General features: G+C 63.4%; 61 protein-coding genes and 1 tRNA gene (1 of these 62 running past the window's edge). 58 read left to right on the forward strand and 4 right to left on the reverse strand.

From position 1 onward, the window contains the following. Positions 1–2: 2 nt before the first annotated feature. From tuf (AC3FOF_RS15260) to rpsJ, 17 genes are all read left to right on the forward strand, one after another. Positions 3–1,193, forward strand: a complete 1,191-nt coding sequence (gene tuf / locus AC3FOF_RS15260; protein WP_017224823.1) for an elongation factor Tu — start codon at positions 3–5, stop codon at positions 1,191–1,193. Between the two features lie 84 nt (positions 1,194–1,277). Further along, positions 1,278–1,353 (forward strand) — tRNA-Trp (locus AC3FOF_RS15265). Positions 1,354–1,414: 61 nt separating this feature from the next. Next, positions 1,415–1,795, forward strand: a complete 381-nt coding sequence (gene secE / locus AC3FOF_RS15270) for a preprotein translocase subunit SecE (protein WP_006162342.1) — start codon at positions 1,415–1,417, stop codon at positions 1,793–1,795. Positions 1,796–1,805: 10 nt separating this feature from the next. Further along, positions 1,806–2,387, forward strand: coding sequence for a transcription termination/antitermination protein NusG (gene nusG / locus AC3FOF_RS15275; RefSeq protein ID WP_017224511.1), 582 nt, complete (start codon positions 1,806–1,808; stop codon positions 2,385–2,387). 179 nt (positions 2,388–2,566) lie between these two features. Then, positions 2,567–2,998 carry a 50S ribosomal protein L11 gene (gene rplK / locus AC3FOF_RS15280; RefSeq protein ID WP_006162338.1) on the forward strand — a complete coding sequence of 144 codons (432 nt, stop codon included), beginning with the start codon at positions 2,567–2,569 and terminating at the stop codon, positions 2,996–2,998. Then, positions 2,999–3,694: a 50S ribosomal protein L1 gene (gene rplA, locus AC3FOF_RS15285; RefSeq protein WP_017224512.1), complete on the forward strand. Its 696-nt coding sequence runs from the start codon at positions 2,999–3,001 to the stop codon at positions 3,692–3,694. Positions 3,695–4,126: 432 nt separating this feature from the next. Beyond that, positions 4,127–4,675: a 50S ribosomal protein L10 gene (gene rplJ / locus AC3FOF_RS15290; RefSeq protein WP_017224513.1), complete on the forward strand. Its 549-nt coding sequence runs from the start codon at positions 4,127–4,129 to the stop codon at positions 4,673–4,675. A 75-nt stretch (positions 4,676–4,750) separates the two neighbouring features. Then, the gene (gene rplL, locus AC3FOF_RS15295; protein WP_017224514.1) at positions 4,751–5,122 is read left to right on the forward strand and encodes a 50S ribosomal protein L7/L12; all 372 of its coding nucleotides are present in this window, start codon (positions 4,751–4,753) and stop codon (positions 5,120–5,122) included. A 421-nt stretch (positions 5,123–5,543) separates the two neighbouring features. Continuing rightward, positions 5,544–9,650 (forward strand): DNA-directed RNA polymerase subunit beta, encoded by a 4,107-nt coding sequence (gene rpoB, locus AC3FOF_RS15300; protein WP_017224515.1) that lies wholly within the window; start codon positions 5,544–5,546, stop codon positions 9,648–9,650. Between the two features lie 127 nt (positions 9,651–9,777). Further along, positions 9,778–14,022, forward strand: a complete 4,245-nt coding sequence (rpoC, locus tag AC3FOF_RS15305; RefSeq protein ID WP_017224516.1) for a DNA-directed RNA polymerase subunit beta' — start codon at positions 9,778–9,780, stop codon at positions 14,020–14,022. 30 nt (positions 14,023–14,052) lie between these two features. After that, positions 14,053–14,349 (forward strand): hypothetical protein, encoded by a 297-nt coding sequence (locus AC3FOF_RS15310; protein WP_488727071.1) that lies wholly within the window; start codon positions 14,053–14,055, stop codon positions 14,347–14,349. Positions 14,350–14,741: 392 nt separating this feature from the next. Next, complete coding sequence (recQ, locus tag AC3FOF_RS15315) at positions 14,742–16,595, forward strand: DNA helicase RecQ (RefSeq protein ID WP_017224518.1); 1,854 nt, start codon at positions 14,742–14,744, stop codon at positions 16,593–16,595. A 402-nt stretch (positions 16,596–16,997) separates the two neighbouring features. Then, a complete protein-coding gene (rpsL, locus tag AC3FOF_RS15320) occupies positions 16,998–17,375 on the forward strand; it encodes a 30S ribosomal protein S12 (RefSeq protein WP_006162330.1) in 378 nt (125 codons plus the stop codon). 224 nt (positions 17,376–17,599) lie between these two features. Continuing rightward, complete coding sequence (gene rpsG / locus AC3FOF_RS15325) at positions 17,600–18,070, forward strand: 30S ribosomal protein S7 (RefSeq protein WP_017224519.1); 471 nt, start codon at positions 17,600–17,602, stop codon at positions 18,068–18,070. Between the two features lie 121 nt (positions 18,071–18,191). Then, positions 18,192–20,294: an elongation factor G gene (gene fusA / locus AC3FOF_RS15330; RefSeq protein ID WP_017224520.1), complete on the forward strand. Its 2,103-nt coding sequence runs from the start codon at positions 18,192–18,194 to the stop codon at positions 20,292–20,294. 77 nt (positions 20,295–20,371) lie between these two features. Next, positions 20,372–21,562, forward strand: a complete 1,191-nt coding sequence (tuf, locus tag AC3FOF_RS15335) for an elongation factor Tu (protein ID WP_017224823.1) — start codon at positions 20,372–20,374, stop codon at positions 21,560–21,562. A 94-nt stretch (positions 21,563–21,656) separates the two neighbouring features. Further along, positions 21,657–21,965: a 30S ribosomal protein S10 gene (gene rpsJ, locus AC3FOF_RS15340; protein ID WP_006160488.1), complete on the forward strand. Its 309-nt coding sequence runs from the start codon at positions 21,657–21,659 to the stop codon at positions 21,963–21,965. Positions 21,966–22,076: 111 nt separating this feature from the next. Here the strand turns inward: rpsJ and AC3FOF_RS15345 are convergent, their stop codons facing one another. Beyond that, entirely contained in the window at positions 22,077–23,090 is a 1,014-nt protein-coding gene (locus tag AC3FOF_RS15345; RefSeq protein WP_488727072.1) for an AraC family transcriptional regulator, read from the reverse strand. A gap of 280 nt (positions 23,091–23,370) precedes the next feature. Between AC3FOF_RS15345 and AC3FOF_RS15350 the strand changes: the two genes are divergently transcribed. The 34 genes from AC3FOF_RS15350 (at position 23,371) to dsbD (ending at position 44,621) form a co-directional block, all read left to right on the forward strand. Continuing rightward, a complete protein-coding gene (locus AC3FOF_RS15350) occupies positions 23,371–24,606 on the forward strand; it encodes a dienelactone hydrolase family protein (RefSeq protein WP_488727073.1) in 1,236 nt (411 codons plus the stop codon). Between the two features lie 144 nt (positions 24,607–24,750). Continuing rightward, positions 24,751–25,539: an SDR family oxidoreductase gene (locus AC3FOF_RS15355; protein WP_276263702.1), complete on the forward strand. Its 789-nt coding sequence runs from the start codon at positions 24,751–24,753 to the stop codon at positions 25,537–25,539. Positions 25,540–25,594: 55 nt separating this feature from the next. Further along, positions 25,595–26,836 carry a styrene monooxygenase/indole monooxygenase family protein gene (locus tag AC3FOF_RS15360; RefSeq protein WP_017225241.1) on the forward strand — a complete coding sequence of 414 codons (1,242 nt, stop codon included), beginning with the start codon at positions 25,595–25,597 and terminating at the stop codon, positions 26,834–26,836. Position 26,837: 1 nt separating this feature from the next. Beyond that, a complete protein-coding gene (locus tag AC3FOF_RS15365; protein ID WP_017225240.1) occupies positions 26,838–27,335 on the forward strand; it encodes a flavin reductase family protein in 498 nt (165 codons plus the stop codon). A 302-nt stretch (positions 27,336–27,637) separates the two neighbouring features. Beyond that, complete coding sequence (gene rplC, locus AC3FOF_RS15370) at positions 27,638–28,288, forward strand: 50S ribosomal protein L3 (RefSeq protein ID WP_017225239.1); 651 nt, start codon at positions 27,638–27,640, stop codon at positions 28,286–28,288. Between the two features lie 11 nt (positions 28,289–28,299). After that, positions 28,300–28,920 carry a 50S ribosomal protein L4 gene (gene rplD / locus AC3FOF_RS15375; RefSeq protein ID WP_017225238.1) on the forward strand — a complete coding sequence of 207 codons (621 nt, stop codon included), beginning with the start codon at positions 28,300–28,302 and terminating at the stop codon, positions 28,918–28,920. After that, a complete protein-coding gene (gene rplW / locus AC3FOF_RS15380; protein ID WP_006160473.1) occupies positions 28,917–29,231 on the forward strand; it encodes a 50S ribosomal protein L23 in 315 nt (104 codons plus the stop codon). The genes rplD and rplW overlap by 4 nt, the downstream gene beginning before the upstream one ends. Before the next feature lie 2 nt (positions 29,232–29,233). Next, positions 29,234–30,064, forward strand: coding sequence for a 50S ribosomal protein L2 (rplB, locus tag AC3FOF_RS15385; RefSeq protein WP_017225237.1), 831 nt, complete (start codon positions 29,234–29,236; stop codon positions 30,062–30,064). 21 nt (positions 30,065–30,085) lie between these two features. Beyond that, a complete protein-coding gene (gene rpsS, locus AC3FOF_RS15390; protein ID WP_017225236.1) occupies positions 30,086–30,361 on the forward strand; it encodes a 30S ribosomal protein S19 in 276 nt (91 codons plus the stop codon). A gap of 9 nt (positions 30,362–30,370) precedes the next feature. Further along, positions 30,371–30,700: a 50S ribosomal protein L22 gene (rplV, locus tag AC3FOF_RS15395; RefSeq protein WP_017225235.1), complete on the forward strand. Its 330-nt coding sequence runs from the start codon at positions 30,371–30,373 to the stop codon at positions 30,698–30,700. Positions 30,701–30,709: 9 nt separating this feature from the next. Beyond that, positions 30,710–31,516 (forward strand): 30S ribosomal protein S3, encoded by an 807-nt coding sequence (rpsC, locus tag AC3FOF_RS15400; protein ID WP_017225234.1) that lies wholly within the window; start codon positions 30,710–30,712, stop codon positions 31,514–31,516. A gap of 2 nt (positions 31,517–31,518) precedes the next feature. Beyond that, positions 31,519–31,935: a 50S ribosomal protein L16 gene (gene rplP, locus AC3FOF_RS15405; protein ID WP_013958242.1), complete on the forward strand. Its 417-nt coding sequence runs from the start codon at positions 31,519–31,521 to the stop codon at positions 31,933–31,935. Between the two features lie 11 nt (positions 31,936–31,946). Beyond that, complete coding sequence (gene rpmC, locus AC3FOF_RS15410) at positions 31,947–32,141, forward strand: 50S ribosomal protein L29 (protein WP_006160464.1); 195 nt, start codon at positions 31,947–31,949, stop codon at positions 32,139–32,141. After that, a complete protein-coding gene (gene rpsQ / locus AC3FOF_RS15415) occupies positions 32,138–32,416 on the forward strand; it encodes a 30S ribosomal protein S17 (RefSeq protein ID WP_006160462.1) in 279 nt (92 codons plus the stop codon). The genes rpmC and rpsQ overlap by 4 nt, the downstream gene beginning before the upstream one ends. A gap of 277 nt (positions 32,417–32,693) precedes the next feature. Continuing rightward, positions 32,694–33,062, forward strand: coding sequence for a 50S ribosomal protein L14 (gene rplN / locus AC3FOF_RS15420; protein WP_017225233.1), 369 nt, complete (start codon positions 32,694–32,696; stop codon positions 33,060–33,062). A 9-nt stretch (positions 33,063–33,071) separates the two neighbouring features. Then, positions 33,072–33,380, forward strand: coding sequence for a 50S ribosomal protein L24 (gene rplX, locus AC3FOF_RS15425; protein WP_017225232.1), 309 nt, complete (start codon positions 33,072–33,074; stop codon positions 33,378–33,380). Positions 33,381–33,405: 25 nt separating this feature from the next. Further along, positions 33,406–33,948 (forward strand): 50S ribosomal protein L5, encoded by a 543-nt coding sequence (gene rplE, locus AC3FOF_RS15430; protein ID WP_017225231.1) that lies wholly within the window; start codon positions 33,406–33,408, stop codon positions 33,946–33,948. Between the two features lie 9 nt (positions 33,949–33,957). Further along, on the forward strand, positions 33,958–34,263 hold the full coding sequence (rpsN, locus tag AC3FOF_RS15435; protein WP_035807814.1) for a 30S ribosomal protein S14: 306 nt from the start codon (positions 33,958–33,960) through the stop codon (positions 34,261–34,263). 27 nt (positions 34,264–34,290) lie between these two features. Further along, on the forward strand, positions 34,291–34,686 hold the full coding sequence (gene rpsH, locus AC3FOF_RS15440; protein ID WP_017225229.1) for a 30S ribosomal protein S8: 396 nt from the start codon (positions 34,291–34,293) through the stop codon (positions 34,684–34,686). Between the two features lie 9 nt (positions 34,687–34,695). After that, positions 34,696–35,229: a 50S ribosomal protein L6 gene (gene rplF, locus AC3FOF_RS15445; protein WP_017225228.1), complete on the forward strand. Its 534-nt coding sequence runs from the start codon at positions 34,696–34,698 to the stop codon at positions 35,227–35,229. 11 nt (positions 35,230–35,240) lie between these two features. Further along, positions 35,241–35,597, forward strand: coding sequence for a 50S ribosomal protein L18 (rplR, locus tag AC3FOF_RS15450; protein WP_006160450.1), 357 nt, complete (start codon positions 35,241–35,243; stop codon positions 35,595–35,597). A 21-nt stretch (positions 35,598–35,618) separates the two neighbouring features. Next, positions 35,619–36,137: a 30S ribosomal protein S5 gene (rpsE, locus tag AC3FOF_RS15455; RefSeq protein WP_006160449.1), complete on the forward strand. Its 519-nt coding sequence runs from the start codon at positions 35,619–35,621 to the stop codon at positions 36,135–36,137. A gap of 13 nt (positions 36,138–36,150) precedes the next feature. After that, positions 36,151–36,339: a 50S ribosomal protein L30 gene (rpmD, locus tag AC3FOF_RS15460; RefSeq protein ID WP_017225226.1), complete on the forward strand. Its 189-nt coding sequence runs from the start codon at positions 36,151–36,153 to the stop codon at positions 36,337–36,339. 22 nt (positions 36,340–36,361) lie between these two features. Then, positions 36,362–36,796: a 50S ribosomal protein L15 gene (rplO, locus tag AC3FOF_RS15465; protein ID WP_017225225.1), complete on the forward strand. Its 435-nt coding sequence runs from the start codon at positions 36,362–36,364 to the stop codon at positions 36,794–36,796. A 48-nt stretch (positions 36,797–36,844) separates the two neighbouring features. Continuing rightward, positions 36,845–38,188 carry a preprotein translocase subunit SecY gene (gene secY / locus AC3FOF_RS15470; protein ID WP_017225224.1) on the forward strand — a complete coding sequence of 448 codons (1,344 nt, stop codon included), beginning with the start codon at positions 36,845–36,847 and terminating at the stop codon, positions 38,186–38,188. 23 nt (positions 38,189–38,211) lie between these two features. Next, positions 38,212–38,430: a translation initiation factor IF-1 gene (gene infA, locus AC3FOF_RS15475; protein WP_006160436.1), complete on the forward strand. Its 219-nt coding sequence runs from the start codon at positions 38,212–38,214 to the stop codon at positions 38,428–38,430. 31 nt (positions 38,431–38,461) lie between these two features. Next, the gene (gene rpmJ / locus AC3FOF_RS15480; protein WP_006160433.1) at positions 38,462–38,578 is read left to right on the forward strand and encodes a 50S ribosomal protein L36; all 117 of its coding nucleotides are present in this window, start codon (positions 38,462–38,464) and stop codon (positions 38,576–38,578) included. A 19-nt stretch (positions 38,579–38,597) separates the two neighbouring features. Continuing rightward, complete coding sequence (gene rpsM, locus AC3FOF_RS15485) at positions 38,598–38,963, forward strand: 30S ribosomal protein S13 (RefSeq protein WP_006160431.1); 366 nt, start codon at positions 38,598–38,600, stop codon at positions 38,961–38,963. Between the two features lie 24 nt (positions 38,964–38,987). Next, a complete protein-coding gene (gene rpsK, locus AC3FOF_RS15490) occupies positions 38,988–39,389 on the forward strand; it encodes a 30S ribosomal protein S11 (protein WP_017225223.1) in 402 nt (133 codons plus the stop codon). Between the two features lie 325 nt (positions 39,390–39,714). Next, positions 39,715–40,338 (forward strand): 30S ribosomal protein S4, encoded by a 624-nt coding sequence (rpsD, locus tag AC3FOF_RS15495; protein WP_006160429.1) that lies wholly within the window; start codon positions 39,715–39,717, stop codon positions 40,336–40,338. Between the two features lie 182 nt (positions 40,339–40,520). After that, the gene (locus AC3FOF_RS15500) at positions 40,521–41,501 is read left to right on the forward strand and encodes a DNA-directed RNA polymerase subunit alpha (RefSeq protein ID WP_017225222.1); all 981 of its coding nucleotides are present in this window, start codon (positions 40,521–40,523) and stop codon (positions 41,499–41,501) included. Positions 41,502–41,663: 162 nt separating this feature from the next. Next, on the forward strand, positions 41,664–42,059 hold the full coding sequence (gene rplQ / locus AC3FOF_RS15505) for a 50S ribosomal protein L17 (RefSeq protein ID WP_035807808.1): 396 nt from the start codon (positions 41,664–41,666) through the stop codon (positions 42,057–42,059). Between the two features lie 144 nt (positions 42,060–42,203). Continuing rightward, positions 42,204–42,548: a divalent-cation tolerance protein CutA gene (gene cutA, locus AC3FOF_RS15510; RefSeq protein WP_017225219.1), complete on the forward strand. Its 345-nt coding sequence runs from the start codon at positions 42,204–42,206 to the stop codon at positions 42,546–42,548. Between the two features lie 102 nt (positions 42,549–42,650). Next, positions 42,651–44,621, forward strand: coding sequence for a protein-disulfide reductase DsbD (dsbD, locus tag AC3FOF_RS15515; RefSeq protein WP_488727111.1), 1,971 nt, complete (start codon positions 42,651–42,653; stop codon positions 44,619–44,621). A 33-nt stretch (positions 44,622–44,654) separates the two neighbouring features. Here the strand turns inward: dsbD and AC3FOF_RS15520 are convergent, their stop codons facing one another. The 3 genes from AC3FOF_RS15520 to yihA all read right to left on the reverse strand — a co-directional run bounded on the left by AC3FOF_RS15520 (position 44,655) and on the right by yihA (position 47,967). Further along, positions 44,655–45,872: a magnesium transporter CorA family protein gene (locus AC3FOF_RS15520; RefSeq protein ID WP_017230944.1), complete on the reverse strand. Its 1,218-nt coding sequence runs from the start codon at positions 45,870–45,872 to the stop codon at positions 44,655–44,657. 10 nt (positions 45,873–45,882) lie between these two features. Further along, entirely contained in the window at positions 45,883–46,875 is a 993-nt protein-coding gene (gene hemB, locus AC3FOF_RS15525) for a porphobilinogen synthase (RefSeq protein ID WP_035818305.1), read from the reverse strand. Between the two features lie 333 nt (positions 46,876–47,208). Further along, positions 47,209–47,967 carry a ribosome biogenesis GTP-binding protein YihA/YsxC gene (gene yihA, locus AC3FOF_RS15530; RefSeq protein WP_017230946.1) on the reverse strand — a complete coding sequence of 253 codons (759 nt, stop codon included), beginning with the start codon at positions 47,965–47,967 and terminating at the stop codon, positions 47,209–47,211. Positions 47,968–48,534: 567 nt separating this feature from the next. On the opposite strand from yihA, the gene AC3FOF_RS15535 reads away from it, so the two are divergent. The 7 genes from AC3FOF_RS15535 to msrP all read left to right on the forward strand — a co-directional run. After that, the gene (locus AC3FOF_RS15535; RefSeq protein ID WP_017230947.1) at positions 48,535–49,194 is read left to right on the forward strand and encodes a c-type cytochrome; all 660 of its coding nucleotides are present in this window, start codon (positions 48,535–48,537) and stop codon (positions 49,192–49,194) included. Between the two features lie 154 nt (positions 49,195–49,348). After that, on the forward strand, positions 49,349–51,538 hold the full coding sequence (locus AC3FOF_RS15540; protein ID WP_276268872.1) for a cytochrome c biogenesis protein ResB: 2,190 nt from the start codon (positions 49,349–49,351) through the stop codon (positions 51,536–51,538). A gap of 154 nt (positions 51,539–51,692) precedes the next feature. Continuing rightward, on the forward strand, positions 51,693–52,898 hold the full coding sequence (gene ccsB, locus AC3FOF_RS15545; protein WP_017230948.1) for a c-type cytochrome biogenesis protein CcsB: 1,206 nt from the start codon (positions 51,693–51,695) through the stop codon (positions 52,896–52,898). Between the two features lie 144 nt (positions 52,899–53,042). Then, the gene (locus AC3FOF_RS15550) at positions 53,043–53,495 is read left to right on the forward strand and encodes a COG4315 family predicted lipoprotein (protein ID WP_276268871.1); all 453 of its coding nucleotides are present in this window, start codon (positions 53,043–53,045) and stop codon (positions 53,493–53,495) included. A gap of 24 nt (positions 53,496–53,519) precedes the next feature. Beyond that, entirely contained in the window at positions 53,520–54,077 is a 558-nt protein-coding gene (locus AC3FOF_RS15555) for an RNA polymerase sigma factor (RefSeq protein ID WP_488727074.1), read from the forward strand. Beyond that, entirely contained in the window at positions 54,074–54,904 is an 831-nt protein-coding gene (locus AC3FOF_RS15560) for an anti-sigma factor family protein (protein WP_488727075.1), read from the forward strand. The genes AC3FOF_RS15555 and AC3FOF_RS15560 overlap by 4 nt, the downstream gene beginning before the upstream one ends. Positions 54,905–55,117: 213 nt before the next feature. Beyond that, a protein-coding gene (gene msrP / locus AC3FOF_RS15565; RefSeq protein WP_017225326.1) for a protein-methionine-sulfoxide reductase catalytic subunit MsrP crosses the window boundary here: on the forward strand, positions 55,118–55,232 show its beginning. 887 nt of this gene lie beyond the right edge of the window; 115 of the gene's 1,002 nt are visible here — the first part of the coding sequence; its start codon is at positions 55,118–55,120; its stop codon lies off the right edge, out of view.

The following is a 55,232-nucleotide window of genomic DNA, read 5'->3' on the forward strand; positions in this document are numbered from 1 at the left end:
AAATGGCAAAGGAAAAGTTCGAGCGGACTAAGCCGCACGTGAACGTTGGCACGATTGGTCACGTTGACCATGGCAAGACCACGCTGACGGCCGCAATCGCCACGGTGCTGGCAGCGAAGTTTGGCGGTGCCGCCAAGAAGTACGACGAAATCGACGCAGCGCCGGAAGAAAAGGCACGCGGTATTACCATCAACACCGCCCACGTCGAGTACGAAACGGCTAACCGCCACTACGCGCACGTTGACTGCCCGGGCCACGCTGACTATGTGAAGAACATGATCACGGGCGCAGCGCAGATGGACGGCGCGATCCTGGTGTGCTCGGCCGCTGACGGCCCGATGCCGCAGACCCGCGAACACATCCTGCTGGCCCGCCAGGTTGGCGTGCCTTACATCATCGTGTTCCTGAACAAGTGCGACATGGTCGACGACGCCGAGCTGCTCGAGCTGGTCGAAATGGAAGTGCGCGAGCTGCTGTCGAAGTACGAATTCCCCGGCGACGACACCCCGATCATCAAGGGTTCGGCCAAGCTGGCACTGGAAGGCGACAAGGGCGAGCTGGGCGAAGTGGCGATCCTAGCCCTGGCCGACGCACTGGACAGCTACATCCCGACGCCGGAACGTGCCATCGACGGTACCTTCCTGATGCCGGTGGAAGACGTGTTCTCGATCTCGGGCCGTGGCACGGTTGTGACCGGTCGTATCGAGCGCGGCATCATCAAGGTCGGTGAAGAAATCGAAATCGTTGGTATCAAGCCGACGGTCAAGACCATCTGCACCGGCGTGGAAATGTTCCGCAAGCTGCTGGACCAAGGTCAGGCTGGCGACAACGTGGGTCTGCTGCTGCGCGGCACGAAGCGCGAAGACGTCGAACGCGGCCAAGTGCTGTGCAAGCCGGGTTCGATCAAGCCGCACACGCACTTCACCGGCGAGGTCTACATCTTGTCGAAGGACGAAGGCGGCCGTCACACCCCGTTCTTCAACAACTACCGTCCGCAGTTCTATTTCCGTACGACCGACGTGACCGGCTCGATCGAGCTGCCGAAGGACAAGGAAATGGTCATGCCCGGCGACAACGTGTCGATCACCGTCAAGCTGATCGCCCCGATCGCCATGGAAGAAGGCCTGCGTTTCGCCATCCGTGAAGGCGGTCGTACCGTCGGCGCCGGCGTCGTGGCAAAGATCCTCGACTGATAAGGTCGATCAGCGGATACGGCACCAACCGGCCGTATTCGTTGCCAGAGGGGTTGGCGCAAGCGCCGACCCCAAAGTTGTTTTAGGGGTATAGCTCAACTGGCAGAGCGTCGGTCTCCAAAACCGAAGGTTGGGGGTTCGATTCCCTCTGCCCCTGCCAATTCAATCAGCCGCGTCGCGATAGAGAATGTCGTGACGCGGCTTAGTCTCGTTTGCGAAACATGGCCAATCCCAACGTCGAAACCGTCAACGCCGCCAGCGGTAAGTGGTTGCTGGGCGCCGCGGTGCTACTGGTGGTTGCCGGCGTCATCGGTTTCTATGCCCTGGCACAGCAGCCCTCCTATGTGCGCGGCGCCGCGCTGTTTGGCGGTATTGCGCTGGGCGTGGTGGTCGCGCTGGTCTCGGCGCCAGGCAAGGACTTCATCGGTTTCTCCAAGGAATCGTATCGGGAAGTCCGCAAGGTCGTCTGGCCGACCCGCAAGGAAGCCGGGCAGATGACGGGCCTGGTGTTCGTTTTTGTCGTGATCATGGCCGTGTTCCTGTGGTCAGCGGACAAGCTCATCGAGTGGGTCATCTTTTCGCTCGTGCTGGGCTGGAAATGAAGGATAGAACATGACGGACAACGCACAACAGGAAGCCCCGGCAGCGGAATCGCCTTCGTCGAAGAAGCGCTGGTACGTGGTGCACGCTTATTCCGGCATGGAAAAGAGCGTGCAGCGCGCGTTGCAGGAGCGCATTGAACGCGCCGAGATGCAGGACAAGTTTGGCCGCATCCTGGTCCCGTCCGAAGAAGTGGTTGAAATCAAGGGTGGGCAGAAGTCTGTCACCGAGCGCCGCTTCTTCCCGGGTTACGTGCTGGTCGAGATGGAAATGACCGACGAAACCTGGCACCTGGTGAAGAACACCAGCAAGGTCACCGGTTTCGTGGGCGGCGCGCGCAATCGCCCGAGCCCGATTTCCCAGAAGGAAGTCGACAAGATCATGACCCAGATGCAGGAAGGGGTCGAGAAGCCGCGTCCCAAGACGCTGTTCGAAGTGGGCGAAATGGTACGCGTCAAGGACGGTCCTTTCACCGACTTCAACGGCAATGTCGAGGAAGTGAACTACGAGAAATCGCGCCTGCGCGTCTCGGTCACGATCTTCGGGCGTGCTACCCCGGTGGAACTCGAGTTCGGCCAGGTCGAGAAAGTTTAAGTTTTCGCGTTTTATGCTGGCCGCGAGGCCGGTAAAAAATGCGCGGCCAGTCCCGCAAGGGGCCGGCCACAAGAGGAGCGTGAGGCTGGCCGGGGTGGATGAACCGCCCCAGCAGCGATAGCGCGCTACGACTCAACAGGATCGCATTCCTCCAGGAAGCGGTCCGGATTGGAGTAAATATGGCCAAGAAGATCATTGGCTTTATCAAGCTGCAAATTCCGGCTGGTAAGGCAAATCCCTCCCCGCCCGTGGGCCCCGCACTGGGTCAACGCGGTCTGAACATCATGGAGTTCTGCAAGGCGTTCAACGCGCAGACCCAAGGTATGGAACCCGGCCTGCCGGTGCCGGTGGTGATTACCGCCTTCGCCGACAAGAGCTTCACCTTCGTGATGAAGTCGCCCCCGGCGACCGTGCTGATCAAGAAGGCCGCTGGCCTGACCAAGGGTTCGGCCAAGCCGCATACCGACAAGGTCGGCAAGATCACCCGCGCCCAGGCTGAAGAAATCGCCAAGGCGAAGAACGCTGACCTGACCGCTGCCGATCTGGACGCCGCCGTGCGTACCATCGCCGGTTCGGCTCGTTCGATGGGCATCACCGTGGAGGGTCTGTAAATGGCTAAGGTTTCCAAGCGCACCGCCGCCAACAAGGCGAAGATCGAGCGCACCAAGTTCTACCCGATCGACGAGGCCCTGGGCCTGGTGAAGGAATGCGCATCGGCCAAGTTCGACGAGTCGATCGACGTTGCCGTGCAACTCGGCATCGACGCGAAGAAGTCGGACCAGGTGGTTCGTGGCTCCGTGGTGCTGCCTGCCGGTACCGGCAAGTCGGTCCGCGTGGCTGTGTTCGCCCAAGGCGAAAAGGCCGAAGCTGCCAAGGCAGCCGGTGCAGACATCGTCGGCATGGAAGACCTGGCCGAGCAAGTCAAGGCCGGTAACCTGAACTTCGACGTGGTGATCGCTTCGCCGGACACCATGCGTATCGTTGGTACGCTGGGCCAGATCCTGGGCCCGCGCGGCCTGATGCCGAACCCGAAGGTTGGCACGGTTACCCCCGACGTGGCCCAGGCAGTGAAGAACGCCAAGGCCGGTCAGGTGCAATACCGCGTCGACAAGGCCGGTATCATCCACGCCACCATTGGCCGCCGCTCGTTCCAGGACGCCGATCTGAAGCGCAACCTGAGCGCGCTGATCGAAGCCCTGGTGAAGTCGAAGCCGGCTACCAGCAAGGGCGTGTACCTGCGCAAGATCGCCGTGTCGTCCACCATGGGCGTTGGCGTGCGCGTGGAACAGGCTTCGCTGTCGGCCTGAGGCTGGCGGCAAACGCAGGGCGAACCCGATAACGTCGCCCCGTGTAAAGAATGGAAGATCCTGGCCCAGGCCGGGATCGTCTCCCGAGTCAGGCGGGGCCCAGACGGGCGCCGCGGAACGAAGGGAGCAAGGCTTTGGGCAGTGGTGCCCGCCGGTGCGCAAGCGCGGGGCAGGCACCGCTGGTTATCAAAGACCGCTGGTGGCGGTGCGGCCGTAGTCTGGCAGCCTCGCCTTAATCGGACGGAACGTACGCAGCGTGGCTTTCGGCCCTGCTGCGGCGCCTCCCGGCCCACCAGCGCAGATGGCGCACCCGAGGGATTGAAGAATCCGGGCAATGACCCGGGTGATTCGGGCCAATCGGACGCCGTTCGTTTGGACTGATGTGCGTGCCCCGGACGATCCGGGGAACAAGCATCGTTTTGGAGCTTAACCGTGCCACTCAATATTGAAGATAAGAAGGCCGTCGTTGCTGAGGTTTCGGCGCAAGTCGCTAAAGCCCAGACCATCGTCGTTGCCGAATATCGCGGCATTGCGGTTGGCGATCTGACCAAGCTGCGCGCCAAGGCCCGCGAGCAAGGCGTGTACCTGCGCGTTCTGAAGAACACGCTGGCCCGCCGCGCCGTGGAAGGCACGCCGTTTGCCGGCCTCGCAGAGCAAATGACCGGTCCGCTGATCTACGGTATTTCCGAAGATGCAGTGTCGTCGGCCAAGGTTCTGAACGACTTTGCCAAGACCAACGACAAGTTGGTTCTGCGCGCAGCGTCGTACGACGGCAACGTGCTCGATGCTGCTGCCGTCAAGGCACTGGCCTCGATCCCGAGCCGCGATGAACTGATTGCTCAGCTGCTTGGCGTGATGCAGGCACCGGTGTCGGGCTTCGCCCGTCTGCTGGCTGCACTGGCCGCCAAGAAGAGCGAAGGCGCCCCTGCCGAAGGCGAAGGCGCTGCTGCCGCCGCCGAGAGCGAAGGCGCTGCTGCCTGAGGCGAAAGCCCACGCAGCCTGGCTCATCAAGATCGCATTACCGATACCGAATCACATTTAGCAGGAGTATTCCAAATGGCAATCAGCAAAGACGACATCCTCGAAGCCGTAGGCTCGATGTCCGTGATGGAACTGAACGACCTGGTCAAGGCGTTCGAAGAAAAGTTTGGCGTGTCCGCCGCTTCGATGGCCGTGGCTGCTGCCCCGGGCGCCGGCGCTGCTGTCGCTGAAGAGCAAACCGAGTTCAACGTTATCCTGTCGGAAATCGGCGCGAACAAGGTTGGCGTGATTAAGGCTGTCCGCGAAATCACCGGCCTGGGCCTGAAGGAAGCCAAGGATCTGGTCGACGGCGCACCGAAGGCTGTCAAGGAAGGCGTGGACAAGGCTGCTGCAGCCGACGCCAAGAAGAAGCTGGAAGACGCCGGCGCAAAGGTCGAAGTCAAGTAAGCTGTGCTCGCGTGCCCCTTCGGCACGCGAATGGGGCTGGCAAAGGGAGATTCCCGGCGCCAGCCTTTTTGCGCTTCTGCGATGTGTGTTTTATCAGGCACCCGCAGCGCAAATCAGTGCAAAAAAGTGGCGCAAACAATGCTTGAAGACTGGGCCGATGCCTAAGCTTCAGCAGAGGCCAAACATCAGTGGCACACTAGGTGGCTGCTGATGTTTGTCTTCTGAACCGACTGCAGAAGACAAGTTTGGTCGGGTGTTCCCCGAGCCGGTATGGCGCATCGCGTCGTTTCTGCCGGCTCGCAGCGTGCGGACACCGTCAGCCAGAGGTTGGTAGCGGCCAACCGCCAAATCCCCTCCCAGTCGCTGAACACCTCAGGTGCTGCGCCAGGTCCAGCCAGCCCTGCGATGATTCGGAGATCCCATGGCGTACAGCTTCACCGAAAAGAAGCGCATTCGCAAAAGTTTTGCGAAGCGCGCGACGGTTCACCAGGTTCCTTTCCTGCTTGCCACCCAGATTGAATCCTACACTCAGTTTCTGCAAGAGGATACGCCACCCTCGCGTCGCAAAACAGAGGGCCTGCAAGCGGCTTTCAGTGCAATCTTCCCGATTGTGTCGCACAACGGGCTCGCCCGTATGGAGTTCGTCTCCTACCATCTCTCCAACCCGCCGTTCGATGTCAAGGAATGTCAACAGCGTGGCCTGACCTTCCACTCGGCCCTGCGTGCCAAGGTGCGCCTGATCATCAACGATCGGGAAAATCCGGGCAAGGTCAAGGAAGTGAAGGAACAGGAAGTCTACATGGGCGAAATTCCGCTCATGACGTCGACCGGTTCGTTCGTGATCAACGGTACCGAGCGTGTGATCGTCTCGCAGCTGCACCGCTCGCCTGGCGTGTTCTTCGAGCACGACAAGGGCAAGACCCACAGCTCGGGCAAGCTGCTGTTCTCGGCGCGTATCATTCCCTACCGCGGTTCGTGGCTCGACTTCGAGTTCGACCCGAAGGACATCCTGTACTTCCGCGTCGACCGCCGCCGCAAGATGCCGGTGACGATCCTGCTGAAGTCGATCGGCCTGACGCCCGAGCAAATCCTCGCGCACTTCTTCGTGTTCGACAACTTCACCCTGCAGTCGGAAGGCGCGCAGATGGAGTTCGTGCCCGAGCGCCTGCGCGGCGAAGTCGCGCGCTTCGACATCGCCGACAAGAACGGCCGCGTCGTGGTGGAGAAGGACAAGCGGATCAACGCCAAGCACATCCGTGACCTGGATTCCGCCGGCACCAAGCTGATCAGCGTGCCGGAAGACTATCTGCTCGGCCGCGTGCTGGCGAAGAACATCATCGACCCGGATACCGGCGAAGTGATTGCCAACGCCAACGACGAGCTGACCGAAACCGTGCTGGAAAACCTGCGCGAAGCCGGCGTCAAGCAGATCCAGACCCTGTACACCAACGATCTGGACCAAGGTCCGTACATGTCGCAGACCCTGCGCGTGGACGATACCGCCGACCAGACCGCTGCGCGTATCGCCATCTACCGCATGATGCGTCCCGGCGAGCCGCCGACCGAAGACGCGGTGGAAGCCCTGTTCCAGCGCCTGTTCTACAGCGAAGAGTCGTACGACCTGTCGCGCGTTGGCCGCATGAAGGTCAACAGCCGCCTGGGCCGCCCGAGCGGCGAAGGCAGCATGGTGCTGCAGGACGAGGACATCCTCGAGACCATCAAGATCCTGGTCAACCTGCGCAACGGCAAGGGCGAGGTCGATGACATCGATCACCTGGGCAATCGTCGCGTGCGTTGCGTCGGCGAACTGGCTGAAAACCAGTTCCGCGCCGGCCTGTCGCGCGTGGAGCGCGCCGTCAAGGAACGTCTGGGCCAGGCCGAGACCGAAAACCTGATGCCGCACGACCTGATCAACTCGAAGCCGATTTCCTCGGCCATCCGCGAGTTCTTCGGTTCGTCGCAGCTGTCGCAGTTCATGGACCAGACCAACCCGCTGTCCGAGATCACGCACAAGCGCCGTGTCTCCGCACTGGGCCCGGGCGGTCTTACCCGCGAGCGCGCAGGTTTTGAAGTCCGCGACGTGCACCCGACCCACTATGGCCGCGTGTGCCCGATCGAAACGCCGGAAGGCCCGAACATTGGCCTGATCAACTCGCTGGCACTGTATGCCCGCCTGAACGAGTACGGCTTCCTGGAAACGCCGTACCGCAAGGTGGTCGACAGCAAGCTGACCGACCAGGTCGACTACCTGTCCGCCATCGAGGAAGGCAAGTACGTGGTCGCGCAGGCCAACGCCACCGTCGACGCCGACGGTACCCTGATCGACGAACTGGTGTCGTCGCGTGAAGGCAGCGAGCGTGAAACCCGTATGGTCACGCCGGACCGCGTCCAGTACATCGACGTGGCGCCTTCGCAGATCGTGTCCGCGGCGGCATCGCTGGTGCCGTTCCTCGAGCACGATGACGCGAACCGTGCACTGATGGGCGCCAACATGCAGCGCCAGGCCGTGCCTTGCCTGCGTCCGGACAAGCCGCTGGTGGGTACCGGCATCGAGCGTACCGTCGCGGTCGACTCGGGCACCGCCGTGCAGGCCACCCGTGGCGGCGTGGTGGACTACGTCGATGCGATGCGTATCGTGATCCGCGTGAACGACGATGAAGCCGTTGCAGGCGAAGTCGGCGTGGACATCTACAACCTGATCAAGTACACGCGCTCGAACCAGAACACCAACATCAACCAGCGTCCGATGGTCAAGGTCGGCGACTTCGTCGCCCGCGGCGACGTGATCGCCGACGGCGCCTCGACCGACCTGGGCGAGCTCGCGCTCGGCCAGAACATGCTGGTGGCGTTCATGCCGTGGAACGGCTACAACTTCGAAGATTCGATCCTGATCTCCGAACGCGTGGTTGCCGAAGACCGCTACACCTCGATCCACATCGAGGAACTGTCGGTCGTCGCCCGCGACACCAAGCTGGGACCGGAAGAAATCACCCGCGACATCTCCAACCTCGCCGAAGCGCAGCTGGCGCGTCTGGACGAGTCCGGCATCACCTACATCGGTGCCGAAGTGGAAGCCGGCGACGTGCTGGTCGGCAAGGTCACGCCCAAGGGCGAGACCCAGCTGACCCCGGAAGAAAAGCTGCTGCGCGCGATCTTCGGCGAGAAGGCTTCGGACGTGAAGGACACCTCGCTGCGCGTGCCCTCGGGCATGAGCGGCATCGTGATCGACGTCCAGGTCTTCACCCGCGAAGGCGTGACCCGCGACAAGCGCGCCCAGTCGATCATCGACGACGAACTGAAGCGCTACCGCCTGGACCTGAACGACCAGCTGCGCATCGTCGAAGGCGACGCCTTCCAGCGTCTGGAACGCCTGCTGCTCGACAAGACCGTCAACGGCGGTCCGAAGAAGCTGGCCAAGGGCGCCAAGCTGACCCGCGAGTACCTGGCCGACCTGGACAAGTACCACTGGTTCGACATCCGTCCGGCCGACGAGGAAGTCGCTGCCCAGCTGGAAGCCGTCAAGGAAGCCATCGAGCAGAAGCGTCACGAGTTCGACCTGGCCTTCGAGGAAAAGCGCAAGAAGCTCACGCAAGGCGACGAACTGCCGCCGGGCGTGATCAAGATGGTCAAGGTGTACCTGGCCGTCAAGCGCCGCCTGCAGCCTGGCGACAAGATGGCAGGCCGTCACGGCAACAAGGGTGTGGTGTCCAAGATCGTCCCGATCGAAGACATGCCCTACATGGCCGACGGTACCCCTGCCGACATCGTGCTGAACCCGCTGGGCGTGCCGTCGCGGATGAACGTGGGCCAGATTCTGGAAACCCACCTGGGCTGGGCCGCGCGCGGCCTGGGCCAGCGTATCGGCTCCATGCTCAAGGCGCAGGCCAAGGCGCAGGAACTGCGTCCGTTGCTCGCCCAGATCTACAACGAGAGCGGCAAGCCGGAAGACCTCGACAGCCTGTCCGACGCCGAAGTGCTGGAACTGGCCACCAACCTGAAGAAGGGTGTGCCGTTCGCCACGCCGGTGTTCGACGGTGCGCATGAAGACGAAATCCGTCGCATGCTGGACCTGGCCTACCCGGACGCGATCGCCAAGGAAATGGGCCTGACCGCTTCCAAGCAACAGGTCACGCTGCACGACGGCCGCACCGGCGAAGCGTTCGAGCGTCCGGTGACGCTGGGCGTGATGCACATGCTGAAGCTGCACCACTTGGTCGACGACAAGATGCACGCGCGTTCGACCGGCCCGTACTCGCTGGTGACCCAGCAGCCGCTGGGTGGTAAGGCGCAGTTCGGTGGCCAGCGTTTCGGTGAAATGGAAGTGTGGGCGCTGGAAGCTTATGGCGCCTCCTACGTGCTGCAGGAAATGCTGACGGTCAAGTCCGATGACGTGAACGGCCGGACCAAGGTCTACGAGAACATCGTCAAGGGCGAGCACTCGATCGACGCCGGCATGCCGGAATCGTTCAACGTGCTGGTGAAGGAAATCCGTTCGCTGGGTATCGACATCGACCTCGATCGCTACTGATCGAGATAGAGAGCGCGGGAGGCCGGCAACGGCCAGTCTCCCGCCGATTGCCCGCTACGGTTTTCCCACAGAATGAATGCCGCGGGCCCGACATGCTGTCGGGCTGGCGGCGAAACAAGGAGTTGCAATGAAAGCATTGCTCGATCTCTTTAAGCAGGTTCAGCAGGAAGAGCAGTTCGACGCGATCAAGATCGGCCTGGCATCGCCGGAGAAGATCCGTTCGTGGTCGTACGGTGAAGTGAAGAAGCCGGAAACCATCAACTACCGGACCTTCAAGCCCGAGCGCGATGGCCTGTTCTGCGCCAAGATCTTTGGCCCGATCAAGGACTACGAGTGCCTGTGCGGCAAGTACAAGCGCCTGAAGCACCGCGGCGTGATCTGCGAGAAGTGCGGCGTTGAAGTGACGCTGGCCAAGGTGCGCCGCGAGCGCATGGGCCACATCGAACTGGCCGCGCCGACCGCGCACATCTGGTTCCTGAAGTCGCTGCCGTCGCGTCTGGGCATGGTGCTCGACATGACGCTGCGCGATATCGAACGCGTCCTGTACTTCGAAGCGTTCGTGGTGCTCGAACCCGGCATGACGCCGCTCAAGCGCAGCCAGATCATGTCCGAGGACGACTACATCGCCAAGTGCGAAGAGTACGGCGAAGGCGAGTTCGTGGCCATGATGGGTGCCGAGGGCATCCGTGAGCTGCTGCGCGGCATCGACATCGAGAAGCAGATCGAAACGATCCGCGCCGAGCTGCAAGCCACCGGTTCCGAAGCCAAGATCAAGAAGTTCGCCAAGCGCCTGAAGGTGCTGGAAGCGTTCCAGCGTTCGGGCATCAAGCCGGAATGGATGATCCTGGAAGTGCTGCCGGTGCTGCCGCCCGAACTGCGTCCGCTGGTTCCGCTGGATGGCGGCCGTTTCGCCACCTCGGACCTGAACGACCTGTATCGCCGCGTCATCAACCGTAACAACCGCCTGAAGCGCCTGCTCGAGCTGAAGGCGCCCGAGATCATCGTGCGCAACGAAAAGCGCATGCTGCAGGAAGCGGTTGACTCGCTGCTGGACAACGGCCGTCGCGGCAAGGCGATGACCGGCGCCAACAAGCGTCCGCTGAAGTCGCTGGCCGAAATGATCAAGGGCAAGGGCGGCCGTTTCCGTCAGAACCTGCTGGGCAAGCGCGTCGACTACTCGGGCCGTTCGGTCATCGTGGTGGGCCCGACCCTGAAGCTGCACCAGTGCGGCCTGCCCAAGCTGATGGCGCTCGAGCTGTTCAAGCCCTTCATCTTCCACAAGCTGGAAACGATGGGTATCGCCACCACCATCAAGGCGGCGAAGAAGGAAGTGGAAAGCCAGACCGCGGTGGTGTGGGACATCCTCGAAGAGGTGATCCGCGAGCATCCGGTCATGCTGAACCGCGCGCCGACGCTGCACCGCCTGGGTATCCAGGCGTTCGAGCCGGTGCTGATCGAAGGCAAGGCCATCCAGCTGCACCCGCTCGTCTGCGCGGCGTTCAACGCCGACTTCGACGGTGACCAGATGGCTGTGCACGTCCCGCTGTCGCTGGAAGCGCAGATGGAAGCCCGCACCCTGATGCTGGCCTCCAACAACGTGCTGTTCCCGGCCAACGGCGACCCGTCGATCGTACCGTCGCAAGACGTGGTGCTGGGTCTGTACTACACGACCCGCGACAAGATCAACGGCAAGGGTGAAGGCCTGACGTTCGCCGACATCAGCGAAGTGATCCGCGCCTACGAGAACAAGGAAGTCGAACTGGCTTCCCGCGTAAACGTGCGTATCACCGAGTATGAACTGGTCGACAAGGACGCCGTGGGCGATGCCCGCTTCGCGCCCAAGATCACGCTGCAGGCCACCACGGTCGGCCGCGCGATCATGTCCGAGATCCTGCCCAAGGGCCTGCCTTTCTCGGTGCTGAACAAGCCGCTGAAGAAGAAGGAAATCTCGCGCCTGATCAACACCGCGTTCCGCAAGTGCGGTCTGCGCGAAACCGTGATCTTCGCCGACAAGCTGCTGCAGTCGGGTTTCCGCCTGGCAACGCGCGCCGGTATCTCGATCGCCATCGACGACATGCTGGTGCCGCCGCAGAAGGAAAAGATCATTTCCGACGCGGCAGCCAAGGTCAAGGAATACGACAAGCAGTACATGTCGGGTCTGGTGACCGACCAGGAACGCTACAACAACGTCGTGGACATCTGGGGCGCCGCCGGCGACCAGGTGGGCAAGGCGATGATGGAGCAGCTCCAGCACGAAGACGTGGTCGACCGTCACGGCAACACCGTGAAGCAGGACTCGTTCAACTCGATCTACATGATGGCCGACTCGGGCGCGCGCGGTTCCGCTGCGCAGATCCGTCAGCTGGCCGGCATGCGTGGCCTGATGGCCAAGCCGGATGGCTCGATCATTGAAACGCCGATTACGGCGAACTTCCGTGAAGGCCTGAACGTTCTGCAGTACTTCATCTCCACCCACGGCGCGCGTAAGGGCCTGGCGGATACGGCACTGAAGACCGCGAACTCGGGTTACCTGACCCGTCGTCTGGTCGACGTGACGCAGGATCTGGTGGTGGTGGAAGACGATTGCGGCACGACCAACGGCGTGGCCATGAAGGCCCTGGTCGAAGGCGGTGAAGTGATCGAAGCCCTGCGCGACCGTATTCTCGGCCGTGTGACGGTGACCGACGTGGTGAATCCTGAAACCCAGGAGACCGCGATCGAGGCCGGCACCCTGCTGGACGAAGACCTGGTCGACATGATCGACGCCATCGGCGTGGACGAAGTGAAGGTACGCACGCCGCTGTCGTGCGACACGCGCTACGGCCTGTGCGGCATGTGCTATGGCCGCGACCTGGGCCGCGGCGTGCTGGTGAACTCCGGCGAAGCGGTTGGCGTGATCGCCGCCCAGTCGATCGGCGAGCCGGGCACGCAGCTGACCATGCGTACGTTCCACATCGGTGGCGCGGCATCGCGTGCGGCAGTGGCATCGAGCGTGGAAGCGAAGGCAACCGGTACCGTGCGTTTCACGGCGACCATGCGTTACGTCACCAATGCGAAGGGCGAGCTGATCGTCATTTCGCGTTCGGGCGAAACCCTGATCACCGACGACCATGGCCGTGAGCGCGAACGCCACAAGATCCCGTACGGCGCGATGCTGCTGGTGCAGGACGGCCAGGCCATCAAGGCTGGTACGCAGCTGGCCACGTGGGACGCACTGACGCGCCCGATCGTGTCGGAGTACACCGGCACGACCAAGTTCGAGAACGTCGAAGAAGGCGTGACCGTCGCCAAGCAGATGGACGAGGTCACCGGCCTGTCGACCCTCGTGGTGATCGATGCGAAGCGCCGTACGGCTGCCACCAAGGGCCTGCGCCCGCAGGTGAAGCTGCTCGACGCCAACGGCCAGGAAGTGAAGATCCCGGGCACGGACCACTCCGTGACCATCGGCTTCCAGGTCGGCGCGCTGATTACCGTGAAGGACGGCCAGCAGGTGCATGTGGGTGAAGTGCTCGCACGTATCCCGACCGAATCGCAAAAGACCCGCGACATTACCGGGGGTCTGCCGCGTGTGGCCGAACTGTTCGAAGCGCGTTCGCCGAAGGACGCCGCCGTGCTGGCGGAAGTCACCGGTACCACGTCGTTCGGCAAGGACACCAAGGGCAAGCAACGCCTGGTGATTACGGACCTGGACGGCAACGCCCACGAGTTCCTGATCGCCAAGGAAAAGCAGGTCCTGGTGCACGATGGCCAGGTGGTGAACAAGGGTGAGATGATCGTGGAAGGTCCGGCGGACCCGCACGACATCCTGCGCCTGAAGGGCATCGAGGAACTGGCGCACTACATCGTCGACGAAGTGCAGGACGTGTACCGTCTGCAGGGCGTGAAGATCAACGACAAGCACATCGAAGTGATCGTGCGCCAGATGCTGCGCCGCGTGCAGATCTCGGATGTGGGCGACACCAAGTTCATCCCGGGTGAACAGGTGGAGCGTTCGGAACTGCTCGACGAGAACGATCGCGTGATCGCCGAAGGCAAGCGTCCGGCCACGTATGAAAACCTGTTGCTCGGTATCACCAAGGCGTCGCTGTCCACCGACAGCTTCATCTCGGCGGCATCGTTCCAGGAAACCACCCGCGTGCTGACCGAAGCCGCGATCATGGGCAAGACCGACGACCTGCGTGGTCTGAAGGAAAACGTGATCGTTGGCCGACTGATCCCCGCTGGTACCGGTCTGGCCTACCACCGTGCCCGCAAGGCACGCGAGGCGGCCGAGCGCGAACGCGCCCAGGCGATCTCCGAAGAAGAGCAGTCGCTCTTCATCGAGCCGCCGGTGGTGCCGGCGACGACCGAAGGCGAGGGCGACGCAGTCTAAGACTGTCAGCCTGAACCTGCAGCAAGCTGCATGAAGATACCCGGCCCTTGCGGCCGGGTATTTTTTTGCCTGTTCTATCCGCTGTGCACGCGCCGGAGCGCAATGCATGCAGTGCGCTCCGGCGATTCACGTCGAGGGCGGCGGCAGCCATATCCGGGCAGGTACTTGCTGTCCGGCGGCCCGGAGGTGCTGCATGAGATCGAGATCAACGGCGGCATCGCCGTGTATGGGAGAGATATCGTTCTTCCAGAATTGCGCATTGATATTTGTCTACTGCATATTCATGGCGATATCCAGGCCACCGTACCGCAGGGCGTCCCAGTTTGATCTGCTACTTTTGATGGATAAATATCGCAATGCCATGGATGCGTTGAAGTATCTATCCCGTGCATATTTTTGAGTGACACCCCGGCCATGAGGCTAAAGGCAGGCTAGCCTTGGCCATGTGCGCTAAACGGATGCATATTGTTCTGCCTGAATTGGATGATGACATCCTTCCTGTGCATATCTTCGGAGATCCCCAGGCCCGAGCGGCCGGAAGGTGGCCCGGCCTGAACCGTGCGCGGCAAGCGGATACCCGGCCCCGGTCCGGGCTTTTGCTGTCGGCGGCCAACCTGTACGTATGTGGAAACCATTCGTCACAGCCGGATACGGTACGCCGCGGGCTTGGTGGTATGGTTACGCCTTTCGCGGTTTCACCCTCTTTTCAAGCTGTTGCTATGTCGCGCGCCCTGGCCATTCTCAAGGATGTATTCGGCTACCATGCCTTCCGTGGCCGCCAGGCGGAGATCATCGACCATGTGGCCGAGGGTGGCGATTGCCTGGTATTGATGCCGACCGGCGGCGGCAAGTCGCTGTGCTACCAGATTCCGGCGCTGCTGCGGCAGCGGGCCGGCCACGGCACCGGCATCGTGGTGTCGCCGCTGATCGCGCTGATGCAGGACCAGGTGGCGGCGCTGTCCGAGGCCGGCGTGCGCGCGGCCGTGCTGAATTCGACGCTCAGCGGGGCCGAGGCCTCCGCGGTGGAGCGCGACCTGCTCGCCGGCCGGCTCGAGATCCTCTATGTGGCGCCTGAGCGGCTGATGACGCCGCGCTTCCAGGACCTGCTGGAGCGTACCCGTATCGGCGTGTTCGCCATCGACGAGGCGCACTGCGTGTCGCAGTGGGGGCATGATTTCCGCCCCGAGTACATCCAGCTCTCGGTGCTGCACGAGCGCTTTCCGCAGGTGCCGCGCATCGCGCTGACGGCCACCGCGGATTCGGTCACGCGCGAGGAGATCGTCGAGCGCCTGGCGCTGCAGGACGCGCGCGTCTTCATCTCCAGCTTCGACCGCCCCAATATCCGCTATCGCATCGTCGAGAAGGACAATGCGCGCCAGCAGTTGCTGACCTTCATCAAGGCGGAGCACCTGGCCGCGGACGGCACCCATGACAGCGGCATCGTCTATTGCCTGTCGCGCAAGAAGGTGGAGGACACCGCCAGCTACCTCAGCAGCCAGGGCCTCAACGCGCTGGCGTACCACGCCGGCATGGACGCGGGCGTGCGCCAGCACCACCAGGCCCGCTTCCGCGAGGAGGAGGGCGTGATCATGGTCGCCACCATCGCCTTCGGCATGGGCATCGACAAGCCAGACGTGCGCTTCGTTGCCCACCTGGACCTGCCCAAGAGCATGGAGGGCTACTACCAGGAGACGGGCCGCGCCGGCCGCGACGGGCTGCCGGCCAACGCCTGGATGGCCTACGGCCTGGGCGATGTGGTCCAGCAAAAGCGCATGATCGACGAGTCCGAGGCCGACGACGCCCACAAGCGCGTGTCCTCCGCCAAGCTCGACGCGTTGCTGGGGCTCTGCGAGACCGCGGGCTGCCGGCGCGTGCGCATCCTGGCGTACTTCGACGAAGCCAGCGAGCCTTGCGGCAACTGCGACACCTGCCTGGAGCCGCCAGCGACATGGGACGGCACCCGCGAGGCACAGATGGCGCTGTCCTGCGTCTACCGCACCGCGCAGGCCAGCCGCGTCCATTTTGGCGCGACCCATATGGTCGACGTGCTGCGCGGCAACGCTTCGGAAAAGATCCGGCAGTGGGGCCATGACAAGGTATCCACCTTCGGCATCGGCGCTGACCGTTCCGTATCGGAGTGGCACGCGATCTTCCGCCAGTTGATCGCCCATGGCCTGCTGGTGATCGACCACGGCGGGCACGGCGCGTTGCTGCTGGGCGAGTCGGCGCGTGCGGTGCTCAAGGGCGAGACGCAGATCACGCTGCGCCGGCAGGCCAGCAAGCCGGCCAAGAGCGGTGAGCGCACCGCGCGCGGCACGGGCACCCGCACCGACCATACCGCCGGCATGGACGAGGACGCGCTGGCCAACTGGGAGGCGCTGCGCAAGTGGCGCACCGAAACCGCGCGCGAGCATGGCGTGCCGGCCTACGTGATCTTCCACGACGCCACCCTCGCCGAACTGGCGCGCAGCGCACCGGACTCGCTGACGGCGATGGCCGAGGTGCCCGGCATCGGCGCTGCCAAGCTGGAGCGCTACGGCGATGCCATCCTTGAAGCGCTGGCTTCCGTTTAGCCCCGGTTTCGGATCTCCCGCGAACCGCCGCCGCGTGGCCTGCCCGGGCCCCTCTATCGGGAGTTCATCGGTACTTGACCGTTTACGTTCTCCCTGCTAGAGTGCCAGATTCGAGTTTTTGGCTTTGGATTTCGCTCGCCTGTCTGATTTGTGGTGCCTGGTTCACGAACCTTCATGAACCGGCCGGCAATCGGCAAGCCCGCCAGGGGATCATGTGATGCCCGGGTGGTGTGGTCGCAGCGGGATCCCAAGCGAGCTCGCGCTCTTTGGCCAGTCTGTTCCTCCACAGGTCCGTCTCTAGAGCGCTCGCTCACTTCTCCCGCCCAAAACCCGTCGTTGCCTCTCGGCCCATCGCTTGTGGCCCATGGGGTGTTTTTCCGTAAAACCAAGCTGGATTGAACAATGCCAACTATCAACCAACTGGTTCGCAAGCCGCGTGTCTCTGAAGTCGTAAAGAGCAAGAGCCCTGCACTTGAGAACTGCCCGCAGCGTCGCGGCGTGTGCACCCGCGTGTACACCACGACGCCGAAGAAGCCGAACTCGGCACTGCGTAAGGTCGCCAAGGTGCGCCTGACCAACGGTTTCGAGGTCATCTCGTACATCGGCGGTGAAGGCCACAACCTGCAAGAACACTCGGTCGTGCTGATCCGCGGCGGCCGTGTGAAGGACTTGCCGGGTGTGCGTTACCACATCGTCCGTGGCTCGCTGGACTTGCAAGGCGTGAAGGATCGTCGCCAGGCACGTTCGAAGTACGGCGCGAAGCGTCCGAAGGCTGCTTAAGGCTAACGCCAGGCAAGCTGGGCGCAGAGCCCGCAGTAACAAACGATGGCCTGTGGCGGTTGCGTCATGGTGCTGTCACCAGGCGGCGGTACAACGGAGCGTTTTATGCGCCGTGCCGTCGAGTAAGTGGTCACCCGGCGAATTTGCCTTAATGGAAGGCAAGCTTGTTGGTGGCCGGAGAGCGGGAACTAGCCGCGCTCTCAACTGAATCTAAAGGAAAGAAGATGCCACGTCGTCGTGAAGTCCCCAAGCGGGAAATCCTGCCTGATCCGAAGTTCGGTAACGTTGAAGTTGCCAAGTTCATGAACGTGCTGATGCTGGACGGCAAGAAGTCGGTTGCCGAACGTATCGTTTATGGCGCGTTCGACCAGATCGAAAAGAAGGCAGGCAAGGCCCCGGTAGAAGTGTTTTCCGTTGCGATCAACAACGTGAAGCCGGTGGTCGAAGTGAAGAGCCGTCGCGTGGGCGGCGCCAACTATCAGGTTCCGGTCGAAGTCCGTCCGTCGCGTCGTTTGGCATTGGCGATGCGTTGGCTGCGCGAGGCCGCGAAAAAACGCAGCGAGAAGTCGATGGCGCTGCGCCTGGCAGGTGAGCTGCTGGAAGCATCGGAAGGCCGCGGCGGCGCAATGAAGAAGCGCGACGAAGTGCACCGCATGGCCGAAGCCAACAAGGCGTTCTCGCACTTCCGCTTCTAAAGCGCGCGAGTTACGCGGTTGGTTGCCGGGCGGGCTGTGTATGTAATGACACGCTCGCCCGTTTGTGTTACGGGCGTTGGCAATGAGATGCCGGCGTCTCACGGACGAATAGAGGATTAAAGTGGCTCGTAAGACTCCCATTGAGCGCTACCGCAATATCGGTATCTCGGCTCACATTGACGCGGGTAAAACCACCACGACCGAGCGGATCCTGTTCTACACCGGTGTGAACCACAAGATCGGTGAAGTGCATGATGGCGCCGCCACGATGGACTGGATGGAGCAGGAGCAGGAGCGTGGCATCACGATCACCTCCGCTGCTACCACCGCCTTCTGGAAGGGCATGGCCGGCAATTACCCGGAACACCGCATCAACATCATCGACACCCCGGGCCACGTGGACTTCACCATCGAGGTGGAGCGCTCCATGCGCGTGCTGGACGGCGCTTGCATGGTCTACTGTGCAGTGGGTGGCGTGCAGCCCCAGTCGGAAACCGTGTGGCGCCAGGCCAACAAGTACGGCGTGCCGCGCCTGGCCTTCGTCAACAAGATGGACCGTACCGGCGCGAATTTCTTCAAGGTCTACGACCAGCTGAAGACCCGCCTGAAGGCCAGCCCGGTTCCCGTCGTGGTACCGATCGGCGCCGAAGACACCTTCAAGGGTGTGGTCGACCTCATCAAGATGAAAGCGATCATCTGGGACGAGGCCAGCCAGGGCACCAAGTTCGACTACGTGGACATCCCGGCTGAACTGGCCGACTCGTGCAACGAATGGCGCGAGAAGATGGTCGAGGCAGCTGCCGAGTCCAACGAAGACCTGATGAACAAGTATCTGGAAGAGGGCGAACTGTCCGAAGCCGAGATCATCAAGGGTCTGCGCGACCGTACCATCGCCTGCGAAATCCAGCCGATGCTGTGCGGCACCGCGTTCAAGAACAAGGGCGTGCAGCGTATGCTGGACGCCGTGATCGACTTCCTGCCGTCGCCGGTCGACATTCCGCCGGTCAAGGGCGTGGACGACGACGAGAAGGAAGTCGTGCGCCGTGCCGCGGACGACGAAAAGTTCTCCGCGCTGGCGTTCAAGATCATGACCGACCCGTTCGTTGGTCAGCTGATCTTCTTCCGCGTCTACTCGGGCAAGGTCAATTCGGGCGACACCATCTACAACCCGGTCAAGAGCAAGAAGGAACGCCTGGGCCGTATTCTGCAGATGCACGCCAACCAGCGCGAAGAAATCAAGGAAGTGCTGGCAGGCGACATCGCCGCGGCGGTTGGCCTGAAAGAAGCCACCACCGGCGACACGCTGTGCGATCCGGACCACATCATCATCCTGGAACGCATGGTGTTCCCGGAGCCGGTGATTTCGCAGGCTGTCGAGCCGAAGACCAAGGCTGACCAGGAAAAGATGGGCATCGCCCTGAACCGCCTGGCACAGGAAGATCCGTCGTTCCGCGTCAAGACCGACGAAGAATCCGGCCAGACCATCATTTCGGGCATGGGCGAGCTCCACCTGGAAATTCTGGTCGACCGCATGAAGCGTGAATTCGGCGTGGAAGCCACCGTGGGCAAGCCCCAGGTTGCCTACCGCGAAACCATCCGCAAGAACTGCGACGAAGTGGAAGGCAAGTTCGTCAAGCAGTCGGGCGGCCGTGGCCAGTACGGTCACGTGGTGCTCAAGCTCGAGCCGCAGGAACCGGGCAAGGGCTACGAGTTCGTCGACGCCATCAAGGGCGGTGTGGTGCCGCGCGAGTACATCCCCGCAGTGGACAAGGGCATTCAGGAAACCCTGAACGCCGGCGTTCTGGCAGGCTTCCCGGTGGTCGACGTCAAGGTCACGCTGTTCTTCGGTTCGTACCACGATGTGGACTCGAACGAAAACGCGTTCAAGATGGCCGGTTCCATGGGCTTCAAGGAAGGCATGCGCCGCGCCAACCCGGTGCTGCTCGAGCCGATGATGGCCGTGGAAGTGGAAACGCCGGAAGACTTCATGGGTAACGTGATGGGCGATCTGTCGTCGCGTCGCGGCATTATCCAGGGCATGGACGACATCGTCGGCGGTGGCAAGATCCTGCGCGCGGAAGTTCCGCTGGCAGAGATGTTCGGCTACTCGACTTCGCTGCGTTCGGCCACCCAAGGCCGCGCTACGTACACGATGGAGTTCAAGCACTACGCTGAAGCTCCTAAGAACGTAGCCGACGCCGTGATCACGGCCCGTGGCAAGTAAGTAAAAAATCCGCCGCCGCGCGTTGTGCGCGGTGGCTATATGAACACGACATACTGGTTTCGATTAGGAGCTGAAAAATGGCAAAGGAAAAGTTCGAGCGGACTAAGCCGCACGTGAACGTTGGCACGATTGGTCACGTTGACCATGGCAAGACCACGCTGACGGCCGCAATCGCCACGGTGCTGGCAGCGAAGTTTGGCGGTGCCGCCAAGAAGTACGACGAAATCGACGCAGCGCCGGAAGAAAAGGCACGCGGTATTACCATCAACACCGCCCACGTCGAGTACGAAACGGCTAACCGCCACTACGCGCACGTTGACTGCCCGGGCCACGCTGACTATGTGAAGAACATGATCACGGGCGCAGCGCAGATGGACGGCGCGATCCTGGTGTGCTCGGCCGCTGACGGCCCGATGCCGCAGACCCGCGAACACATCCTGCTGGCCCGCCAGGTTGGCGTGCCTTACATCATCGTGTTCCTGAACAAGTGCGACATGGTCGACGACGCCGAGCTGCTCGAGCTGGTCGAAATGGAAGTGCGCGAGCTGCTGTCGAAGTACGAATTCCCCGGCGACGACACCCCGATCATCAAGGGTTCGGCCAAGCTGGCACTGGAAGGCGACAAGGGCGAGCTGGGCGAAGTGGCGATCCTAGCCCTGGCCGACGCACTGGACAGCTACATCCCGACGCCGGAACGTGCCATCGACGGTACCTTCCTGATGCCGGTGGAAGACGTGTTCTCGATCTCGGGCCGTGGCACGGTTGTGACCGGTCGTATCGAGCGCGGCATCATCAAGGTCGGTGAAGAAATCGAAATCGTTGGTATCAAGCCGACGGTCAAGACCATCTGCACCGGCGTGGAAATGTTCCGCAAGCTGCTGGACCAAGGTCAGGCTGGCGACAACGTGGGTCTGCTGCTGCGCGGCACGAAGCGCGAAGACGTCGAACGCGGCCAAGTGCTGTGCAAGCCGGGTTCGATCAAGCCGCACACGCACTTCACCGGCGAGGTCTACATCTTGTCGAAGGACGAAGGCGGCCGTCACACCCCGTTCTTCAACAACTACCGTCCGCAGTTCTATTTCCGTACGACCGACGTGACCGGCTCGATCGAGCTGCCGAAGGACAAGGAAATGGTCATGCCCGGCGACAACGTGTCGATCACCGTCAAGCTGATCGCCCCGATCGCCATGGAAGAAGGCCTGCGTTTCGCCATCCGTGAAGGCGGTCGTACCGTCGGCGCCGGCGTCGTGGCAAAGATCCTCGACTAAGCAAACTTCCTGGAGCAGGCTGGCGGTACAATACCGGCGGCCTGTTCCCTTGTTCCAGGGCGCTCGCCGCCCATCGCTCTTTAAAGGAAATATCATGCAGAACCAGAAGATCCGTATCCGCCTGAAGGCTTTCGACTATCGCCTGATCGACCAGTCGGCAGCCGAAATCGTGGATACCGCCAAGCGCACCGGCGCGATCGTCAAGGGCCCGGTGCCCCTGCCGACCCGTATCCAGCGCTTCGACATCCTGCGTTCGCCGCACGTCAACAAGACGAGCCGTGATCAGTTCGAGATCCGTACTCACCAGCGCCTGATGGACATCGTCGATCCTACCGACAAGACCGTTGACGCACTGATGAAGCTCGACCTGCCGGCCGGCGTCGACGTCGAAATCAAGGTGTAAGGTATTCAGCACAAGACCGCCCCAGGCGGTTTTGCGCAAACAAAAACGGCGAACTTCGGTTCGCCATTTTTGTTTTTGTGCCTCTTCTCTTCTCTCCTCTTCGCTTGCCGCCTATGCCGGCCCGCGCCGCCGGAGTGTCTGCCCCGGTGGCTCTCCGAAGCTCTTGCGATACTCGATGCTGAACCGCCCGAGATGGCTGAAGCCCCAGCGCAGGGCCGCCGCCGTAACAGAGTCGACGGCCCTGTCGTTCAGCAGATCGTGGCGTACCCGTTCCAGCCGGACCGCGCGCAGGTAGGCCATCGGGCTGATGCCGCGATGCTCGCGAAAGCCGGCATACAGCCCTCGCAGGCTGACGCCCGCCACCTCGGCCAGCGCGGCTGGCGTCAGCGGGGCGTGGGCATGTGCATGAATGTACTCCTCGACCAGCTTCACATGACGTGGCGCCAGGGGTTTGCCGCGCACCAGCAGCGCCTGGGTGAGGCTGTGCGGCTGCACCGTCAGCAGGGTGCCGATAACCAGTTGCTCCAGCTGGCAGGCTGTCAGCGGGTGGCGCGCGGCATCGGGTGCCAGCATCAGCGTGTCCGTCAGGTAGTGCATCAGCTGGTACCAGGCTGCCAGGCGCCGCCAAGCCATCCCAAGTTCGAAGCGCAGCGGCTGCTGTGGCCGGTGGCCAAGGTAGGCCGCGCATATCCGTTCCAGTGCACCGCGTTCGATGCGCACGATCAATTGGTCGCTGTCGTGGCTCCAGCGCATGCGCACTGCATCGCTGGGCGTGAGTACCGAGGCGGTCTCGTGGTCGGACAGGATCTGCTGCTCGCCGCAACGAATCTCCGCATGGCCGGCCACAGGCATCTGCACCAGCAGGAAGTCGTCGAGCGGCCCGGGCTCGATCTGCACTTCGGCGCCATAAGCCAGCCGGTTGAACGATACCGCTCCAAGTGGCGCATGATGCATGCGCGCCGCCAGCGTGGTGCCGCCGATCGTAAGCTTGTGCGGCTTGAACACCGCGGCGACCGCAGCCCGCGTCCGGGCCTGGTCGGTCGAGGCGAAGACCAGCCGGGTGGGGTCGTTCAGCAGGGCGCCGGCCAGCGGCTCGGCGGCCGTGGCCGCGGGGGGCTGCGGCATTGTCTCGCTCCTCGGCGTCATTGGCGCGCCGTTCCTTGGGTGGCATCCGCGTAGGCCTGGCGTGTGCCGCAGCGCAGCGGCATCGGGCTCGGCCGGGATGCGGACGGGATCCTTCACAACACTATAGTGGATCGGTTCTTCGCGTCCCTTGTCCGGCTAGCCATTTTCCTGCACTAATTGGATAGCCGCTGCAGGCGGCGGCTAGTTTGCTGCGGTGCGTATCACGCATGATGGAATCCAGCACGGCAGCCCACCCCCAAAAAACACAGGAGCGCAGGCCATGGGCCAGACTATCCAGATCCATACGACCGACGGCAGCGGCACGTTCAACGCCTACCTGGCCACGCCCGCAGCGGGCAAGGGCCCCGGGATCGTGTTGTGCCAGGAGATCTTCGGCGTCAATGCCACCATGCGCGCCGTGGCGGATTATTACGCCGAGGAAGGCTACACGGTGCTGGTGCCGGACCTGTTCTGGCGCCTGGCCCCCGGCATCGAGCTGGGCGACCGCGGCGAAGATTTCCAGCGCGCGCTGGACCTGTACCAGCGCTTCGACGAGCGCCAGGGCGTGCTCGACGTGGGCAGCGCGCTGGAAGCGTTGCGCGCGCGCCCCGAATGCGTCGGCCAGACCGGCGTCCTGGGCTTCTGCCTGGGCGGGAAGCTGGCCTACCTGGCGGCATGCCGCCTGGACGGCGTGGCGTGCGCGGTAGCGTACTACGGGGTCGGCATCGAGCGCGCGCTGGATGAGGCAGCCAACATCAAGGGAAGGCTGGTGCTGCATGTGGCCGAGCGCGACGGCTTCTGCCCGCCGGAGGCTCAGGCGCAGATCCGGGCAAGCCTTGGCGGCAGGGAAGGCATCGAGCTGTATGTCTATGCTGGCGTCGATCATGCGTTTGCCCGCGCCGGCGGCGAGCACTTCGACCGCCCGTCCGCACTCATGGCGCACCAGCGCTCGATTGCCGCGCTGCGCGCGGAGATGGGCCCGCACTACGACTTCTCGGCCCTCTGGGACAAGCACTGCGAATACGAATTCGCCACCCGTGAGGTCGACGCCACCATGGCAACCATGGTGGCCGAGCCCTATGTCAACCATATCCCGACCATGACCGGCGGCGTAGGCTACCGCCAGCTCAGGCGCTTCTACCAGAACCACTTCGTCCACAGCAATCCGCCCGACACCACGCTGATCCCGTTGTCGCGCACGGTGGGGGCGAGCCAGATCGTCGACGAGTTGCTGTTCTGTTTCACGCACACCTGCGAGATCGACTGGATGCTGCCAGGCGTGCCACCGACCGGCAGGCGTGTGGAGATTCCGTTGATCGCCATCGTCAAGTTCCGTGGCGACAAGCTCTATCACGAGCATATCTACTGGGACCAGGCCAGCGTGCTGGTCCAGATCGGAAAACTGGACCCGGCCGGCCTGCCCGTGGCCGGCGTCGAGACTGCCCGCAAGCTGCTCGACGAAACGCTGCCGTCCAACACGCTGATGGCGCGCTGGAAGGATAGCGAAGGCAAGTAGGCCGGGCGCGTCCGCGCCCTGGCAACTCGACGTAACCAAGCAAAGGAGCGTGCCCGGCACGCGCCTCGGGCACCCCTGCGCCATCGGCGCCGGGCGATCACCCAAGGCGTCCGGGCGGCGCCCCGGATACCAGGAGACAACGTCATGGAAGGACTGCAGGACAAAGTAGCCATCGTCAGCGGTGGCGCCACCCTGATCGGCGCGGGCGTGGCCAAGGCCTTTGTCGAGGCCGGCACGCGGGTGGCCATTCTCGATATCGACGCCGCCGGCGGCGAGCGCGTTGCCGCGGAGCTGGGTGAGCGCGCCCTGTTCGTGCGTACCGACATCACGGACGATGCCCAGGTGGCGGCGGCCGTGGCGCACGTGGTAAGGCACTTCGGCGGGGTCGACTTCCTGGTCAACCTCGCCTGCACCTATCTCGACGACGGCTTCAAATCCGGCCGCCGCGACTGGCTGGCGGCACTGGACGTCAATGTGGTCTCCGGGGTGATGCTGGCGCAGGCCGTGCACGCGGCGATGCGGGCGCGCGGCGGCGGTGCGATCGTCAACTTCACCAGCATCTCGGCCAATGTGGCGCAGACCGGGCGCTGGCTCTATCCGGCCTCCAAGGCCGCCATCCGGCAGCTTACCCGCAGCATGGCGATGGACCTTGCTCCGGACCATATCCGCGTCAACTCGGTCTCGCCCGGCTGGACCTGGTGCCGGCTGATGGACGAGGTCAGCGGCGGCAACCGGGAGCGGACCGACCGCGTGGCAGCGGATTTCCACCTGCCGGGGCGCGTCGGCCAGCCTGGCGAAGTGGCCCAGGTGGTGCTGTTCCTGTGTTCGAGCCATGCCAGTTTCGTCACCGGCGCCGACTATGCGGTCGACGGCGGCTACTCGGCGATGGGTCCCGAGCGCAACGTGCCCGCTATCCCGCGGCTGGCAGGCTGAGACAGCCACCGCCCGGTTTCGACTTCCGTTGCAGCACCTCAAGGAGGAGATTGCCATGAACCAACGTATCGCCATTGTGGGCGCCGGCCAGTCCGGACTTCAGATGGCCCTCGGCCTGCAGGCCAGGGGTTACCAGGTGACGCTGCTGACCAACCGCACGCCGGATCAGGTCCGGGCGGGCAAGGTCATGTCCAGCCAGTGCATGTTCGATCGCGCGCTGCAGACCGAGCGCGACCTGGACTTGAACTGGTGGGAAGGTGCATGCCCGCCCGTGGAAGGGATCGGCCTGGCCATTCCGCATCCGGAGCAGCCCGGCGCGAAGCTGATCGACTGGGCGGCGCCCCTGGAGCGCCCGGCACAGGCGGTCGACCAGCGCCTCAAGATGCCGGCGTGGATGGAGGCGTTCGTTCAGCGTGGCGGCGATCTGCGTATTGCCGACGCCGGCGTCGAGGAGCTGGAAGCCCTGGCGCGCGAGCACGACCTGGTCCTGCTCGCGGCAGGCAAGGGCGAGATCGTCGGCCGCTTCGAACGCGATGCCACGCGCAGTCCTTTCAGTGCGCCGCAGCGCGCCCTGGCCCTGACCTATGTGAATGGCATGACACCGCGCAGTCCGTACTCGCGGGTTTGTTTCAACCTGATTCCGGGTATCGGCGAGTATTTCGTGTTCCCCGCGCTGACGCTGTCCGGCCCTTGCGAGATCATGGTGTTCGAGGGGGTGCCGGGCGGCCCGATGGACCGCTGGGCCGAAGCCCGCACGCCTGAGCAGCACCTTGCCGAAAGCCTGCGCATCCTGCGCACATGGCTGCCCTGGGAAGCTGAACGCTGCGAACAGGTAACGCTGACCGACGAGCAGGGCATACTGGCCGGCCGTTTTGCGCCGACGGTGCGCAAGCCGGTGATGGCCTTGCCTTCGGGGCGGCTGGTGTTCGGCATGGCAGACGCCGTGGTGGTGAACGATCCCATCACGGGGCAGGGCTCCAACAATGCCGCCAAATGCTGCAAGGTCTACCTGGACGCCATCGTCGCGCGAGGTGAGCGCACCTTCGACGCGGCCTGGATGGAGCAGACCTTTGCGCATTACTGGCAGTACGCCGGCGACGTGGTGAACTGGACCAATTCGCTGCTCACGCCGCCGCCGCCCCATATCCTCAATCTGCTCGGCGCCGCCGGCCAGGCGCCCGCGCTGGCCGCGCGGATTGCCAACGGCTTCGACAATCCGCCGGATTTTTTCCCATGGTGGGCCGATGCCGTGGCCTGCCAGCAACTGATAGACCGGCATCTGCCGCAGGCAGCCTGATATGGAAGCCGTGGATGCCGCGATCGATGCCAAGGCCCTGCGGCGGGCCTGCGGCCGCTATGCTACCGGGGTGGCAGTCATTGGCGCCTGCGCGGCGCAGGGGCGGCTGATCGGGCTGACCGTCAACTCCTTTGCCTCGCTGTCGCTGGCGCCGCCGCTGATCCTGTGGAGCCTGGCGCTGCACTCGCCGAATGCACGGTATTTCGTGCCGGGGAAGCGCTTCGGGGTCAGCATCCTGCGGGCCGGGCATGGGGAGCTTGCCCGGCGCTTCGCCACCCCTGCGGAGGATAAGTTCGCCGGTGTCGCGCACCGGCGGTGCGGGCACGGCGTGCCGTACCTCGAGGAAGCGCTGGCCACGCTGGCCTGTCGGGTGGAGCGGGCCGACGTGGCCGGGGACCACCTGCTGATCGTTGGCGAGGTGGAGGGATTCGAGGTGGGGGAGGGGGAGCCGCTGGTGTTCTTTGGCGGGGAGTTCGTGCGGGTCGGGAGGGAGGATTGAGGCGGTATCCAAATGCGCTTGGCAAGGCCAGGGGCTTCCCCGGAAATCGCATTCCAGCGGTGCTTCGCCAGGCGTAAGCATCACAAAACAACACCTGCCGCCCCCGCAGCCCCCAACTTCCCAAACCATCCTTGCTAATTCCAAACCAGTTCGATATAGTGTAAGGCTACCCATTTGTCTATGGGTAGTGGGCTGGCCAGTTTGGCCGCGCGCAGTCTTCTTCAGCGCAAGCCCCGCACTGCAAACACAGTTTTCGTGTATCAATCAGCCCCGGCCAATCGCAGCTGGGAATGGAGCAAACCATGAGCCTTGGCCTTGTAGGTCGCAAGGTTGGCATGACCCGTATTTTCACGGACGACGGTGATTCGATTCCCGTTACCGTGGTCGAGGTCGGCGACAACCGCGTGACGCAAATCAAGACGGACGAGACCGACGGTTATACCGCCGTTCAAGTCACTTTCGGCGCACGCCGCGCTAGCCGCGTCACCAAGCCGCTGGCGGGTCACCTCGCCAAAGCCGGTGTAGAAGCTGGCGAAATCATCCGCGAATTCCGTATCGATGCCGCTAAGGCTGGCGAACTGCAAGCTGGCGGTTCGCTGTCGGTCGACCTGTTCGAAGTCGGTCAGAAGATCGACGTCCAGGGCGTGACCATCGGTAAGGGCTACGCCGGTACCATCAAGCGCCACCACTTCGCTTCGGGTCGTGCCACCCACGGTAACTCGCGTTCGCACAACGTGCCGGGTTCCATCGGTATGGCGCAGGATCCGGGCCGTGTGTTCCCCGGCAAGCGCATGACTGGCCACCTGGGTGACGTCACCCGCACCGTCCAGAACCTGGAAATCGCCAAGATCGACGCAGAGCGCAAGCTGCTGCTGGTCAAGGGCGCTATTCCCGGCTCCAAGGGCGGCAAGGTTATCGTTACCCCGGCCGTCAAGGCCAAAGCCAAAGCTTAAGGAGCGAATCAATGGAACTCAAGCTCCTCCAGGACAATGGCCAGATCGGCGCAGGCGTTGACGCTTCGCCCGAAGTCTTCGGCCGTGACTACAACGAAGCCCTCGTTCACCAGGTCGTCGTCGCTTACCAGGCCAACGCTCGCAGCGGTAACCGTAAGCAGAAGGACCGTGAAGAGGTCAAGCACACGACCAAGAAGCCTTGGCGCCAGAAGGGTACGGGCCGCGCTCGTGCCGGTATGTCTTCCTCGCCGCTGTGGCGCGGGGGCGGCCGCATCTTCCCGAATTCGCCGGAAGAGAACTTCAGCCAGAAGGTCAACAAGAAGATGTTCCGTGCCGGCATGCGCTCGATCTACTCGCAGCTCGCACGTGAAGGTCGTATCAACGTGGTGGACGGTTTCACCGTCGATGCGCCCAAGACCAAGCTCTTGGCCGACAAGTTCAAGGCCATGGGCCTGGACTCGGTGCTGATCATCACCGACAGCCTCGACGAAAACCTCTACCTGGCTTCGCGCAACCTGCCGCACGTGGCAGTTGTCGAGCCGCGCCAGGCTGACCCGCTGTCGCTCGTGCACTACAAGAAGGTGCTGGTGACCAAGGCAGCCGTCGCGCAGATCGAGGAGTTGCTGAAATGACGCAAGTAGCCAAGAACGATCATCGTTTGATGCAGGTGCTGCTCGCGCCGGTGGTTTCCGAAAAGGCAACCCTGGTCGCCGACAAGAACGAACAAGTCGTGTTCGAAGTCGCTCGCGATGCCAACAAGGCAGACGTGAAGGCGGCAGTCGAACTGCTGTTCAAGGTCGAGGTGCAGTCCGTTCAGATCCTGAACCAAAAGGGCAAGCAAAAGCGCTTTGGCCGCTTCATGGGGCGTCGCAACCACGTGAAGAAGGCTTACGTTTCGCTCAAGCCGGGTCAGGAAATCAATTTTGAAGCGGAGGCCAAGTAATCATGGCACTCGTCAAGACCAAGCCGACGTCCCCGGGCCGTCGCTCCATGGTAAAGGTTGTTAACCCCAACCTGCACAAGGGCGCGCCCCATGCTCCTCTGCTGGAAAAGCAATTCCAGAAGTCGGGCCGTAACAACAATGGTCATATCACCACCCGCCACAAGGGCGGTGGTCATAAGCACCACTATCGCGTGGTCGACTTCAAGCGCAACGACAAGGACGGCATCCCCGCCAAGGTCGAGCGCCTGGAATACGATCCGAACCGCAGCGCCAATATCGCGCTGGTGCTGTTCGCCGACGGCGAGCGCCGCTACATCATCGCCACCAAGGGCATGGTAGTTGGCCAGCCGCTGATGAACGGCTCGGAAGCTGCGATCAAGTCGGGTAACAACCTGCCGATCCGCAACATCCCGGTTGGTACCACCATCCACTGCGTGGAAATGCTGCCGGGCAAGGGCGCCCAGATCGCTCGCGCCGCAGGCGGTTCCGCCGTGCTGCTGGCTCGCGAAGGCATCTACGCCCAGGTTCGCCTGCGCTCCGGTGAAGTGCGTCGCGTTCACATCGAATGCCGCGCCACCATCGGTGAAGTTGGCAACGAAGAGCACAGCCTGCGCGTTATCGGCAAGGCCGGCGCGACCCGTTGGCGCGGTATCCGCCCGACGGTTCGTGGCGTAGTGATGAACCCGGTGGACCACCCGCACGGTGGTGGTGAAGGCAAGACCGCTGCTGGTCGCGACCCGGTTTCGCCGTGGGGTACCCCGGCCAAGGGTTACCGTACCCGCAGCAACAAGCGCACTGCCAGCATGATCGTGCAGCGCCGCCACAAGCGTTAATCGGTAGGTAGGAGCCTAGACATGACACGTTCCGCAAAAAAGGGTCCGTTCTGTGACGCCCACCTGCTGAAAAAGGTGGAAGCGGCCTCAGGCGGCAAGGACAAGAAGCCCATCAAGACTTGGTCGCGTCGCTCGACCATTCTGCCGGAATTCATCGGCCTGACGATCGCCGTGCACAACGGCCGTCAACACGTGCCGGTGTACGTTTCGGAAAACATGGTTGGCCACAAGCTCGGCGAATTTGCGCTCACGCGTACGTTCAAGGGTCACGCGGCTGACAAGAAAGCGAAGAGGTAAGGTGCCATCATGGAAGTGAAAGCGATTCATCGCGGTGCCCGCATCTCCGCCCAGAAAACGCGCCTGGTCGCTGACCAGATCCGCGGTCTGCCGATCGAGCGCGCGCTCAACATCCTGACGTTCAGCCCGAAAAAGGCTGCCGGGATCGTGAAGAAGGTGGTCGAATCGGCCATCGCCAACGCCGAGCACAACGAAGGCGCCGACATCGACGAACTGAAGGTCAAGACCATCTACGTCGACAAGGCAACCTCGCTCAAGCGTTTCACGGCACGAGCAAAGGGCCGCGGCAACCGTATCGAGAAACAAACTTGTCACATTACTGTGACGCTCGGCAACTAAGGAGTCACGATGGGACAGAAGATTCATCCGACTGGCTTCCGTCTGGCCGTCAGCCGTAACTGGGCTTCGCGTTGGTACGCCAACAACACGAAGTTCGCCGGCATGCTGAAAGAAGACATCGAAGTTCGCGAGTTTCTGAAGAAGAAGCTCAAGAACGCTTCGGTTGGCCGCGTCGTGATCGAGCGCCCCGCCCGCAATGCACGTCTCACCATCTATAGCTCGCGTCCGGGCGTGGTGATCGGCAAGAAGGGTGAGGACATCGAACTGCTCAAGGCCGAGCTGCAACGCCGCATGGGTGTGCCCGTGCACGTGAACATCGAGGAAATCCGCAAGCCGGAAACCGATGCGCAGCTGATCGCCGACTCGATCACCCAGCAGCTCGAGCGCCGTATCATGTTCCGCCGCGCCATGAAGCGCGCGATGCAGAACGCGATGCGCCTCGGTGCCCAGGGCATCAAGATCATGAGCGCCGGTCGTCTGAACGGCATCGAAATCGCTCGTACCGAGTGGTATCGCGAAGGTCGTGTGCCCCTGCACACCCTGCGCGCCGACATCGACTACGGCTTCTCCGAAGCAGAAACCACCTACGGCATCATCGGTGTCAAGGTGTGGGTCTACAAGGGTGATCACCTCGGCCGCAATGACGCGCCGGTGGTGGAAGAGCCGCAAGACGAGCGTCGTCGTCGCCCGGGTCGTCCCGATGGTCGCCGCCGTGAAGGCGAAGGCGGCCGTCCGGGTGGCAACCGTCGCGGTGGTGCTGGCGCCGGTGCCGGTCGCCGCGCTGCGCCTGGCGCAGATGCGAAGAGTGGAGAATAACGATGCTGCAACCTAAGCGCAGAAAATACCGCAAGGAGCAGAAAGGCCGCAACACGGGTAAGGCTACCCGTGGCAACGCCGTGTCTTTCGGCGAATTCGGCCTGAAGGCAATGGGCCGTGGTCGTCTGACGGCTCGCCAGATCGAGTCGGCACGTCGTGCGATGACCCGTCACATCAAGCGTGGCGGCCGCATCTGGATCCGGATTTTCCCGGACAAGCCGATCTCGAAGAAGCCCGCCGAAGTCCGTATGGGTAACGGTAAGGGTAATCCGGAATACTACGTGGCAGAAATCCAGCCGGGCAAGATGCTGTACGAAATGGATGGCGTGACGGAAGACCTGGCGCGTGAGGCGTTCCGCCTCGCAGCTGCCAAGCTGCCGATCGCCACCAATTTCGTGGTGCGCCAGGTCGGGACGTAAGGAGAGCAGGGATGAAAGCATCCGAACTTCGCGGCAAAGATGCCGCCGGGCTGAACCAGGAGCTCTCCGAGCTGCTGAAGGCCCAATTTAGCCTGCGCATGCAAAAGGCCACCCAACAGCTGCAGAACACCAGCCAGCTGAAGAAGGTGCGCAAGGACATCGCGCGGGTGCAAACCGTGCTGAACGAAAAGGCGACCTCGAAATGACTGAAACTGCACAAACGGAATCGTCGCTTCGCCGCACGCTGGTCGGCCGGGTAGTTAGCGACAAGATGGACAAGACCGTCACGGTCCTGATCGAAAACCGCGTCAAGCATCCTCTGTACGGCAAGTACGTGCTGCGTTCCAAGAAGTACCACGCACACGACGAAGCCAACCAGTACAAGGAAGGCGACAAGGTCGAGATCCAGGAAACGCGTCCGCTGTCGCGGACCAAATCCTGGGTGGTTTCCCGTCTGGTCGAAGCTGCGCGCGTCATCTAAAAACCACAAGGTTTGCGGTTGACTTGCGAGTCCAGGGTTATGTTGCTATAATCCTGGACTTCCGCTTTGTTGCATTCGCCTTAGTTGTATCACCCCGGCGAGTCGATGAAGCGAACCTAGGCCGAGCGGCTCCTGATTAACCATGTTCAGGCCGCCTGGTAACTACCGACTTCAAAGTTGATCAACCCAAACGGTTGCTGGCGCAAAGCCGGAAGCCGACGGGACCAAGACTGACCGGCGGGCGTTGCCCGGTGGATTAAGTTGGGAAGATAACACCATGATTCAGACAGAAAGCCGGCTCGAAGTGGCCGATAACACTGGTGCGCGCGAAGTTCTGTGCATCAAAGTGCTGGGTGGGTCCAAGCGCCGCTATGCGAGCGTGGGCGACATCATCAAGGTGACCGTCAAAGACGCAGCACCGCGCGGTCGCGTGAAGAAGGGCGATATTTACAACGCCGTCGTCGTGCGTACCGCCAAGGGCGTGCGTCGCGCTGATGGTTCGCTCGTCAAGTTCGACAGCAATGCCGCTGTCCTGCTGAACACCAAGCTCGAGCCGATCGGCACCCGTATTTTCGGGCCGGTGACTCGTGAACTCCGTACCGAGCGCTTCATGAAGATCGTGTCGCTCGCGCCGGAAGTGCTGTAAGGAGCCGCCATGAACAAGATTCGTAAAGGCGACGAAGTCATCGTCCTGACCGGAAAAGACAAGGGCAAGCGCGGTACCGTGCAAGCCATGCTCGGCGACAAGGTCGTGGTGGAAGGCGTCAACGTTGCCAAGAAGCACGCACGTCCGAACCCGATGCTGGGCACCACTGGTGGCGTCGTCGACAAGGTCATGCCGCTGCATATTTCTAACGTTGCGCTCGTGGATGCCAATGGCAAGCCGTCACGCGTCGGTATCAAGGTGGAAGACGGCAAGCGTGTGCGCGTGCTGAAGACCACCGGTGCCGTCGTGGCAGCTTGATTCTGGGCACAGATAGGAGTTGAGCATGACTGCACGTCTGCAAGAGTTTTACAAAGAACAGGTTGTACCGAAGCTGATCGAACAATTCGGCTTCAAGTCGGTCATGGAAGTGCCGCGCATCACCAAGATCACCCTGAACATGGGCCTTGGCGAAGCCATCAATGACAAGAAGGTCATTGAGCTGGCAGTCGGCGACCTGACCAAGATCGCCGGCCAGAAGCCGGTGGTGACCAAGGCCAAGAAGGCAATCGCCGGCTTCAAGATCCGCCAGGGCTATCCCATCGGCGCGATGGTGACGCTGCGCGGCGAGCGCATGTTCGAATTCCTGGACCGTTTCGTGACCGTGGCCCTGCCGCGCGTGCGTGACTTCCGTGGTGTGTCGGGCCGCTCGTTCGATGGTCGTGGCAACTACAACATCGGTGTGAAAGAGCAGATCATTTTCCCCGAAATTGAGTACGACAAGATCGACGCACTGCGTGGTCTGAACATCAGCATCACGACGACGGCGAAGAATGACGAGGAAGCCAAGGCACTCCTCGCAGCATTCAAGTTCCCGTTCCGTAATTAAGGGGTTACCGTGGCTAAATTGGCTCTGATTGAACGTGAGAAGAAGCGCGCCAAGCTCGTGGCAAAGTATGCCGACAAGCGCGCAACCCTCAAGGCCATTATCGACGACCAGGAAAAGTCGGAAGAAGAGCGTTATGGCGCACGTCTGGAGCTGCAACAGCTCCCGCGCAACGCGAACCCGACCCGTCAGCGCAATCGTTGCGCCATCACCGGTCGTCCCCGCGGTACCTTCCGCAAGTTTGGCCTGGCGCGTAACAAGATCCGTGAGATCGCCTTCCGTGGCGAAATTCCGGGTCTGACGAAAGCCAGCTGGTAATTACGCACAGGCTACAGGAGAAACAGTATGAGCATGAGCGATCCTATCGCCGATATGCTGACGCGCATCCGCAACGCCCAAGGCGTGCAGAAAGCGTCGGTTGTCATGCCGTCGTCGAAGCTGAAAGTGGCAATCGCCAAGGTCCTCAAGGACGAAGGCTACATCGACGACTATGCCGTGAAAGAAGAAGGCGGCAAGGCACAACTGAGCATCGGTCTGAAGTACTACGCGGGCCGTCCGGTCATCGAGCGCATTGAGCGCGTCTCGAAGCCTGGTCTGCGCGTGTACAAGGGCCGCAGCGACATCCCCCAAGTGATGAACGGCCTCGGCGTCGCAATCATCTCGACCCCCCAGGGTCTGATGACCGATCGCAAGGCACGTGCCACTGGCGTGGGCGGCGAAGTTCTTTGCTACGTCGCGTAAGGAGTAACCATGTCCCGTGTAGGTAAGGCTCCCATCGCGCTGCCCAAAGGCGCAGAAGTGAATCTGGCAGCTGGCGTGCTCTCCGTTAAGGGCCCGCTCGGCACGCTGACGCAGCCGATCCACAGCCTGGTCAAGGTCAATGTCGAAAACGACACGCTGACTTTCGTCCCCGCTGATGAATCGCGTGAAGCAAACGCACTGCAGGGCACCATGCGCGCCCTGGTGGCCAATATGGTCAAGGGTGTGACCACCGGTTTCGAGCGCAAGCTTAACCTGGTCGGCGTGGGCTATCGTGCCCAGCTGCAAGGTACTGCGCTGAAGCTCCAGCTTGGTTTCTCGCACGACGTGATCCATGCGATGCCGGAAGGCGTGACGGCGGCAACGCCCACGCAGACCGAGATCATCATCAAGGGTGCGGACAAGCAGAAAGTCGGTCAGGTTGCAGCGGAAGTCCGCGCATACCGTCCGCCTGAGCCCTATAAGGGCAAGGGTGTTCGTTATGCGGACGAGCGCGTCATCCTGAAGGAAACCAAGAAGAAGTAAGGGGTGCAATGATGAACAAGAAAGACGCTCGTTTGCGCCGTGCACGTCAGACCCGCGCCAAAATCGCGGAGATGAAGATCAATCGTCTGACCGTGTTCCGTACGAATTCGCATATTTACGCCCAGGTCTACTCGCCGTGCGGCACGCAAGTGCTGGCATCGGCTTCGACCGCCGAGGCAGAAGTGCGCAAGGAACTGACCGGCAGCGGTGCTACCGCCGCCGCCGCGACCCTGATTGGCAAGCGCATCGCCGAAAAGGCGAAGGCTGCTGGCGTGGAGACCGTTGCGTTCGATCGCGGCGGCTTCCGCTTCCATGGTCGCGTGAAGGCACTGGCTGACGCAGCTCGCGAAGCCGGCCTTAAGTTCTAAGCGCACATAGAGAGATACGTCATGGCAAAAATGCAAGCAAAAGTCCAGCAGGACGAACGCGACGACGGCCTCCGCGAGAAGATGATCTCGGTCAACCGCGTCACCAAGGTGGTGAAGGGCGGCCGGATTCTCGGTTTCGCTGCGCTGACCGTGGTTGGTGACGGCGATGGCCGCATCGGCATGGGCAAGGGCAAGGCCAAGGAAGTGCCCGTTGCAGTTCAGAAGGCAATGGACGAAGCCCGTCGCAAGATGGTCAAGGTCTCGCTGAAGAACGGCACGCTGCAACACGAAGTCGTGGGCAAGCACGGCGCCGCCAAGGTGCTGATGATGCCGGCCAAGGAAGGTACCGGCGTGATCGCCGGCGGCCCGATGCGCGCTATTTTCGAGGTGATGGGCGTGACCAACGTCGTCACCAAGTCGCACGGCTCGACCAATCCGTACAACATGGTTCGCGCCACGCTGGACGGTCTTCAAAAGATGAGCACGCCCGGCGAGATCGCCGCCAAGCGCGGCAAGTCGGTTGAAGACATCCTCGGTTAAGGAGTCGGACGAAATGTCGCAGCAGCAAAAAACCGTAAAAGTGCAACTCGTGCGTGGCCTGATCGGCACGCGTGAGGATCATCGCGCCACCGTGCGTGGCCTGGGTCTGCGCCGCATCAACTCGGTGTCGGAACTGGAAGACACGCCCGCAGTGCGCGGCATGATCAACAAGGTGTCGTACCTGGTCAAGGTTCTGGCCTGATACCCGAGACACGGAGAGCAACATGCAACTGAACAACCTGAAACCGGCCGCCGGTTCGAAGCACGCAAAGCGTCGCGTCGGCCGTGGTATCGGCTCCGGCCTGGGCAAGACTGCCGGTCGCGGTCACAAGGGTCAGAAGTCGCGTTCGGGCGGCTTCCACAAGGTCGGCTTCGAAGGCGGTCAAATGCCGCTGTATCGTCGCCTGCCGAAGCGCGGCTTCACCTCGCTGACGAAGGTCTTCACCGCTGAGGTGACCCTGCGCGACATCGAGCGTCTGGAAGCGGCTGAAGTGGATCTGCTCGTTCTGAAGCAGGCTGGCCTGGTGGCCGAGCTGGTCAAGAGCGCCAAGGTCATCAAGGCTGGCGAACTGACCCGCAAGGTAACGATCAAGGGTCTGGGTGCCACCGCTGGCGCCAAGGCTGCGATCGAAGCCGCCGGCGGTCAGATCGCGGCGTAATTTAGCAGCAGATTTCGCAGCATAGGCGAGTCACAGTCGGAGCATCGTTTGGCCACGGCGAAACCCAATGCAAGCACGCAAGCCAAGAACACGGCGAAGTACGGCGACCTGAAGCGCCGGCTGATGTTCCTGGTGCTGGCCCTGATCGTGTACCGCATCGGAGCGCATATTCCGGTGCCGGGAATCGATCCGGAACAGCTTGCGAAGCTTTTCCAGAGTCAGTCGGGTGGCATCCTCGGGATGTTCAACCTGTTCTCGGGCGGTGCGCTGTCGCGCTTTACCGTCTTCGCGCTCGGCATCATGCCGTACATCTCGGCGTCGATCATCATGCAATTGCTGACGATCGTGCTGCCGCAGCTGGAGTCGTTGAAGAAGGAAGGGCAGGCGGGTCAACGCAAGATCACGCAGTACACGCGCTACGGCACGGTGGTTCTGGCCACCTTCCAGGCGCTGTCGATTGCAGTCGCGCTGGAATCTCAGCCCGGCCTGGTAATCGATCCGGGCCTGATGTTCCGGGCTACGGCAGTGATTACGCTGGTGACCGGCACGATGTTCCTGATGTGGCTGGGTGAGCAGATCACCGAGCGGGGTCTCGGCAACGGCATCTCGATCATCATCTTCGGCGGTATCGCGGCGGGCTTGCCCAATGCGATCGGCGGGCTCTTCGAACTGGTTCGCACCGGTTCCATGAGCATCATTGCATCGATCCTGATCGTTGCAATCATCGCCGGCGTTACCTTTGCCGTGGTGTTTGTCGAGCGTGGCCAGCGCAAGATCCTGGTGAACTATGCCAAGCGTCAGGTCGGCAACAAGGTGTATGGCGGACAATCGTCGCACCTGCCGCTGAAGCTGAACATGGCAGGGGTGATTCCGCCGATCTTCGCATCGTCGATCATCCTGTTCCCGGCGACCATCGCGGGCTGGTTCACCTCTGACTCGACGAGCGCCGTCGGCAGGTTCGTCAAGGACCTGGCTGCGACGTTGTCGCCGGGACAGCCGGTCTACATCCTGCTGTACGCTGCTGCGATTATATTTTTCTGCTTCTTCTATACGGCTCTGGTGTACAACAGCCGGGAAGTGGCGGACAACCTGAAGAAAAGCGGTGCCTTCATTCCGGGCATTCGTCCGGGCGAGCAGACGACGCGCTACATCGACAAGATTCTTGTCCGTCTGACGCTGGCTGGTGCGATCTACATCACACTGGTCTGCCTGTTGCCGGAATTCCTGGTACTGCGCTGGAACGTTCCGTTCTATTTTGGCGGAACCTCGTTGCTGATCATCGTGGTCGTCACGATGGACTTCATGGCCCAGGTCCAGTCCTATGTCATGTCGCAGCAATATGAGTCCCTGCTGAAGAAGGCGAATTTCAAGGGTAATCTGACCTTGCGCTGAAGCCGGGTCGGTACAGGCTAGGTATGGCAAAAGACGACGTCATCCAGATGCAGGGGGAGGTCCTGGAAAACCTTCCCAACGCGACGTTCCGCGTCAAACTGGAAAACGGCCATGTAGTGTTGGGCCATATCTCCGGCAAGATGCGAATGAACTACATCCGGATTCTTCCGGGTGATCGGGTGACGGTTGAGCTGACCCCATATGATCTGTCACGCGCGCGCATCGTCTTTCGGACGAAGTGAAGCGAACAGGAATTGAAGGAAGAGGAAAATCATGAAAGTGCTGGCTTCTGTTAAGCGCATTTGCCGCAACTGCAAAGTTATCAAGCGCAACGGTGTCGTGCGCGTGATCTGCTCGTCGGATCCCCGCCACAAGCAACGCCAAGGCTAATCGGAAAGAGGATTGACGAATGGCACGTATCGCAGGGGTTAACATCCCGAACCACAAGCATACCGAGATCGGCCTGACGGCTATTTACGGTATCGGCCGCTCGCGCGCCCGCAAGATTTGCGTGGCCACCGGCGTTCCCTTTGACAAGAAGGTCAAGGACCTGACCGACGGCGACCTGGAAAAGCTTCGTGACGAAGTAGCCAAGGCCACGGTTGAGGGTGACCTGCGTCGTGAAACCACGATGAACATCAAGCGTCTCATGGACCTTGGTTGTTATCGTGGCGTGCGTCACCGCAGGGGTCTCCCGATGCGCGGTCAGCGCACCCGCACCAACGCCCGTACCCGCAAGGGTCCGCGTAAGGCCGGCGTGGCTCTGAAGAAGTAAAGCCGAAGGCAGAGGAAGAAACTAATGGCAAAAGGTCCGAATAACGCCGCCCAGCGCGCGCGTAAGAAGGTCAAGAAGAACGTTGCCGACGGCATTGCGCACGTCCACGCTTCGTTCAACAACACCATCATCACGATCACCGACCGTCAGGGCAATGCCCTGGCATGGGCAACCTCGGGTGGCCAGGGCTTCAAGGGTTCGCGCAAGTCGACGCCCTTCGCAGCCCAGGTTGCTGCAGAGAACGCCGGCCGCGTGGCGCAAGACCAGGGTATCAAGAACCTGGACGTGCGCATCAAGGGCCCCGGCCCTGGCCGTGAATCGGCTGTCCGTGCGCTGAACGCGCTGGGCATCAAGATCTCGGTGATCGAAGACGTGACGCCGGTGCCGCACAACGGCTGCCGTCCGCCGAAGCGCCGCCGCATCTAAGCGCCAGGTGTGATAACCGGATTGCGAGCGGGGATTCCCCGCCCGCAGCCCGGTATGGTAGTATCGCACGTTGACCTGCTGCATATGCTTGCGGCAGGTTTTCGTTTTGCGTCCGGTGATTGATGGATTGATTTCTTGTCCGTCGTACGGGCGCAGCAATCAGACACATGCTTTTGCGCGTGCCTGCCTGGGATTCCCATGGGAGTCTCATCGGGAGCGCGCTGGATAAGCCCACCGTCCGCCACTCATGCATCCCCAGGGATGGAGAAGGCGGACTCGCGGCGCGTCGAAAAAGGCGCCGCGATCGATCAGGAAGGAAGATAAAGTGGCACGTTATATCGGCCCGAAGGCCAAACTCTCCCGCCGTGAAGGTACTGACCTGTTCCTGAAGAGCGCACGCCGCTCGCTTGCAGACAAGTGCAAGCTGGACAGCAAGCCGGGCCAGCACGGCCGCACCTCGGGTGCACGCACCTCCGACTACGGCAACCAACTGCGCGAAAAGCAGAAGGTCAAGCGTATCTACGGCGTGCTCGAGCGCCAGTTCCGCCGCTACTTCGCCGAAGCCGACCGCCGCAAGGGCAACACCGGCGAGAAGCTGCTGCAGCTGCTGGAATCGCGCCTGGACAACGTCGTGTATCGCATGGGCTTCGGCTCGACCCGCGCTGAAGCGCGCCAGCTGGTGTCGCACAAGGCGATCCTGCTGAACGGTCAAGCCCTGAACGTGCCGTCGGCACAGGTCAAGGCTGGTGACGTCATCACCATCCGCGAACAGTCGAAGAAGCAAGTCCGTATCGCCGAAGCGCTGTCGCTGGCTGAGCAATCGGGTTTCCCGGCATGGGTTGCCGTGGACGCGAAGAAGTTCGAAGGCACCTTCAAGCAAGTGCCGGATCGCGCCGATATCTCGGGTGACATCAACGAAAGCCTGATCGTCGAATTGTATTCGCGTTAATCACACGAATTCTGTCCGACACCATCGAACGGTCAGGGGCTTGCGTTTCCCGTCAAGCTTCACATTCAGCCCGACGCGCTGCCGCGCGCCGGGCTTATTGCCCATCGTGCGATGGGATTTTCAGGTTCCATACGTCAGCCTTATCGGTGTAACGAGCCGAGGGTATTGAAAAGGACAACCTAATGCAAACAGCACTCCTCAAGCCTAAAATCATCGCCGTAGAGCCGCTGGGCGACCATCACGCAAAAGTCGTGATGGAGCCGTTCGAGCGTGGCTACGGCCATACGCTCGGTAACGCCCTGCGTCGCGTGCTGCTGTCGTCGATGGTCGGCTATGCCCCGACCGAAGTCACGATCGCTGGGGTGGTCCATGAGTATTCCACCATCGATGGCGTACAGGAAGACGTAGTCAACCTGCTGCTCAATCTGAAGGGTGTGGTCTTCAAGCTGCACAACCGCGACGAAGTCACGGTGTCGCTGCGCAAGGAAGGCGAAGGCGTTGTGACCGCAGCCGATATCGAGCTGCCGCACGACGTCGAAATCATCAACCCCGGCCATGTGATCGCTCACCTGTCGGCCGGCGGCAAGCTCGATATGCAGATCAAGGTCGAACAAGGCCGTGGTTATGTGCCGGGCAACGTGCGCAAGTTCGGCGACGAATCGGGCAAGGTCATTGGCCGCATCGTGCTGGACGCTTCGTTCTCGCCGGTGCGCCGCGTGTCGTACGCAGTCGAATCGGCTCGCGTGGAACAGCGTACCGACCTGGACAAGCTGGTGATGAACATCGAAACCGACGGCGTGATCTCGCCCGAGGAAGCGATTCGTCAATCGGCGCGCATCCTGGTGGACCAGCTGTCGGTGTTCGCCGCGCTGGAAGGCACCGAGTCGTCGGCGGAAGCCGCTTCGAGCCGTACGCCGCAGATCGATCCGATCCTGCTGCGCCCGGTCGACGACCTGGAGCTGACGGTGCGTTCGGCCAACTGCCTGAAGGCCGAAAACATCTACTATATCGGCGACCTGATCCAGCGTACCGAGAACGAGCTGCTGAAGACCCCGAACCTGGGTCGCAAGTCGCTCAACGAAATCAAGGAAGTGCTGGCTTCGCGCGGCCTGACCCTCGGCATGAAGCTCGAGAACTGGCCGCCCGCAGGGCTGGAGAAGTAATCAGCCGGGCGCGGCGGCGGGCTCGTCCTGTCGCCGCGCCAGGTAAATCCCGGCGACCGGCATGTGCCGGCTGCTCCATAGACTACCGGCCCGCGCCGAACCGGGAAATCTCCCGGCCAAGCGATAGAAGAGCTGGTCAAACATTGCAATAAAGGAATCATCATGCGTCACCGTCATGGTTTGCGGAAACTGAACCGCACCTCGTCGCACCGTCTCGCGATGCTGCGCAACATGTCCAACTCGCTGTTCCAGCATGAGCTGATCAAGACCACCCTGCCCAAGGCCAAGGAACTGCGCAAGGTTGTCGAGCCCCTCATCACGCTGGCCAAGAAGGACACGGTTGCCAATCGCCGCCTGGCTTTCGCCCGTCTGCGCGACCGCGACATGGTCACCAAGCTGTTCAACGAACTGGGCCCGCGTTACAACGCCCGCCCGGGCGGTTACACCCGTATCCTGAAGTTCGGTTTCCGCCAGGGCGACAACGCGCCGATGGCGCTGGTCGAGCTGGTCGACCGTCCGGAAGTCACCGAAGCCCCGGCAGAAGAAGCCGCGGAATAAGGTTGATACTGTCCCCGGTAAGCTGCGACCACCGGTCGCGGCAAGCCGCGCGGACACCGCTTACAATCGAGCCAGGCTGCATGCCTGGCTCTTTTGTTTTCGGGAGCAGGCGCTGGGGCTGACTTTAGAGAACGGGAAGGTACGATGAGCGAGACAATCCTGGTGATGACGGTGCTGCCCGATGCAGATTCCGCCACACGCTTGACGCGCGCGGTGCTGGAGTCCCGGCTGGCCGCCTGCGTGAACCGGCTGGCGCCCTGCGAGTCCGAGTACTGGTGGCGCGGCGAGATCGAGCGCAGCCAGGAATGGCCACTGCTGATCAAGACCACCCAGGATCGCTATGCGGCGCTCGAAGCGGCGATTCGCCTGGCGCACCCGTATGAGGTGCCGGAAATCGTGGCCATGCCGGTGGTAGCGGGTTTCGCGCCTTATCTGGCCTGGGTGGCGCAGGAGACGCGTACCCCCGAGGCCGGCGACGACAGCGCGTAGGGATAACCGTCAAGGGGTGACCAGGCTGGGAATGCGTCCGGATGTCCGGGCCGCCAGGCGCTCGAAACACGGATATAACGAATGACAATTCAAGGATGGGGCATGGGTTTCGGAGAGACATCGAGCGCTTTTGGCCAGCGGCCGGCGGCGCGAGCGGTGCGGCATAGTGCCGCAGCACGCCTCCTGGCCCTGCTGCTCGCCGCATTGTGGCTGTGCCTTGCCGGCTTTTCCGGCGTCGCGCATGCAGCCGACGACGATTTCCTTCCGCCGGAGCAGGCCTTCCGCTTTGCCGCGCGGCAGCTTGATGCAAAGACCATCGAGGTCCGCTTCGATGTGGCAGATGGCTATTACCTCTACCGCGACCGCTTTGCCTTTGCCGCGCAGCCGGCCTCGGTCAAGCTGGGCGCGCCGGCGTTCCCGCCGGGCAAGGTCAAGTTCGACGAGACCTTCGGCAAGGAAATGGAGACCTACCACGGCGGGCTGACCATCCGCGTGCCGGTGGAGTCTGCCCCGGCCGACGGCAAATGGTCGCTGGTGGTGACCTCGCAGGGCTGCGCTGACAAAGGGCTGTGCTATCCCCCGGCAGAGCACGTCTTCAAGGTTGGCGGCGGCGTGCTGGACGGGCTGTTCGGCAGGAGCGCTGCGGAGGATTCCAGCCGCCCCGGCAACAGTGTGGCTGCGGAGCACGATGAAGCGCCCGCCGCCGCGGCTCCGGGCATCCCGTCGCCCGCCCAGGCGGCCTCCCCTGCCGACGAAAACGACCGTATCGCCGGCGCGCTGGCCAGCCGCAACCTCGGCCTGATCGCCGCCTTGTTCTTCGGCCTTGGCCTGCTGCTCACGTTCACGCCTTGCGTACTGCCGATGGTCCCGATCCTGTCGTCGATCGTGGTGGGCGAGCACGTCACGCGCGGGCGCGCCTTGCTGGTGTCGCTGTCCTATGTGCTTGGCATGGCGGTGGTCTATACCGGCATCGGGGTAGCTGCCGGGCTGCTTGGCGAAGGCTTGTCGGCGGCGCTGCAGGCGCCGTGGGTGCTGGCGGCCTTCGCCGTGCTGATGGTGGCCTTGTCGCTGTCCATGTTCGGTCTCTATGAGCTGCAGCTGCCGCAGCACTGGCAGACCCGCTTGACGGCCTCCTCGAACCGCCGCCAGGGCGGGCAGCTGGCCGGGGCCGCCGCCATGGGCGCGATCTCGGCGCTGATCGTCGGGCCGTGCGTGACGGCACCGCTGGCCGGCGCCCTGGCCTATATCGCGCGCACCGGCGACGCCGTCACCGGCGGCGGCGCGCTGTTCGCCATGGCGCTGGGCATGGGTGTGCCGCTGGTGCTGGTTGGCGTGGGCGCGGGCAATCTGCTGCCGCGCGCCGGCCGCTGGATGGAAATGACCAAGCGTTTCTTCGGTTTCCTGCTGCTGGGCGTGGCGCTGTGGATGGTGGGCCCGGTGCTGCCGGCCTGGGCGCTGATGGCCGGCTGGGCAGCGCTGTTCCTGGTGGGGGCGGTGTTCCTGAGCGCCTTCGATGCCCTCGGGCCCGAGGCGCATGGCCTTGCCCGGGTGGGCAAGGGCCTTGGCCTGCTGGCCGCCCTGGCGGGTGCAATCCTGCTGGTGGGGCTGGCTTCCGGCGGGCGGGATCCCCTGCAGCCGCTGGCGCACCTGGGGGCCGCGCGTACCGCGCCCGGCGCGGTCGCTGAGAATGCGTTGGCGCCGCGCTTCGAGCGGGTCCGCTCGATCGCGGAGCTCGACGCGCGCGTGGCGCAGGCCGCCGCCGCCGGCCAGCCGGTATTGCTCGACTTCTACGCCGACTGGTGCGTGAGCTGCAAGGAAATGGAGCGCTTCACGTTCAGCGACGAGCGCGTGCGCACCCGGCTGTCCGGCGTGGTGATGCTGCAGGCCGACGTTACCCGCAACAACGCCGACGACCGCGCGCTGCTCAAGCGCTTCGGGCTGTTCGGGCCACCGGGCATCATCCTGTATGGCCCCGACGGGCGCGAGCGGCCGGTGCGCGTGATCGGCTACCAGCCGGCAGCGCGTTTTCTGGACAGCCTGTCGCGCGCCTTCGACGCCAAGGCCAGCATCTGAGGCGAGGCTGGCCCCGGCGCAGGGAGGGCCCGCCTAGTTCTGCTCCAGCCGCCGTCCCAGGGCCCATACCGCGGCCAGCACCACCACCACGGCACCCATCAGCCCGATCGACCACCAGAATCCCTGCGGCTCGCGCAGCCAGGGCATGCGGTCGAAATTCATGCCGAAGATGCCGGTGATCAGCGTCAGCGGCATGAACAGCGCCGTGATCAGCGTCAGCGTGCGCATGGTGCGGTTGGTGCGATGCGCCACGGCCGAGAAATGGATCTGTACCGCGGACTCGATGGAGTCCTCCAGCCGGCGGGCATGCGCCAGCACGCGCGAGATATGCTCCATCACATCATTGATACGCACCAGCAGCGCTTCGTCGCGGCCGGCCGTGTCGGCCTGGCCCTCGCTCTCGTTGCTGTAGCTGTTGTCGAGCAGGCTGTCGCGGAACTCCTGCAGCGCATCGCGTTGCTCCTCGCACAGGTGCTCAAGCCGCCGCAGCTCGATGCGCGCATCCAGCAACCCTTCCCAGCTGGAAAAGCTGCGCCGCGAGTTCAGCAGCGCCCGCTGCCAGCGGTCCAGCTGGCGCGTCAGCGGGGCGCGCAGATCCAGGTAGCGGTCGACCATCGCATTGAGCAGCCGCAGCATCATGTCCTCCGGGCGTGTCGGAGGGCGGATGCCGTGGACCAGGGCACCATTGCCGTTGGGCCGCGTCGGCTGTCTGGGCGCCTGGCATAGATCCAGCAGCCGCTGGCGCACCTGGTCGATGGTGCGGGACTGCGCGGGCCGGACCGTCAGCAGCACATTGTCGAAGACAAGGAAGGTAACCGGCTGGGTGTCGATCTTGGCCAGCGCGGGCAGGAAGCCGGGTGCGTAGCGGCGCGCCTTTGGTATTGCGCCCGTGCCCGTGGACAGCCGCGGGCCTGCCGCCGCCGGGGGCGCGGCGGCGTCGCCGGCTTCGGCGATCAGCCGGCTGGTCTCGAAGGTGAGCTTGCGGAAGATCACCATATCGTACGCATGGGTCGTATCGAAATACGACGGATGCGACGGATTGGTGGCATCGATCAGGTGCAGGTCCAGCACCGGCGCCCCGGTCAGCGCCTGTACGCTGTCGCGCCAGGCCGCCGCGGCTGTGCTGACTTCCTCGATCGGCGTGTCGACCCAGACGAAGCGGGCGGCCGCATTGCCCGCAAGGAAGTCGCGCGCCTCGTCGAGCGAGGCGAGCGGGTGGACCTGGCTGGCGGAAAAACCTAACAGCTGCATCCGGGCCGCTTCAGGGCGTCAGCAGGCGGGCGGCGTCGCGCGCGAAGTAGGTCAGGATGCCGTCGGCGCCGGCGCGGCGGAATGCCAGCAGCGACTCCATCATGACCTTGTCGTGGTCCAGCCAGCCATTCTGCGCGGCGGCCTTGAGCATGGCGTACTCGCCGCTGACCTGGTAGACGTAGGTGGGAAAGCGGAATTCATCCTTCACGCGCCGCACGATGTCGAGGTAAGGCATGCCAGGCTTGACCATCACCATGTCGGCGCCTTCCATGATGTCCTGTGCCACTTCGCGCAAGGCTTCGTCGGTGTTGGCCGGATCCATCTGGTAGGTCATCTTGTTGCCCTTGCCCAGGTTGGCCGCCGAGCCCACCGCGTCGCGGAAGGGGCCGTAGAAGGCCGAGGCGTACTTGGCGGAGTAGGCCATGATGCGGGTATGGATGTGGCCGGCGTCTTCCAGCGCAGCGCGCACCGCGCCGATGCGCCCGTCCATCATGTCGGAGGGGGCCACGATGTCCACGCCGGCCTCGGCCTGTGTCAGTGCCTGCTTGACCAGGATTTCCACCGTGACATCGTTGATCACGTAGCCATCGGCATCCAGCACGCCGTCCTGGCCATGGCTGGTGTAGGGGTCCAGCGCCACGTCGGTCAGCACGCCGAGTTCGGGGAAGCGGTCCTTCAGGGCACGCACGGCGCGCGGGATCAGGCCTTCGGCATTGGTTGCCTCGATGCCGTCCGGTGTCTTCAGGGCGGCGTCGATCACCGGGAACAGCGCGATCACCGGGATACCCAGCTTGACACAGTCTTCCGCCACGGGCAGCAACTGGTCCACCGATAGCCGCTCCACGCCCGGCATGCTCGCCACGCTCTGGCGCTGGTTCTGGCCGTCGAGGATGAATACCGGATAGATCAGGTTGTCCGGCGACAGGCGGTTTTCGCGCATCAGCCGGCGCGAGAAATCATCGCGGCGCATGCGGCGCGGACGGTACTCGGGGAAAGTGGACATGGCTTGAGGGAGAGGAGTCAGAAGGGGAATACCGCTAGCCTGTCGCGCTGCGGCCACGCGGGGTCGCCGGTGAGTGCGCGATCAGACCGCTTGTGAAAGAAAAACTAAACTTTTGATCTCGCCCGCTATCATACTCGCGGACACTCTGCGTTGCGCTTGCGCGATGCAGCGTCCCCCGCTACTCCTCCCTGAGCGGGTACCCGCCCTAACCGGCGGGAAAGTTCGCCCCCGTTGCTTGCAACGGGGTTTTTTTTGCCTCGGCGCAAGGGAAGCCAGCGAGGGGCAGCGCCGCATCGGAGCGCAGACCCGGGTACGCGCAGCGGGTCGGCAGGATCAGTTCGCGGGCGTGTCGGGCGCCGTGTTGTCCGTCGCGTCGTCCGCCGCGCTATCGAGCGTGGTATCGGGCACGGCTTGCGATGTCGCCGCGGGCCTTGTAGCGGGCGCGACGGGCGGCTGTGCCTCGGGCAGCGACAGCCAGCCCGCCACCACGCGCTGCGCCTCCTCGATGCCGCGGCGCTTCAGGCTGGAGAACAGTTGCGCGGTCAGGGCCACGGGCGTGTCGAGCTGCTCGGCGTAGCCCGCCAGGATCTTGCGGGTCTCGCGCAGCGCCAGGGCGTTTTCGCTGTTGGTCAGCTTGTCCGCCTTGGTCAGCAGCACGTGGATGGGCCGGCCCGTGGGCAGGAACCACTCGACCATCTGGCAATCCAGGTCGGTGAAAGGCCGGCGTGCATCCATCATCAGCACCAGGCCGGACAGCTGCGAGCGGGTCTGCACATAGTCGCTCAGCAGGGTTTGCCAGTGGTATTTGGCCGAGCCGGAAACCTGCGCGTAGCCATAGCCGGGCAGGTCGACCAGGAAGGCGAGCGGGTCCGGCGCCTTGACCGGCGCGACGCCGAAGAAGTTGATGTGCTGGGTGCGGCCCGGCGTGCGCGACGAGAAAGCCAGCCGCTTCTGGTTGCACAGGATGTTGATGGCGGTGGATTTGCCTGCGTTGGAGCGTCCGGCGAAGGCCACTTCAGGCACGGCCGTGGCAGGCAGGTCGCGCAGGTGGTTGACGGTAACAAAGAAGCGGGCCTGGTGTAGGAGGGACATGCGCTTGGGCGATGGGGCGGGTGAGGGCGGGTTGCCGCCTGGGATCAGGCGGTATTGCCAGCGTCACCACGCTGATGTGAGTGAGGCGTGCGGCACACGGTGCCGCCAGGATGGCCGGGGCTTGCGTCTGGCCGCGTCGCGGCGCGCACATCCTCTATCCGGCACACGATTTATTGTACAATAACGCGGTTAACGGCCTCCCGATTGGGTGACGCGTGGCATCCTTGGCCCGCATCAATCCGGAAGGGAAGCTTTGCGTGTCCGTTCCATCGAGGTAGCGCGGCCTGTCGGTCTCGCCCCTGCAGCGGCGTCCAATCCGGCGCCGGCGCATGCGGGCAACTGCAGGCCGAGAGTCTGCTGCCGGGATATTCGCACGGTCTGCCGCCCTCGTTCGCATGGGGGCGGTGCCATCTGGCTTCGTCTGGGTGTTTGTGGTTTTCAGGCGAGCGGGCGGTCCATCGTGATGAATTTCCGATGTCAAAGTGCCAGCCCATCGCGTCCTCACCGCGGGCAGGGTGCCGAACGGCGTGCCCCACGAATTCAAAACAATTCAGAGAAGGTGTGCGAATGAACCGCATTGCGAAACTTCTGGCTGTTGTGGCGCTGGCTCTGCCGGCAACTGCCATGACCGGTCTGGCATCTGCCACCGAGCAGGCTGCCGCGAAGGCTGATCCGGCCAAGGGCGAAACCCTTTACACCCAAGGTGCTCCCGATCGCAATGTCCCGGCCTGCCTGAGCTGCCACGGCGCCAACGGCAACAGCGGCGCCGCGGCCAACCCGAAGCTGGCCGCCCAGCATCCGGAATACGTCCACAAGCAGCTTGCCGATTTCAAAGCCAAGAGCCGCAACAACGCCATCATGTCGCCGTACGCGGGCGCCATGTCCGACCAGGAAATGAAGGACGTCGGCGCCTACCTGGCCAAGCAGGCGCAGAAGCCCGCCACCGCCAAGAACAAGGAAACCATCGAGGCCGGCCAGAAGATCTACCGTGGCGGCATCGCCGCCAAGGGCGTGCCGGCATGCGCGGCTTGCCATGGCCCCACCGGCGCCGGCATTCCCGCGCAGTATCCGCGCATCGGCGGCCAGTGGTCCGAGTACACCGAAGCGCAGCTGGTGGCATTCCGCCAGGGCACCCGCAAGAACAACCCCGTGATGACGACCATCGCCGCCAAGATGTCGGATGCCGAGATCAAGGCTGTGGCCGACTACGTCGCCGGGGTTCGCTAAGTCGTTCCGCGCCGGGTAGCCGGAGCGCTCCAGCCGGCCTTGCAACTGCGAGGTGCCGCGGGGTGCAACCAGGCAGCCTGGCAACAATCGAAAAGGGTGGCCTGCGCGAGCATGCCCACCCTTTTTTATTTCAAGGCCAAGGGCCACACTGCACATGTCGACCGCTTCCACGTCAGGACTGCACCTGAAGACCTCCCACCGCCTGCTGCGCGACGCGGTGGAACTGCTGTCCTCGATGCGTTTTGCCATCGCGCTGCTGACGGTCATCGCCATCGCCAGCGTGATCGGCACGGTCCTCAAGCAGAATGAGCCCTATCCCAACTACGTGAACCAGTTCGGCCCCTTCTGGGCCGACCTGTTCCACGCGCTGTCGCTGCAAAAGGTCTACAGCTCCTGGTGGTTCCTGCTGATCCTGGCCTTCCTGGTGATTTCCACCTCGCTGTGCCTGACCCGCAACGCACCCAAGATGATCAACGATATGCGCTCGTGGAAGGACCACGTGCGCGAGCGCAGCCTGCGGGCCTTCCACCACCGCGCCGAGTTCGATTCGGAGCGCCCGCGCGCCGATGCCGTGAGCCGTCTCACCGCACTGCTGTCCAACCGCGGCTACCGCATCAAGGCCGTCCCGCATGAGGGCGCGACCTTGCTGGCGGCCAAGGCGGGCGCCGCCAACAAGCTGGGCTACATTCTCGCGCATACCGCCATCGTGGTGATCTGCATCGGTGGCCTGCTCGACGGCGACATGCTGATCCGCGCGCAGATGTGGTTCGGCGGCAAGACGCCGATCAGCGGCAATGCCGTGATCAACGATATTCCGCCGCAGCACCGGCTCTCGACCAGCAACCCGGGCTTTCGCGGCAATGCCTTCGTGCCCGAAGGCTCCACCGTTTCCACCGCCATCCTGAATATCTCGGACGGCGCCCTGGTGCAGGACCTGCCGTTCAATATCACGCTGAAGAAGTTCACCGTCGAGCATTACTCGACGGGCATGCCCAAGCTGTTCGCTTCCGACGTGGTTATCACCGACCGTGCCACCGGCCGCAAGACCGAGGCCACGGTCAAGGTCAACGAGCCGGTGGTGGTGGACGGCATCGCCATCTACCAGTCGAGCTTCGAGGACGGCGGCTCGAAGCTGAAGTTCGTTGGCTACCCGATGCAGGGCGGCAGCGACAAGACCTTCGCCTTCGCCGGTACGGTGGGCGCCAACTCACCGCTTGCCGGCACGGGCGGCGGCGCCGATGCCGAGGGACTGACGGTCGAGTTCAGCGATTTCCGCCTGATGAATATCGAGAACGTGACCGATGCATCGGGTAAGCCCGATGCCCGCGGCGTGGCGCACAAGTCGTTCAACGAGAAGCTCGAATCCCATCTCGGCTCGGCCGTGAATCCAGATCGCGCGAAGGAGCTGCGCAACGTGGGGCCGTCGGTGCAGTACAAGCTGCGCGACCGCAACGGCCAGGCGCGGGAGTTCAACAACTATATGGTGCCGGTCCAGCTCGATGGCCAGTCGGTCTTTCTTGCCGGCATGCGCGATTCGCCCAGCGAGCCGTTCCGCTATCTGCGCATCCCGGCCGACGAGCAGAACAGCGTGGCGGACTGGATGCGCCTGCGCGCCGCGCTGCAGGACCGCGCATTGCGCAGCGAGGCCGCGCGCCGCTTCGCCCTGGCCACGATGCCAGGCGAGGACCGCGAAGCGCTGCGTGGCCAGCTGGCCGAGAGCGCCATGCGCGCGCTGGATCTCTTCGCCGGCGTGTCGCGCAGCAGCCCGCAGGCGCCGCCGGGTGGCTTCACCGCGGTTGCCGGCTTCCTGGAGAAATCGGTGCCGCCGGCCGAACAGCAGAAGGCTGCCGATGTGTTGCTGAAGATCCTGAACGGTTCGATGTGGGAGCTCTGGCAACTGGCACGCGCGCAGGACAAGCTGCCCGTGGTGCCTAATAGTGCGCAAAGCGGCGCATTCCTGCAGCAGGCAATCAATGCGCTGTCCGACAGTTTCTTCTACACCGCGCCGGTTTTCCTGCAGCTCGACGACTTCACGGAGGTCAAGGCCAGCGTGTTCCAGATGACCCGTGCACCGGGGAAGAACATCGTGTATCTTGGCTGTCTACTGCTGGTGCTTGGGGTGTTTTCGATGTTCTACATCCGTGAGCGCCGGGTCTGGATCTGGGTGAAGGATCCGAAAGACCCGGTGGACCCGAGCGGCGGGCAAGGCGCCACCAGCCATGTGCTGATGGCCATGTCCACCCAGCGCCGTACACTGGATTTCGAGAAGGAGTTCGTCGCCCTGCGCGACGACGTGGGCCGGGCCGCCGGCAGCGTCGGCGGCACCGGCAACGACGGCCATTGAATCAAACGCCCGCCTCCCGTGCGGGCGAAGCGAGACCGGCGCGGCCAGCCGCGCCGCATGGAGCAGCAAGGTGGCCTGGTCGGCTATCGAGACGCAAGACGCGAGACTCGAGGATGCCGCCGCAGGCCGGGCCCGCAATTTAGCAGGAACCAATATGTCTTCGAATGTGAGTCAGGCCAGGCCGGCCGTGCAGGGGAGCCCGGCTGCCGTTGCCGCCGGCGGTGCCGAGCAGGCCTATCTGGAGCCGTCGTTCCTACGCCGCCTGGGCTTGGTCGACTGGCTTTTCGCCTTGCTGCTGGCGGCGGGTGCGGGCTTTGCGCTGGTTCGCTACGGCCAGTGGATGAACGTCTACGACAAGGGCGTCCTGATTGCCGCAGTGCCCACCTTTGCCCTGCTGGGCTGGCACTGGAAGCCAGTGCGACTGCTGATGGTGACGCTGGCCGTGCTGTCGCTATGCGCCATCCAGCTCTACCACGGCCAGCTGCCACGGGCCGAGCAGGCCTTCTTCCTCAAGTACTTCCTGTCGAGCCAGTCGGCCATCCTGTGGATGAGCGCGCTGGTGTTCCTGTCCACCCTGTTCTACTGGGGCGGCCTGCTGACCCGGTCCGAGACCGGGCTGCAGATTGGCAGCAAGATGGCGTGGGCTGCCGTGGTGCTGGGCTTCACCGGCATGCTGGTGCGCTGGTACGAGTCCTATCTCATTGGCGCGGACATCGGTCACATCCCCATCTCCAACCTGTACGAAGTGTTCGTGCTGTTCACGCTGATCACTTCGCTGTTCTACCTGTACTACGAGGGCCGCTACGCCACCCGCGCGCTCGGGCCGTTCGTGATGCTGGTGGTGTCGGCCGCGGTGGGCTTCCTGCTGTGGTACACGGTCAGCCGGGATGCCAGTGAGATCCAGCCGCTGGTGCCGGCGCTGCAGAGCTGGTGGATGAAGATCCATGTGCCGGCGAACTTCATCGGCTACGGCACCTTTGCCTTGGCCGCGATGGTTTCAGTGGCCTACCTGCTCAAGCAGAAAGGCATCCTGGCCGAGCGCCTGCCTTCGCTGGAAGTGCTGGACGATGTGATGTACAAGGCGATCGCCGTTGGCTTTGCCTTCTTCACCATCGCCACCATCCTGGGCGCGCTGTGGGCGGCGGAAGCCTGGGGCGGCTACTGGAGCTGGGACCCGAAGGAAACCTGGGCGCTGATCGTCTGGCTGAACTATGCGGCCTGGCTGCACATGCGCCTGATGAAGGGCCTGCGCGGCACGATGGCGGCCTGGTGGGCGCTGGTGGGTTTGCTGGTGACGACCTTCGCCTTCCTGGGCGTCAACATGTTCCTGTCCGGCCTGCATAGTTACGGCGAACTCTGAGCCGGATGTGGTCCCGCAAGAGAAACCTGCCTGATGAGGCAGGTTTTTTTTCGTCCTAATGGAATAAAGTCGTCACATACGGTGTTTACTGAAGGGACGGTGCCGGCTGGCGGCGCCGCATCGCATCGTATGGAGACCGATATCATGGCCCGTTCCCGTCCTTTCGCAGTCGCTTCCCTCGCTTCGCTGTCCCGTCCCGCCGCGCTCGCGCTTGCCTCGGCCGCCGTACTGCTTTCCGCCTGTTCCGGCATGGGTGGCATGGGCATGGGGGGAGCCGGCAATATGCCGCCCACGGTCAAGGTTGCAGGTGGCGCGCTGACGGATCCGCAGGGCCTGACGCTGTACGTATTCGACCGCGACATGGCCGCAGGCAACGGCAAGAGTGTGTGCAACGCCGCCTGCGCAACCAATTGGCCGCCCCTGATGGCAGCCCCTGGCACCAGCGCGATGGGCGACTACAGCGTCATCACGCGCGACGACGGCGCCAGGCAATGGGCCTATCGCGGCAGGCCGCTATACCGCTTTGCCAAGGATGCAAAATCGGGCGATCGCATGGGCGACAACTTCAACAACATGTGGCACGTCGCCACGCCCTGAGCGGGGTGCGGGCAGGCTGAAGGCATGGACAGCTTCGACCGCCAGCTGGTGGCGCTGGCGCCGCGTCTGCGGCGCCACGCCCGTGGCCTGACCGGGGATGCGGCGGCGGCCGACGACCTGGTGCAGGACACGCTGGAGCGCGCGCTGCGCTACCGCTGGCGCTTCCGCCTGCGCGCGGGCGCCTGGTGGGGCGATGGTGCCGATGGCCTGCTGCCCTGGCTGCTGACCATGATGCACCGCCTGCGCATCAACGCGTACCGGCGCGCCGATCTGGTGACGTTTACCGATACGCTTCCCGACGTACCCAGCGCTGCGCCCGAACCCGGCCTGCGCCTGGATCTGGCCCGGGCGCTGGCCCGGCTGCCCGAGGCCCAGCGCGCGGTCATGCTGCTGGTCGGGCTGGAGCAACTCACCTATGCCGAGACCGCGCAGGTGCTGACGGTGCCGGTGGGCACCGTCATGTCCCGCCTGGCGCGCGCACGCGAGCAGATGCGCGTGCTGATGGATGGCGCGCCAGCCGCGGCGCCCGAGCCGAACCCGCAGGCCGCCGGCCGCGCGGGTGGACTGCAGCGAGTCAAATGATGTCCCCCGTCCCAGTCACCGAAGCTGACCTCCATGCCTATGCCGACGGCCAGTTGGATCCAGGCCGCCGCGCCGAGGTCGAGGCTTACCTGGCCGCCCACCGCGAAGCCGGCGAGAAAGTCGGCGGCTGGCGACGGCAGGCGGGCGACTTGCATGCGGCATTCGACAGCGTACTTAACGAGCCCGTCCCCCTGACGGCACTTCCGGCAAGGCTGCGCGGCAATACTGCCCGTCGCGGGCGTGGCCCGGCGGGCTGGGGCATGACACTGGCCGCCAGCATCGCTTCGCTGGCGCTGGGCGGCGCCATTGGCTGGCTGGCCCATGGCCGCAGCGATACCCTGGCGGCCGGCGCCCCGTCGGTGGAGCGCTTCGCGCGCGAAGCGCTGGCCAGCCACGCGGTCTATGCGCCCGAGGTGCGCCATCCGGTGGAAGTGGCAGCCAGCGACGAAGCCCACCTGGTCGCCTGGCTATCCAAGCGGCTCGGCGCGCCCTTGCGGGTGCCAGACCTGCGCGGACAGGGATTTCATCTGATCGGCGGGAGGCTGGGCGTGGCCGAAGGCGGTCCGTCGGCGATCCTGATGTACGAGGCCGATGACGGAACCCGGCTGTCGCTGCAGTTGCGGCATATGGCACGGGATACACCCGATACGGGCTTCCGGCTGGAGCGGATCGGCTCCGGTCCCGGAGATCGCGCGCCCGCCGCGGCCGGCACCATGGCTTTCTACTGGGTGGACCGGGATATCGGCTTCGCGCTGGCCGGACGGATCGAGCGCGCACCGCTGCTGGCGCTGGCGCAGGCTGTCTATCAGCAGTATCAAGGTGGCTAGGGCTGCCTTGCGGCTTGTCTGCAGCCGACCGCCGGGCCGCTTGCGCACATCGGGCGGCGGCACCAAGCGTGGTGGCCGCGAAATAAAGATGTCAGGTTTTACAGGGGCCATCCGACTCAAGCTGGAGTCCAATCATCGTGCACATGGGCCTGGCCAAGGGCCGGCACGAATGGCGAGGCGCTTTCCATCCATGGCATGCAACGAGGAACAACGATGCTGATTCCCTCTCCCAAATGGCTGCGCGGCGACGATATCGCTGCCAGCGAGATCACGCCGCGCGGTGTTTTCCAGGCGCGCCGCCGCCTGCTCGCCACCGCCGCCGCGGGTG

It is taken from the genome of Cupriavidus sp. 96C5-1 (assembly GCF_057798855.1).

Excerpts from the sequence above, each read along its gene's own strand:
- recQ (WP_017224518.1), top strand. The coding sequence starts at position 14,742 with ATGTCGCGCGCCCTGGCCATTCTCAAGGATGTATTCGGCTACCATGCC.
- AC3FOF_RS15550 (WP_276268871.1), top strand. The coding sequence starts at position 53,043 with ATGGCCCGTTCCCGTCCTTTCGCAGTCGCTTCCCTCGCTTCGCTGTCC.
- rplE (WP_017225231.1), top strand. The coding sequence starts at position 33,406 with ATGACTGCACGTCTGCAAGAGTTTTACAAAGAACAGGTTGTACCGAAG.
- rpsH (WP_017225229.1), top strand. The coding sequence starts at position 34,291 with ATGAGCATGAGCGATCCTATCGCCGATATGCTGACGCGCATCCGCAAC.
- rplP (WP_013958242.1), top strand. The coding sequence starts at position 31,519 with ATGCTGCAACCTAAGCGCAGAAAATACCGCAAGGAGCAGAAAGGCCGC.
- AC3FOF_RS15560 (WP_488727075.1), top strand. The coding sequence starts at position 54,074 with ATGATGTCCCCCGTCCCAGTCACCGAAGCTGACCTCCATGCCTATGCC.
- rplB (WP_017225237.1), top strand. The coding sequence starts at position 29,234 with ATGGCACTCGTCAAGACCAAGCCGACGTCCCCGGGCCGTCGCTCCATG.
- AC3FOF_RS15500 (WP_017225222.1), top strand. The coding sequence starts at position 40,521 with ATGCAAACAGCACTCCTCAAGCCTAAAATCATCGCCGTAGAGCCGCTG.
- AC3FOF_RS15310 (WP_488727071.1), top strand. The coding sequence starts at position 14,053 with ATGAAGATACCCGGCCCTTGCGGCCGGGTATTTTTTTGCCTGTTCTAT.
- rplL (WP_017224514.1), top strand. The coding sequence starts at position 4,751 with ATGGCAATCAGCAAAGACGACATCCTCGAAGCCGTAGGCTCGATGTCC.
- AC3FOF_RS15345 (WP_488727072.1), bottom strand. The coding sequence starts at position 23,090 with ATGCCGCAGCCCCCCGCGGCCACGGCCGCCGAGCCGCTGGCCGGCGCC.
- AC3FOF_RS15355 (WP_276263702.1), top strand. The coding sequence starts at position 24,751 with ATGGAAGGACTGCAGGACAAAGTAGCCATCGTCAGCGGTGGCGCCACC.
- secE (WP_006162342.1), top strand. The coding sequence starts at position 1,415 with ATGGCCAATCCCAACGTCGAAACCGTCAACGCCGCCAGCGGTAAGTGG.
- dsbD (WP_488727111.1), top strand. The coding sequence starts at position 42,651 with ATGGGTTTCGGAGAGACATCGAGCGCTTTTGGCCAGCGGCCGGCGGCG.
- AC3FOF_RS15520 (WP_017230944.1), bottom strand. The coding sequence starts at position 45,872 with ATGCAGCTGTTAGGTTTTTCCGCCAGCCAGGTCCACCCGCTCGCCTCG.
- cutA (WP_017225219.1), top strand. The coding sequence starts at position 42,204 with ATGAGCGAGACAATCCTGGTGATGACGGTGCTGCCCGATGCAGATTCC.
- AC3FOF_RS15540 (WP_276268872.1), top strand. The coding sequence starts at position 49,349 with ATGTCGACCGCTTCCACGTCAGGACTGCACCTGAAGACCTCCCACCGC.
- AC3FOF_RS15555 (WP_488727074.1), top strand. The coding sequence starts at position 53,520 with ATGGACAGCTTCGACCGCCAGCTGGTGGCGCTGGCGCCGCGTCTGCGG.
- rpsM (WP_006160431.1), top strand. The coding sequence starts at position 38,598 with ATGGCACGTATCGCAGGGGTTAACATCCCGAACCACAAGCATACCGAG.
- rpmD (WP_017225226.1), top strand. The coding sequence starts at position 36,151 with ATGTCGCAGCAGCAAAAAACCGTAAAAGTGCAACTCGTGCGTGGCCTG.
- nusG (WP_017224511.1), top strand. The coding sequence starts at position 1,806 with ATGACGGACAACGCACAACAGGAAGCCCCGGCAGCGGAATCGCCTTCG.
- ccsB (WP_017230948.1), top strand. The coding sequence starts at position 51,693 with ATGTCTTCGAATGTGAGTCAGGCCAGGCCGGCCGTGCAGGGGAGCCCG.
- rpsS (WP_017225236.1), top strand. The coding sequence starts at position 30,086 with ATGACACGTTCCGCAAAAAAGGGTCCGTTCTGTGACGCCCACCTGCTG.
- AC3FOF_RS15365 (WP_017225240.1), top strand. The coding sequence starts at position 26,838 with ATGGAAGCCGTGGATGCCGCGATCGATGCCAAGGCCCTGCGGCGGGCC.
- rplK (WP_006162338.1), top strand. The coding sequence starts at position 2,567 with ATGGCCAAGAAGATCATTGGCTTTATCAAGCTGCAAATTCCGGCTGGT.
- rplD (WP_017225238.1), top strand. The coding sequence starts at position 28,300 with ATGGAACTCAAGCTCCTCCAGGACAATGGCCAGATCGGCGCAGGCGTT.
- rpsG (WP_017224519.1), top strand. The coding sequence starts at position 17,600 with ATGCCACGTCGTCGTGAAGTCCCCAAGCGGGAAATCCTGCCTGATCCG.
- tuf (WP_017224823.1), top strand. The coding sequence starts at position 3 with ATGGCAAAGGAAAAGTTCGAGCGGACTAAGCCGCACGTGAACGTTGGC.
- rpsK (WP_017225223.1), top strand. The coding sequence starts at position 38,988 with ATGGCAAAAGGTCCGAATAACGCCGCCCAGCGCGCGCGTAAGAAGGTC.
- rplV (WP_017225235.1), top strand. The coding sequence starts at position 30,371 with ATGGAAGTGAAAGCGATTCATCGCGGTGCCCGCATCTCCGCCCAGAAA.
- rpmJ (WP_006160433.1), top strand. The coding sequence starts at position 38,462 with ATGAAAGTGCTGGCTTCTGTTAAGCGCATTTGCCGCAACTGCAAAGTT.
- hemB (WP_035818305.1), bottom strand. The coding sequence starts at position 46,875 with ATGTCCACTTTCCCCGAGTACCGTCCGCGCCGCATGCGCCGCGATGAT.
- rpoB (WP_017224515.1), top strand. The coding sequence starts at position 5,544 with ATGGCGTACAGCTTCACCGAAAAGAAGCGCATTCGCAAAAGTTTTGCG.
- rpsJ (WP_006160488.1), top strand. The coding sequence starts at position 21,657 with ATGCAGAACCAGAAGATCCGTATCCGCCTGAAGGCTTTCGACTATCGC.
- rpoC (WP_017224516.1), top strand. The coding sequence starts at position 9,778 with ATGAAAGCATTGCTCGATCTCTTTAAGCAGGTTCAGCAGGAAGAGCAG.
- rplR (WP_006160450.1), top strand. The coding sequence starts at position 35,241 with ATGAACAAGAAAGACGCTCGTTTGCGCCGTGCACGTCAGACCCGCGCC.
- AC3FOF_RS15350 (WP_488727073.1), top strand. The coding sequence starts at position 23,371 with ATGGGCCAGACTATCCAGATCCATACGACCGACGGCAGCGGCACGTTC.
- rplW (WP_006160473.1), top strand. The coding sequence starts at position 28,917 with ATGACGCAAGTAGCCAAGAACGATCATCGTTTGATGCAGGTGCTGCTC.
- rplF (WP_017225228.1), top strand. The coding sequence starts at position 34,696 with ATGTCCCGTGTAGGTAAGGCTCCCATCGCGCTGCCCAAAGGCGCAGAA.
- AC3FOF_RS15360 (WP_017225241.1), top strand. The coding sequence starts at position 25,595 with ATGAACCAACGTATCGCCATTGTGGGCGCCGGCCAGTCCGGACTTCAG.
- yihA (WP_017230946.1), bottom strand. The coding sequence starts at position 47,967 with ATGTCCCTCCTACACCAGGCCCGCTTCTTTGTTACCGTCAACCACCTG.
- infA (WP_006160436.1), top strand. The coding sequence starts at position 38,212 with ATGGCAAAAGACGACGTCATCCAGATGCAGGGGGAGGTCCTGGAAAAC.
- rplO (WP_017225225.1), top strand. The coding sequence starts at position 36,362 with ATGCAACTGAACAACCTGAAACCGGCCGCCGGTTCGAAGCACGCAAAG.
- rplQ (WP_035807808.1), top strand. The coding sequence starts at position 41,664 with ATGCGTCACCGTCATGGTTTGCGGAAACTGAACCGCACCTCGTCGCAC.
- rpsE (WP_006160449.1), top strand. The coding sequence starts at position 35,619 with ATGGCAAAAATGCAAGCAAAAGTCCAGCAGGACGAACGCGACGACGGC.
- AC3FOF_RS15535 (WP_017230947.1), top strand. The coding sequence starts at position 48,535 with ATGAACCGCATTGCGAAACTTCTGGCTGTTGTGGCGCTGGCTCTGCCG.
- rplA (WP_017224512.1), top strand. The coding sequence starts at position 2,999 with ATGGCTAAGGTTTCCAAGCGCACCGCCGCCAACAAGGCGAAGATCGAG.
- rpsQ (WP_006160462.1), top strand. The coding sequence starts at position 32,138 with ATGACTGAAACTGCACAAACGGAATCGTCGCTTCGCCGCACGCTGGTC.
- rplX (WP_017225232.1), top strand. The coding sequence starts at position 33,072 with ATGAACAAGATTCGTAAAGGCGACGAAGTCATCGTCCTGACCGGAAAA.
- rplC (WP_017225239.1), top strand. The coding sequence starts at position 27,638 with ATGAGCCTTGGCCTTGTAGGTCGCAAGGTTGGCATGACCCGTATTTTC.
- rpsL (WP_006162330.1), top strand. The coding sequence starts at position 16,998 with ATGCCAACTATCAACCAACTGGTTCGCAAGCCGCGTGTCTCTGAAGTC.
- rplN (WP_017225233.1), top strand. The coding sequence starts at position 32,694 with ATGATTCAGACAGAAAGCCGGCTCGAAGTGGCCGATAACACTGGTGCG.
- tuf (WP_017224823.1), top strand. The coding sequence starts at position 20,372 with ATGGCAAAGGAAAAGTTCGAGCGGACTAAGCCGCACGTGAACGTTGGC.
- rpsC (WP_017225234.1), top strand. The coding sequence starts at position 30,710 with ATGGGACAGAAGATTCATCCGACTGGCTTCCGTCTGGCCGTCAGCCGT.
- rpmC (WP_006160464.1), top strand. The coding sequence starts at position 31,947 with ATGAAAGCATCCGAACTTCGCGGCAAAGATGCCGCCGGGCTGAACCAG.